The sequence below is a fragment of the Halalkalibacter alkaliphilus genome (assembly GCF_023555415.1).
GTDB classification, from domain to species: domain Bacteria; phylum Bacillota; class Bacilli; order Bacillales; family Bacillaceae_D; genus Halalkalibacter; species Halalkalibacter alkaliphilus.
Genome location: NZ_JAKRYL010000003.1, coordinates 1 through 57,671 on the forward strand (window position 1 = coordinate 1; position 57,671 = coordinate 57,671).

General features: G+C 38.4%; 52 protein-coding genes, 2 tRNA genes and 1 pseudogene (1 of these 55 running past the window's edge). 53 read left to right on the forward strand and 2 right to left on the reverse strand.

Annotation, left to right across the window (positions count from 1 at the left end; translation table 11 throughout):
• Positions 1 to 60: 60 nt before the first annotated feature.
• Positions 61 to 957 (forward strand): patatin-like phospholipase family protein, encoded by an 897-nt coding sequence (locus tag MF646_RS03230; protein WP_250095063.1) that lies wholly within the window; start codon positions 61 to 63, stop codon positions 955 to 957.
• Between the two features lie 222 nt (positions 958 to 1,179).
• Here the strand turns inward: MF646_RS03230 and MF646_RS03235 are convergent, their stop codons facing one another.
• Complete coding sequence (locus tag MF646_RS03235) at positions 1,180 to 1,587, reverse strand: SA1362 family protein (protein WP_250095064.1); 408 nt, start codon at positions 1,585 to 1,587, stop codon at positions 1,180 to 1,182.
• A 479-nt stretch (positions 1,588 to 2,066) separates the two neighbouring features.
• Between MF646_RS03235 and MF646_RS03240 the strand changes: the two genes are divergently transcribed.
• The 31 genes from MF646_RS03240 to MF646_RS03390 all read left to right on the forward strand — a co-directional run bounded on the left by MF646_RS03240 (position 2,067) and on the right by MF646_RS03390 (position 30,152).
• On the forward strand, positions 2,067 to 2,552 hold the full coding sequence (locus MF646_RS03240) for a YqhR family membrane protein (RefSeq protein WP_250095065.1): 486 nt from the start codon (positions 2,067 to 2,069) through the stop codon (positions 2,550 to 2,552).
• A gap of 94 nt (positions 2,553 to 2,646) precedes the next feature.
• Positions 2,647 to 3,717 carry a M24 family metallopeptidase gene (locus tag MF646_RS03245; RefSeq protein ID WP_250095066.1) on the forward strand — a complete coding sequence of 357 codons (1,071 nt, stop codon included), beginning with the start codon at positions 2,647 to 2,649 and terminating at the stop codon, positions 3,715 to 3,717.
• A 120-nt stretch (positions 3,718 to 3,837) separates the two neighbouring features.
• Complete coding sequence (efp, locus tag MF646_RS03250) at positions 3,838 to 4,395, forward strand: elongation factor P (RefSeq protein WP_250095067.1); 558 nt, start codon at positions 3,838 to 3,840, stop codon at positions 4,393 to 4,395.
• A 188-nt stretch (positions 4,396 to 4,583) separates the two neighbouring features.
• Positions 4,584 to 4,865: a YqhV family protein gene (locus MF646_RS03255; RefSeq protein ID WP_250095068.1), complete on the forward strand. Its 282-nt coding sequence runs from the start codon at positions 4,584 to 4,586 to the stop codon at positions 4,863 to 4,865.
• Positions 4,866 to 4,882: 17 nt separating this feature from the next.
• Positions 4,883 to 5,815 carry a stage III sporulation protein AA gene (gene spoIIIAA, locus MF646_RS03260; protein ID WP_250095069.1) on the forward strand — a complete coding sequence of 311 codons (933 nt, stop codon included), beginning with the start codon at positions 4,883 to 4,885 and terminating at the stop codon, positions 5,813 to 5,815.
• A complete protein-coding gene (spoIIIAB, locus tag MF646_RS03265) occupies positions 5,812 to 6,324 on the forward strand; it encodes a stage III sporulation protein SpoIIIAB (RefSeq protein ID WP_250095070.1) in 513 nt (170 codons plus the stop codon). Before spoIIIAA ends, spoIIIAB begins: the two co-directional genes overlap by 4 nt.
• A gap of 15 nt (positions 6,325 to 6,339) precedes the next feature.
• Complete coding sequence (spoIIIAC, locus tag MF646_RS03270; protein ID WP_034630453.1) at positions 6,340 to 6,546, forward strand: stage III sporulation protein AC; 207 nt, start codon at positions 6,340 to 6,342, stop codon at positions 6,544 to 6,546.
• A 14-nt stretch (positions 6,547 to 6,560) separates the two neighbouring features.
• On the forward strand, positions 6,561 to 6,950 hold the full coding sequence (spoIIIAD, locus tag MF646_RS03275; RefSeq protein ID WP_250095318.1) for a stage III sporulation protein AD: 390 nt from the start codon (positions 6,561 to 6,563) through the stop codon (positions 6,948 to 6,950).
• Between the two features lie 34 nt (positions 6,951 to 6,984).
• Entirely contained in the window at positions 6,985 to 8,160 is a 1,176-nt protein-coding gene (gene spoIIIAE / locus MF646_RS03280) for a stage III sporulation protein AE (RefSeq protein WP_338035470.1), read from the forward strand.
• A 320-nt stretch (positions 8,161 to 8,480) separates the two neighbouring features.
• Positions 8,481 to 9,152, forward strand: coding sequence for a stage III sporulation protein AF (spoIIIAF, locus tag MF646_RS03285; RefSeq protein ID WP_250095071.1), 672 nt, complete (start codon positions 8,481 to 8,483; stop codon positions 9,150 to 9,152).
• Positions 9,149 to 9,817, forward strand: coding sequence for a stage III sporulation protein AG (spoIIIAG, locus tag MF646_RS03290; RefSeq protein WP_250095072.1), 669 nt, complete (start codon positions 9,149 to 9,151; stop codon positions 9,815 to 9,817). The genes spoIIIAF and spoIIIAG overlap by 4 nt, the downstream gene beginning before the upstream one ends.
• The gene (locus MF646_RS03295; protein WP_250095073.1) at positions 9,817 to 10,425 is read left to right on the forward strand and encodes a SpoIIIAH-like family protein; all 609 of its coding nucleotides are present in this window, start codon (positions 9,817 to 9,819) and stop codon (positions 10,423 to 10,425) included. Before spoIIIAG ends, MF646_RS03295 begins: the two co-directional genes overlap by 1 nt.
• Before the next feature lie 804 nt (positions 10,426 to 11,229).
• Positions 11,230 to 11,601: a hypothetical protein gene (locus MF646_RS03300; protein WP_250095074.1), complete on the forward strand. Its 372-nt coding sequence runs from the start codon at positions 11,230 to 11,232 to the stop codon at positions 11,599 to 11,601.
• A 191-nt stretch (positions 11,602 to 11,792) separates the two neighbouring features.
• On the forward strand, positions 11,793 to 12,287 hold the full coding sequence (accB, locus tag MF646_RS03305) for an acetyl-CoA carboxylase biotin carboxyl carrier protein (RefSeq protein ID WP_250095075.1): 495 nt from the start codon (positions 11,793 to 11,795) through the stop codon (positions 12,285 to 12,287).
• 15 nt (positions 12,288 to 12,302) lie between these two features.
• Positions 12,303 to 13,661, forward strand: coding sequence for an acetyl-CoA carboxylase biotin carboxylase subunit (gene accC / locus MF646_RS03310; protein WP_250095076.1), 1,359 nt, complete (start codon positions 12,303 to 12,305; stop codon positions 13,659 to 13,661).
• A 56-nt stretch (positions 13,662 to 13,717) separates the two neighbouring features.
• Positions 13,718 to 14,119, forward strand: a complete 402-nt coding sequence (locus MF646_RS03315) for an Asp23/Gls24 family envelope stress response protein (protein ID WP_250095077.1) — start codon at positions 13,718 to 13,720, stop codon at positions 14,117 to 14,119.
• 275 nt (positions 14,120 to 14,394) lie between these two features.
• Complete coding sequence (gene nusB, locus MF646_RS03320; protein WP_250095078.1) at positions 14,395 to 14,790, forward strand: transcription antitermination factor NusB; 396 nt, start codon at positions 14,395 to 14,397, stop codon at positions 14,788 to 14,790.
• A 28-nt stretch (positions 14,791 to 14,818) separates the two neighbouring features.
• Positions 14,819 to 15,664 carry a bifunctional methylenetetrahydrofolate dehydrogenase/methenyltetrahydrofolate cyclohydrolase FolD gene (gene folD / locus MF646_RS03325; protein ID WP_250095079.1) on the forward strand — a complete coding sequence of 282 codons (846 nt, stop codon included), beginning with the start codon at positions 14,819 to 14,821 and terminating at the stop codon, positions 15,662 to 15,664.
• Between the two features lie 9 nt (positions 15,665 to 15,673).
• Positions 15,674 to 17,023 (forward strand): exodeoxyribonuclease VII large subunit, encoded by a 1,350-nt coding sequence (xseA, locus tag MF646_RS03330; RefSeq protein WP_250095080.1) that lies wholly within the window; start codon positions 15,674 to 15,676, stop codon positions 17,021 to 17,023.
• Between the two features lie 12 nt (positions 17,024 to 17,035).
• Positions 17,036 to 17,269 carry an exodeoxyribonuclease VII small subunit gene (locus MF646_RS03335; protein WP_250095081.1) on the forward strand — a complete coding sequence of 78 codons (234 nt, stop codon included), beginning with the start codon at positions 17,036 to 17,038 and terminating at the stop codon, positions 17,267 to 17,269.
• A 2-nt stretch (positions 17,270 to 17,271) separates the two neighbouring features.
• Positions 17,272 to 18,162 carry a polyprenyl synthetase family protein gene (locus MF646_RS03340; protein WP_338035467.1) on the forward strand — a complete coding sequence of 297 codons (891 nt, stop codon included), beginning with the start codon at positions 17,272 to 17,274 and terminating at the stop codon, positions 18,160 to 18,162.
• A 693-nt stretch (positions 18,163 to 18,855) separates the two neighbouring features.
• A complete protein-coding gene (locus MF646_RS03345) occupies positions 18,856 to 19,452 on the forward strand; it encodes a hypothetical protein (protein ID WP_250095082.1) in 597 nt (198 codons plus the stop codon).
• Between the two features lie 21 nt (positions 19,453 to 19,473).
• Entirely contained in the window at positions 19,474 to 21,363 is a 1,890-nt protein-coding gene (gene dxs / locus MF646_RS03350) for a 1-deoxy-D-xylulose-5-phosphate synthase (protein ID WP_250095083.1), read from the forward strand.
• A gap of 6 nt (positions 21,364 to 21,369) precedes the next feature.
• Positions 21,370 to 22,197, forward strand: a complete 828-nt coding sequence (locus MF646_RS03355; protein ID WP_250095084.1) for a TlyA family RNA methyltransferase — start codon at positions 21,370 to 21,372, stop codon at positions 22,195 to 22,197.
• Between the two features lie 238 nt (positions 22,198 to 22,435).
• Positions 22,436 to 22,885 (forward strand): transcriptional regulator AhrC/ArgR, encoded by a 450-nt coding sequence (gene ahrC / locus MF646_RS03360; RefSeq protein WP_250095085.1) that lies wholly within the window; start codon positions 22,436 to 22,438, stop codon positions 22,883 to 22,885.
• 13 nt (positions 22,886 to 22,898) lie between these two features.
• A complete protein-coding gene (gene recN / locus MF646_RS03365; RefSeq protein ID WP_250095086.1) occupies positions 22,899 to 24,623 on the forward strand; it encodes a DNA repair protein RecN in 1,725 nt (574 codons plus the stop codon).
• A gap of 124 nt (positions 24,624 to 24,747) precedes the next feature.
• The gene (spoIVB, locus tag MF646_RS03370; protein WP_250095087.1) at positions 24,748 to 26,037 is read left to right on the forward strand and encodes a SpoIVB peptidase; all 1,290 of its coding nucleotides are present in this window, start codon (positions 24,748 to 24,750) and stop codon (positions 26,035 to 26,037) included.
• A gap of 242 nt (positions 26,038 to 26,279) precedes the next feature.
• Positions 26,280 to 27,080 (forward strand): sporulation transcription factor Spo0A, encoded by an 801-nt coding sequence (gene spo0A / locus MF646_RS03375; protein ID WP_250095088.1) that lies wholly within the window; start codon positions 26,280 to 26,282, stop codon positions 27,078 to 27,080.
• 468 nt (positions 27,081 to 27,548) lie between these two features.
• The gene (gene steA / locus MF646_RS03380) at positions 27,549 to 28,676 is read left to right on the forward strand and encodes a putative cytokinetic ring protein SteA (protein ID WP_250095089.1); all 1,128 of its coding nucleotides are present in this window, start codon (positions 27,549 to 27,551) and stop codon (positions 28,674 to 28,676) included.
• The gene (locus tag MF646_RS03385) at positions 28,669 to 29,340 is read left to right on the forward strand and encodes a glycosyltransferase family 2 protein (protein WP_250095090.1); all 672 of its coding nucleotides are present in this window, start codon (positions 28,669 to 28,671) and stop codon (positions 29,338 to 29,340) included. The genes steA and MF646_RS03385 overlap by 8 nt, the downstream gene beginning before the upstream one ends.
• Positions 29,337 to 30,152, forward strand: coding sequence for a hypothetical protein (locus MF646_RS03390; RefSeq protein WP_250095091.1), 816 nt, complete (start codon positions 29,337 to 29,339; stop codon positions 30,150 to 30,152). The genes MF646_RS03385 and MF646_RS03390 overlap by 4 nt, the downstream gene beginning before the upstream one ends.
• A 17-nt stretch (positions 30,153 to 30,169) precedes the next feature.
• On the opposite strand, the gene MF646_RS03395 is transcribed toward MF646_RS03390, so the two are convergent.
• Entirely contained in the window at positions 30,170 to 30,406 is a 237-nt protein-coding gene (locus MF646_RS03395) for a DUF2627 domain-containing protein (RefSeq protein ID WP_250095092.1), read from the reverse strand.
• 159 nt (positions 30,407 to 30,565) lie between these two features.
• Between MF646_RS03395 and MF646_RS03400 the strand changes: the two genes are divergently transcribed.
• The 21 genes and pseudogenes from MF646_RS03400 to MF646_RS03500 form a co-directional block, all read left to right on the forward strand.
• The gene (locus MF646_RS03400; RefSeq protein WP_250095093.1) at positions 30,566 to 32,617 is read left to right on the forward strand and encodes a sigma-54 interaction domain-containing protein; all 2,052 of its coding nucleotides are present in this window, start codon (positions 30,566 to 30,568) and stop codon (positions 32,615 to 32,617) included.
• 179 nt (positions 32,618 to 32,796) lie between these two features.
• The gene (gene bcd / locus MF646_RS03405; RefSeq protein ID WP_250095094.1) at positions 32,797 to 33,891 is read left to right on the forward strand and encodes a branched-chain amino acid dehydrogenase; all 1,095 of its coding nucleotides are present in this window, start codon (positions 32,797 to 32,799) and stop codon (positions 33,889 to 33,891) included.
• 358 nt (positions 33,892 to 34,249) lie between these two features.
• Positions 34,250 to 35,671, forward strand: a complete 1,422-nt coding sequence (gene lpdA / locus MF646_RS03410) for a dihydrolipoyl dehydrogenase (RefSeq protein ID WP_250095095.1) — start codon at positions 34,250 to 34,252, stop codon at positions 35,669 to 35,671.
• 19 nt (positions 35,672 to 35,690) lie between these two features.
• The gene (locus MF646_RS03415; protein WP_250095096.1) at positions 35,691 to 36,686 is read left to right on the forward strand and encodes a thiamine pyrophosphate-dependent dehydrogenase E1 component subunit alpha; all 996 of its coding nucleotides are present in this window, start codon (positions 35,691 to 35,693) and stop codon (positions 36,684 to 36,686) included.
• 15 nt (positions 36,687 to 36,701) lie between these two features.
• The gene (locus MF646_RS03420; RefSeq protein ID WP_250095097.1) at positions 36,702 to 37,685 is read left to right on the forward strand and encodes an alpha-ketoacid dehydrogenase subunit beta; all 984 of its coding nucleotides are present in this window, start codon (positions 36,702 to 36,704) and stop codon (positions 37,683 to 37,685) included.
• Positions 37,686 to 37,703: 18 nt separating this feature from the next.
• A complete protein-coding gene (locus tag MF646_RS03425; protein ID WP_250095098.1) occupies positions 37,704 to 38,978 on the forward strand; it encodes a dihydrolipoamide acetyltransferase family protein in 1,275 nt (424 codons plus the stop codon).
• A 799-nt stretch (positions 38,979 to 39,777) separates the two neighbouring features.
• Positions 39,778 to 40,257, forward strand: a complete 480-nt coding sequence (locus MF646_RS03430; RefSeq protein WP_250095099.1) for a hypothetical protein — start codon at positions 39,778 to 39,780, stop codon at positions 40,255 to 40,257.
• A 137-nt stretch (positions 40,258 to 40,394) separates the two neighbouring features.
• Entirely contained in the window at positions 40,395 to 41,612 is a 1,218-nt protein-coding gene (locus MF646_RS03435; RefSeq protein ID WP_250095100.1) for a metal ABC transporter solute-binding protein, Zn/Mn family, read from the forward strand.
• A gap of 121 nt (positions 41,613 to 41,733) precedes the next feature.
• Positions 41,734 to 42,162 (forward strand): BrxA/BrxB family bacilliredoxin, encoded by a 429-nt coding sequence (locus tag MF646_RS03440; protein ID WP_250095101.1) that lies wholly within the window; start codon positions 41,734 to 41,736, stop codon positions 42,160 to 42,162.
• Between the two features lie 281 nt (positions 42,163 to 42,443).
• Positions 42,444 to 42,806 (forward strand): hypothetical protein, encoded by a 363-nt coding sequence (locus MF646_RS03445; RefSeq protein ID WP_250095102.1) that lies wholly within the window; start codon positions 42,444 to 42,446, stop codon positions 42,804 to 42,806.
• An 81-nt stretch (positions 42,807 to 42,887) separates the two neighbouring features.
• A tRNA-Arg gene (locus MF646_RS03450) sits at positions 42,888 to 42,962 on the forward strand.
• 65 nt (positions 42,963 to 43,027) lie between these two features.
• Positions 43,028 to 43,100, forward strand: a tRNA-Val gene (locus MF646_RS03455).
• Between the two features lie 114 nt (positions 43,101 to 43,214).
• Positions 43,215 to 43,517 (forward strand): annotated as a pseudogene (locus MF646_RS03460) (alanine dehydrogenase); the annotation flags it as partial.
• Between the two features lie 344 nt (positions 43,518 to 43,861).
• On the forward strand, positions 43,862 to 46,681 hold the full coding sequence (locus MF646_RS03465) for a pullulanase (protein ID WP_250095103.1): 2,820 nt from the start codon (positions 43,862 to 43,864) through the stop codon (positions 46,679 to 46,681).
• Positions 46,682 to 47,003: 322 nt separating this feature from the next.
• Positions 47,004 to 48,305, forward strand: a complete 1,302-nt coding sequence (locus MF646_RS03470; RefSeq protein WP_250095104.1) for a sugar ABC transporter substrate-binding protein — start codon at positions 47,004 to 47,006, stop codon at positions 48,303 to 48,305.
• A 64-nt stretch (positions 48,306 to 48,369) separates the two neighbouring features.
• Entirely contained in the window at positions 48,370 to 49,818 is a 1,449-nt protein-coding gene (locus MF646_RS03475; protein WP_250095105.1) for a carbohydrate ABC transporter permease, read from the forward strand.
• A complete protein-coding gene (locus MF646_RS03480) occupies positions 49,818 to 50,654 on the forward strand; it encodes a sugar ABC transporter permease (protein ID WP_250095321.1) in 837 nt (278 codons plus the stop codon). Before MF646_RS03475 ends, MF646_RS03480 begins: the two co-directional genes overlap by 1 nt.
• Positions 50,655 to 51,121: 467 nt before the next feature.
• The gene (locus MF646_RS03485; RefSeq protein WP_250095106.1) at positions 51,122 to 52,903 is read left to right on the forward strand and encodes a sensor histidine kinase; all 1,782 of its coding nucleotides are present in this window, start codon (positions 51,122 to 51,124) and stop codon (positions 52,901 to 52,903) included.
• Positions 52,904 to 52,914: 11 nt separating this feature from the next.
• On the forward strand, positions 52,915 to 54,450 hold the full coding sequence (locus MF646_RS03490; protein ID WP_250095107.1) for a response regulator transcription factor: 1,536 nt from the start codon (positions 52,915 to 52,917) through the stop codon (positions 54,448 to 54,450).
• A gap of 21 nt (positions 54,451 to 54,471) precedes the next feature.
• Positions 54,472 to 55,728, forward strand: coding sequence for an extracellular solute-binding protein (locus MF646_RS03495; RefSeq protein WP_250095322.1), 1,257 nt, complete (start codon positions 54,472 to 54,474; stop codon positions 55,726 to 55,728).
• 294 nt (positions 55,729 to 56,022) lie between these two features.
• On the forward strand, positions 56,023 to 57,671 hold the 5' portion of the coding sequence (locus MF646_RS03500; protein WP_250095108.1) for an alpha-glycosidase. 121 nt of this gene lie beyond the right edge of the window; 1,649 of the gene's 1,770 nt are visible here — the first part of the coding sequence; it begins with the start codon at positions 56,023 to 56,025; its stop codon lies off the right edge, out of view.

Sequence of the window (57,671 nt, forward strand, 5' to 3'; positions counted from 1 at the left end):
ATTTTTTTAGGTAGTCCTTCCTGCCTTTTTACATAGAGTTGAAGGAGGAGGCGATTTCTGATGAAAGTTGATGGCGTATTTGCTGGTGGAGGAGTAAAAGCCTTCGCATTTATTGGGGCCCTCCAAGTTATGGAGGAGAAAGGGTATGAATTTGACCGAGTTGCTGGGACGAGTGCGGGATCAATCATAGCAGCACTTATTAAAGTAGGCTACAGCAGTGAAGAGATTTTTCAACTGCTTGATGAATTAGATATTGAATCTTTTAAGGATGAGCGGATGTCCTTCCTTCCATTTACATTAACAAAATGGTTACACTTGTATTATCGCCTTGGCTTATATAAAGGCAATGCTTTAGAAGATTGGCTGAGGACAGTGTTAGAAGCAAAAGGAGTAAAGACGTTTGGCGATTTACCTCAAGGGTCATTACGAATTATTGCATCTGATTTAACGAAAGGAAAGTTGCTCGTGTTACCGGATGATTTAAATAAGTATGGTGTCATTCCAGAAAAATTCCCGGTATCTAGAGCTATTCGAATGAGTTGTAGCATCCCCTATTTTTTTGAACCAGTAAAGATTTATGATCGAGGGAGTGGAGGGAAAGCATCCTATATTGTGGATGGGGGGTTGCTCAGTAACTTTCCAATGTGGCTGTTTATGGATGGAAACCCTAAAAGGTGGAGGCGACCAGTTATTGGCTTTCAATTAAAGCCTGAATTAAGTGAAATACCACCTAAAAAAATCAATAATGCAGTAGCAATGTACCGAGCGTTATTTGAGACTATGGCATCAGCACATGATATAAAATATATTGACGAAGAACATGCCAGAAACATTGTATTTATCCCAGTCCTAAACATTAAAGCAACAGACTTTGAATTATCAGAGGAACAGAAGGAGAAACTCATCGTCTTAGGAAGAGAAGAAACAAACCACTTCCTAAAAAAATGGTGTTACTAAGATTTAAATCATAAAGGGGTGCCCTTCCCCTTTATGATTTAAATCGAAGCAATGAGCGAAGCCGCCGTAAAAGGTTTTAAGCCTTTTTGAGCGAACTTCTCAAAAAGGCGCACGGCGAGCGGAGCCATTGCAAGCATGTTCGCACTATTTATGAAAAAGAAGGGGTGCCCTTCCCCTTTATGATTTAAATCGAAGCAATATAATAGAAAAAGAAACGAGCGTTTAAAAGAACGCTCGTTTCTTTTTCTTGTTTTTCTTACCTTCTATTACAGTTAAATTATGACCTTCTCTACGGTTTTTTGGGCGGGAAGCTTTTTTCTTTTCAGTCATCATGTTCGACGTTCTCGGCTTGAAAGCAGCCGTTGGAGCGGGAGACGATGGACGCTGTGTGCTCGTTCGTTTTGCTTTGCGAAGCTGCGCTCGACTTGGGCCTGTTTGTGATGGGAAAAGAGGTGTACCATATTTACGAGACATATACCATCGATAGCCTAGAAAAATAACAGCTACAAACCCTACTATCATCAAGATCCTTGTTAGGAAGCCAAGAGGATTAAAGATTAGCTCGTAACCGAGTCCTATAAAAGCGAAGAAAAGAACAACGGGTATGATGTACTTCATGATCGAACGCATTTGTCTACACCTCCAATAGAATTGACGATCAAAGGCTACACAATTTCTGCTTGGAATCACGACGATGTTTTTTGACATCGCACATGATCTAACAGTGAAAGGTAAGATTTGCTCGTATAGATTTTTATTTATACTTACGCCTAAAAGGGCGGATGAAAGGAGTGAAATTAAATAAAATAAAAGAATACCTAGGTTAACCAACCATTTCTTTAGTAGACAAGGTACAGTGATTACGGAATTAAGTTCAAGGAGCTTGCCCTACTGTAAGAGTGAATAAAAGTGGAAAGGTTGTTATATTATCTATTCTACAGTTGATAGTAAAAATCCTCTATAATAACAACTTCGTAAGCAATAGTTCAAAAAAATGCTTTTCCTTACATTATACCCAAAATAAGTAGTCTTCATTCTAGTTGGACAATATAAATTTTATGACTTTTCAACTTTATTATCGGACATACTAATGAGTGGAGGTGGTCAGTGTGGAAAAACAGTATGTCGAAAGAAACAAAAAGGAAGAACAAATGTCGTATCCAACAAAAGTTGTATTAATTGGACTATTTGGGGGGCTTATTTGGTCTCTTATTGGTTATTTTGCTTTCTATTTTAATTTTATTAGAGTTGGTCCAGCTCTTGCGTTAATGCCATTTGTCGTTGGAGATTGGAAAGATACGTATATTGGTCAATTAGTTGGGGTAGCGATGATAGCGGTGCTGTCAATTGGTGTAGCGTTTTTATATAGATTAACCTTACAAAAATTTAACAAATTGTGGATTAGCATTGGATTTGGTCTGGCTCTTTGGGTGTTGGTTTTTATCTTATTAAATCCGATTTTCCCAGGACTTAAATCGGTGAATAACCTCGATATGAATACGATTATAACGTCCATTTGTTTGTATGCTTTGTACGGTGCTTTTATTGGATACTCCATATCCTATGAGTATGCAGAACAGCACCGAAATGATTAGGCTTTCTCCTCATATGTGCTTTGTTTACCTTCTGTTTATGCTACAATAGTTTTTAGTGTAGCGGGCACAATATTATTAGAAAGAAGGAGAAAATATGAATCGAATTCAGGCGTTACGTTCCAAGCTTGAGGAACAACAAATTGACGGATTATTAGTTACAAGTAGCCATAATAGGCAGTATTTGACCCAGTTTACAGGTACTGCCGGTGTTGCAATTGTTTCATTGCAAAAAGCGATATTTATCACTGATTTCCGTTATATGGAACAAGCGAAAGAGCAAACGAAAGACTTTGACATTGTTCAACATACTGGGCCGATTTTTGAAGAAGTAGCGAAACAAGCTGAAGCGCTTGGGTTGAAGAAACTAGGGTTTGAACAATCACACCTTACATATGAAGCACATCAAATTTATGCTAAGCAAATGAATGGGATTGAATTAGTTCCTGTCTCAGGCATGGTGGAAGAAATAAGACTTATAAAGAATGAACAGGAAATTCAATTGATACAAGATGCAGCAAATATAGCTGATGCAGCATTTGAGCATATTACGACATTTATTCGACCGGGAATTACAGAATTAGACGTAGCAAACGAACTAGAATTTTTTATGAGAAAACAAGGGGCGGCTAGTTCATCCTTTGATATTATTGTCGCATCAGGTTATCGTTCAGCCTTGCCGCATGGAGTGGCGAGTGACAAGATAATTGAAAAAGGAGAGCTTGTTACATTAGATTTTGGTGCTTATTATAAAGGGTATTGTTCAGATATTACGCGAACAGTTGCAGTTGGGGACGTGAGTGATGAATTAAAAAACATATACAATACTGTCCTTCAAGCACAACTTCGTGGAATGGACGGAATTAAACCAGGTTTAACTGGAAAAGAAGCTGATGCATTAACAAGAGATTATATTACAGAAAAAGGGTATGGTCAGTATTTTGGACATTCAACTGGACATGGCCTTGGAATGGAAGTTCATGAGGGTCCATCGCTCTCGATGAAATCAAGTACAGTGCTTCAACCAGGTATGGTTGTTACTGTTGAACCAGGAATTTACATTGCCGGAGTGGGTGGAACGAGAATTGAAGACGATACACTAATCACACAGGATGGAAACCGTTCCTTCACTCATTCTCCGAAAGATTTACTTATAGTAGGAGAGTAGTGAAATGAATTTATATAGTTTCGTTCTTTAAATAAGGAAAGAAACTTTTTCCAAGCTGTGGTATAGTAAGGATTGTGACTGAACGTCCAAGTATTGGATGAAAGATGGAGGAATTTAACAATGATTTCTGTAAATGATTTTAAAACAGGTTTAACAATTGAAGTTGATAATGGAATTTGGCAAGTTATGGAGTTTCAACATGTAAAGCCAGGTAAAGGAGCAGCTTTCGTACGCTCGAAATTACGTAACCTTCGTACTGGATCTGTACAAGAAAAGACGTTCCGTGCTGGTGAAAAAGTATCGAAAGCGCACATTGAAAATCGTCGTATGGCTTATCTATATGCTAGTGGAGATATGCATACGTTCATGGATAATGAATCATATGAGCAAATCGAATTGCCGACAGCTCAAATTGAACATGAACTTAAATTCTTAAAAGAAAACATGGTTGTTCAAATCATGACTTATCAAGGTGAGACGCTTGGAGTAGAAGTACCGAATACAGTTGAACTCGAAGTGACAGAAACGGAACCAGGAATTAAAGGAGACACAGCTTCGGGTGGAACGAAGCCGGCTACACTAGAAACTGGGTTAACGGTACAAGTTCCTTTCTTTATTAACCAAGGTGATTTCCTAATTATTGATACGAGAAATAGTGCATACGTTTCACGTGCATAATAATGATGAGGCTGTCTTAAAGGTCAAAACCTTTTAAAGACAGTCTCTTTCTTTTTGTTCATCGATTACAACAATACTGTCGAATTAAATATAAAAGAAGGACGAGCGCATAAGCTCGTCTTTTTTTGTTCTGAATAAGTGCCTTCTCTCATAAGGTTGTACAAAGCGAATATTGTTGAGGTGGAAGAATGAAAACGTGGTTCTACACAATAGAAATGACTCTGCTAGTAATGGTAGGTTTACGAGTGATTTCTGGCCTAATTGAATTAACGGTAGCTGGTTTGATCTTAAAGTTTAATAGCATTGAAAAGGCTGTAGCGCTAAATGCGATGCTCGCCATTATTGGTCCAACAATTTTTATTACTTCTATTGCGCTAGGACTTATAGGGATGTCAGACAAATTATCGCTATCGAAATTTCTATTTATAGGAGCAGGGGTCGCACTAATCTTAATAGGTATTAGAAAGTAGAGGGAGTTGAAGGGGAAATGTTACCAGATATAGCATCCATTTTACCAGAGAATATTCGAGTAGTGATCAATCACTTACCATCAAACGTTGCACAAAATGTTGAAGAAATTCGCCTTCGTGTTGGCAGACCTCTTGAAGTTGTTTCAGGAGGACGGCCTTATTATCCGCAAACCAACGAGCGTCATTATATTGTGAGAGCAGAAGACGCCAAATATTTATTAAATCAGCTAAGTCAATATTCTATGTATGCTTTTGAAGAAGAGTTACGTCGAGGATTTATCACCATTGCAGGAGGACACAGAGTTGGGCTTGCAGGCAAAGTGGTACTTGATCGCGGTTATGTCAAAACGATACGAGATATAAGTTCTTTTAATATTCGAATTGCAAGACAAACGATTGGTGTCGCTGAACAGTTAGTATCTCATCTGTATGATCAGAGATGGTTAAATACAATATTTATCGGACCGCCACAATCAGGGAAAACAACTATGCTTCGTGATGTTGCAAGGTTAATAAGTAAAGGAATGCCAAGTCGCAACATTGCCCCCTTAAAAGTTGGGATTGTAGATGAACGATCAGAGATTGCTGCGAGCATGAGAGGCGTTCCACAACTAGAGCTTGGATCGAGAGTAGATGTACTTGATGGATGTCCAAAGGCAGAAGGCATGATGATGTTAATACGTTCAATGAGTCCTGATGTGATTATCGTCGATGAAATAGGTAGAGACGAAGATGTTATTGCTGTACAGGAAGCCCTGCATGCTGGAGTAAAAGTAATGACAACTGCTCATGGCTATTCATTAGAGGACGTTGAGCAAAGACCTGGCCTAAAGAAATTGATCGAGCTTGGAGTTTTTGAACGAAGTGTTGAATTAACTAGGACGACAAGAGCCGGTGTCATCAAGCGGATTCGCAATCAAAAAAGGAAAGATGTGGTGACGGTAACGTGAAGTTATTCGGCGCTATTATCATCATACTTGCCACAACATGGATCGGGTTTGAGGGCGCCAAACGGCTGAGTGAAAGGCCCAAGCAGCTAAGACAGCTAAAAGTAGCTATCCAATCTCTAGAAGCAGAAATCATGTATGGCTTAACACCGCTTGCTGAGGCGAGTGAGCATATAGCAAAACAAATGCCATTACCAATCTCGCGCTTCTTTGAGCAGTTTGCTTACAGACTGCAAAATAAACAAGAAACAGCTTTTGAAGCATGGGAAGAAAGCTTAAACGAAACATGGGGACAAACCTCAATGCTTGATAGTGAGAAAGAAGTGATGATGCAGTTTGGTGCAACCCTTGGTCAGCACGACCGAGAGCAGCAACAAAAGCAGATCAAATTAACACTTTCTCATCTTGAGCGTGAAGAACAAGAGGCAAAAGAGCGCCAACATCGGTATGAACGAATGATTAAAAGTTTAGGGTTCTTGACTGGATTGCTGATTGTCATATTGATGTTGTAAGGAGGAGGAGAGGTTGTGGTGTATGATGTTAACACCATTTTTCAAATAGCAGGAATTGGAATTGTGGTTGCGATGATCCACACAGTCTTGAAGCAAATGGGAAAGGAAGATTGGGCCCATTGGGTTACCCTTATAGGATTTGTCGTCGTACTCTACATGGTAGCAACAATTGTTGATGATTTGTTCCAGAAAATTAAAGGGGTCTTCTTGTTTCAAGGGTAGGGAGGTGAGTTGCGATTGATATTATCCAAATTGTCGGGTTAGGACTTATCGCAACCTTCCTAGCCCTTGTCGTCAAAGAACAGAAGCCAATATTTGCTTTTATGCTAACAGTTTTTGTTGGTGTTCTGATCTTTCTATTTCTTATAGATGAAATTGCTAAAATCGTCAAAATGCTTGAAGGAATTGCCGAACAAGCAAACATGAATATGATGTATTTGCAAACAATTTTAAAAATAATTGGGATCGCCTATATAGCAGAGTTCGGTTCACAAATTGCAAAGGATGCAGGACAAGCTGCTATTGCTTCAAAAATTGAACTGGCTGGGAAGATATTGATCTTAGTTATGGCAATACCAATCTTAACAGCAGTGATTGAAATGGTTCTTTCTCTTTTACCATCGTAAAGAGTAGTGTGTGATTGGGGGGACAATCGTGAACATACGGTTCATCGTTCAAGGAATCATCGTAGTTACAGTCTTATTATTATTTGCACCAATCAGCTCAGCTGAAACTGGAACGTTGGACGAGCAGGGATTTGTTGAACAACAAATGGAACAATTGCAACTAGATGAGATCAGGGCTTATTGGGAAGAGATATCAACAGAGTACGGAGGGTTTCTTCCGGAAAGTCAAAAAGGAACATTCATGGAGTTTGTTCGTGGGGACAAGCAATTTTCAATGAAAGAATGGGGAATCGGGCTTGTTCGTTATTTATTGCATGAATTGCTAGTGAACGGAAAGTTATTAGGTTCACTTATTCTCTTAACGGTTTTTTGTATGATTTTGCAGTCATTGCAAAATGCATTTGAACAACAGACTGTTAGCAAAGTAGCTTATGCCATCACGTATATGGTGCTAATGATTATTGCGCTAAACAGTTTTAAGGTAGCGATCTCTTATGCTCAAGATGCCATTGGTAGCATGGTCCACTTTATGATTGCTATGCTCCCACTTTTGTTAGCGATGATGGCGGCCATTGGAAATATAACATCAGCAGCGTTGTTTCATCCGCTTATCATTTTCTTAGTTAATACGAGCGGGCTTTTAATTCAGCATGTCGTGTTGCCGCTGCTCTTTTTGTCAACAGTACTAAGCATTGTCAGCACGCTTACAGATCACTATAAAGTAACGAAACTAGCAAACTTTCTTAGGAATCTAGCAATAGGAACATTAGGGGTGTTCTTAACGATTTTCTTAGGAGTCATTTCAGTTCAAGGTGCAGCTACTGCTGTAGCAGATGGGATCACTGTAAGAACCGCAAAGTTTATTGCAGGGAATCTTGTACCTGTAATTGGAAGGATGTTCACAGATGCAGCAGATACAGTGTTGAGTGCATCGTTATTACTTAAAAATACGATTGGAATTGCAGGGCTTGGAATACTCTTAATGTTATGTGCTTTCCCAGCAATAAAAGTATTATCGTTAGCAATTATTTTCAACTTGTCAGCAGCTGTTCTCCAACCATTAGGAGGAGGACCGATCATCGAGTGCTTATCAATCATTGGAAAAGCAGTCATCTTTGTATTCGCAGCAATGGCAGTCGTTTGCCTCATGTTCTTTTTGGCCATCACCATCATGGTCGCAGCAGGAAATTTGTCGCTTATGATTAGATGAGTTAAGGAAAAAAGGTCGATCTTTACCTTTTTTCCTTAACTCAAAGCGATGAGCGAAGCCGCCGTAATGTTTTAAGCTTTTTAGGAGTGGGTTTCTCCTAAAAAGCGCACGGCGAGTGTAGCCATCGCAAATATGTACGCACTATTAAAGGGTAGAAAACAGATTTTACCGATTTCTAATTCAAAGTGAAGCGCAGCCGCCGTAATGTTTTAAGCCTTTTAGAAGCGGTTTCTCCTAAAAAGAGCACAGCGAGTGTAGCCATCGCAATACATCTCTTAAAAAAAAAGAGAGTGACTTCACTCTAGAAAGGAGAGAAAAATTTGGGATTTTTAACAGAATGGCTGACGAATATCATCCTACTAATCTTACTTGCAACGATCTTAGAACTGATGTTACCAAATTCCAATATGCAAAGGTACGTCAAAATGGTAGTAGGCTTACTGTTACTTGTTGTGATGCTTCAACCTTTATTAACTATATTTACTGAGGATGTTGATGAATGGCTGTTTTCCTTGTCTAATGAGGTCGAGCAAACAGAAAGATCAATAAATGAAACAATAAATTTACAAAAAAGAGATATAGAGTCAGGTGTACGTGCATATACCTTAGAACAGGTGGCTGTCCAATTGGAGAGACAAGTAGCAGGAGCATTAGAAGATCAACATTCACTTGCAATCAAAAGTGTAAAAATTGATCTTGATGGTGACTTGAATCCATCAGTGGATGAAGAGCAGATAGTTCAGCAAATAAAAGCAATTCACGTCCATGTACAAACACCCTCTTCACCTGAATCCGAAGAGGAACAAGGGGATTCAAGAGAGATTTTACCAGTCCAAGTTGTTCATATTGATACTTCAAGTAGAACAACGGATGAGAAAATCAAAGAAACCGATCATGATTTAGAACCTGTTCAAACATTTCTCTCAGAAAATTGGCAGATCCCAAAAGATAAGATTTTAATAGCTTGGGAAGGGGGGAAACAAGCACAATGAATCGCGATGAACAGAAGGATCAACAATGGCTACAAGCCCTATTTAAGAAGCCTGATAATGGGAAAAAGAAACGATTGTCATTCCATTACATTTTGCTTCTAGGTTGTGTAGGTATAGCGCTCATGATCACGGGCAACCTTCTGACCAATCCAGCAGGAGACGAAGAACAATCCTTACCCGTCTTTAGCGAAGAAGAGGATGAAGCTGAAACTGTATTTGGGCGAGACACATCATCAGCGGAGCCAAATTCGATGCAAGACTATGAAATGCGCTATGAAAATCAGCTAAAAGAAGTGCTTGAACAAATTGTAGGAGTGTCCGATGTCAACGTAATGGTCAATTTAGCTAATACAGAGCGCAATGTGTATGAAAGAAACACAAACGAAAAGCAGCAAAACACGAATGAGACAGACCGTGAAGGTGGCACGAGAAAAGTAGAAGATATATCTCGTGATGAACAGCTTGTTATTACAAGAAATGGTGATAAGGAAGAACCCATTCTAGTCGAACAGGAGAAACCAACCGTTCGAGGGGTGCTCGTTGTAGCTAAAGGAGTGGAGAATGCCCAAGTGAAAAGTTGGGTTGTAGAAGCTGTAAGTCGTTCCCTTGATGTACCAACACATAGAGTTTCGGTTATGCCGAAGAAAACAAAGGAGGATTTATAATGGTCTTAAAAAAGCAAACAGTTTGGTTATTAACAATGTTGAGTTTAATTATCGTTCTTTCCGTGTATTATGTGCAATCCCCGGGTCCGGTTCCAGGAGAACAGGTTGCGTTTGATGAACTGCAAGAAGACTCGGATATGGACTTAGAAGAAATGGCAGAAGGTGATGCAAATGAAGTTGTCGTAAACATCGCTGAAGAGTTAGACGAGGCTGAAGCAGAAGAAACAGATTCAGGTGTTATTTCTAGCATTTCTACAAATGAAGCATTTGCAACGATTCGTATGGAGCTTCAAGCATCACGCGATCGTATGGCTGAAGAATACACACAAATTGTTGCTTCTCAAGATGCATCTGCAGAAATGAAGTCACAGGCGCATGACAAGAGTATCGAGTTACAACGTCTATCGCAAAAAGAACATCAATTAGAAACATTAATTATTGCGAAAGGATTTGAAGATGCGTTAGTAATGGCTGAAGAAGATCAAGTTCGCGTAATCATACAAACAGAAGAGCTCTCTCGTGAACAAGCAAATGAAATTTTAAGCATGACATATGATCATTTAGGTTCAAACAATACAGTTACTGTTGCTCATCAAGCATCGAAGTAATAGAAAAGGAAGGGGCTTTCAAAAGCCCAGAAAAATTAAAAATCACGGAGAGCTGGCTTACGCTAGTCTCCGTGATTTTTGTTATTTTTTTGTGGGCTTTCTAGATAACGCACATCTTTTTCGTTTACTTCCTATCCGAGCTGAGAAAGGAGGGGGAGGTCGTTCATACGTTCGCTGAGAGACTTTACGGAGCTCAGAAAGGAGGAAAAAGTCCTTCATACGGTTGATGAGCGACTTATCGGTGCTTAGAAGAGAGAGAAAGGTCCATCATACGATTGATGAGCGACTTATCGGTGCTTAGAAGAGAGAGAAAGGTTCATCATACGATTGGTGAGCGACTTATCGGTGCTTAGAAGAGAGAGAAAAGTCCATCATACGATTGATTGAGAGACTTTACGGAGCTCAGAAAGGAGGAAAAGGTATCATACGATTGATAGACTTTTCGCAGCTTAGAAAGGAGGGAAAGGTCCATCATACGGTTGATGAGCGACTTATTGGTGCTTAGAAGAGAGGGAAAGGTCCATCATACGATTGATGAGCGACTTTACGGAGCTCAGAAAGGAGGAAAAGGTCCATCATTCATTCAAAGAAAGACTTTTCTTTCCTCCATTTATAACAGTATTGGGAATTATATCATTTGAAACAACCTCTTTTTCCTCTTTTTATCGAAGAGGAAGTAACGATGACCAAGAGCATGATAGGCATTAAACCGCTTAAGAACCTATTTTTCGAAAGAGCAATGGCTTCCGGTTATTCGTCTATGATATAATACGCAAAGTAACTAATACGTAAGGAGCGATTGGAATGGAATGGAATGATTTAACAGAAGGTGCAAAGGCAGTTCTGGAGCAAACACGTAATATAAAAAATGATAATATTCAAATCGTTGAATTTGAAGTTGGATTTGAACAAGTTCCTGAAGAAGGTGATGAGGATACATACGCTGTCTCAATTCAAGAGGAAGATTATCAAAATCTAAAACGTTACACTCAGGAAAATGAATATGGAGACAAGTTCCATATGGCTCGTAATAAGAATATTGTAAAAATCATCCTGCTAGAAAACGGTAAAATTCCTGATAACTTATCGGAGTTTCCTGTGTTTCGTCAATATAAAAAGGATGCACTAATAAAATCTGAAGTCGACGAAAGTACAGTAGAATCAACAGACGAATAATAGTCTCCGGATCGCTATAGTCTTTCAATTAGATTTTATATGGCGATCTTTTATCCCTGCTTGACTTCATGAGGAGGGAATTAGATCGCCTTGTCGAAGATACTAATACGATATAATCATGATATAATAATATTTTCAAGAATTCCCTTTGATATAGTTGAATAAGGGACAAGAGAGGGAGTGCATGAATAATGTTAAAAGTTCAAGAATTAAAAGAATTAATAAAAGCACTAGATCAATCAAGTGTAGATGAACTGAAATTTGAACAAGAAGGAACAAAACTAGTATTAAAAAAACAACAAGCACCTGCAGCAGTTGAGAAGGTGGTAGAGGTTTCAAGAGAGCAAACTCCTGTTGTCTCAACCCCAGTTGTAACTACAGAAACACCAAAAGAAGCGCCAGTTAGCGAAGCGCCAAAACAACAAGAAGTACCGGTAAATACAAATGTACATACGATTACATCACCAATGGTCGGAACGTTTTATTCAGCACCATCACCTGATTCAGCTCCATACGTAAAGCAAGGCGATAAAGTAAGTGAAGATTCAGTTGTTTGTATCGTTGAAGCGATGAAACTTATGAATGAAATTGAAGCTGAAGTTAAAGGAAAGATCACGGAAGTTCTTGCCGAAAACGGCGAGCTTGTTGAATACGGACAACCATTATTTGTTGTTGAGCTTGTTTAACATAGGAGAGATACGATGATAAAAAAAGTCTTAATTGCAAATCGTGGGGAGATTGCAGTACGGATTATCCGTGCTTGTAGAGAACTAGATATTGAAACTGTAGCTGTTTATTCGGAAGCTGATAAGGATTCATTACATGTTAGGCTTGCAGACGAAGCTATTTGTATCGGTCCAACGGCTTCTAATCGAAGTTATTTAAATGTCACAAATATTATGAGTGCTGCTACGTTAACAGAGGTTGATGCAATTCACCCAGGTTATGGTTTCTTAGCTGAAAATGCTGATTTTGCAGAAATTTGTGCAGCATGTAATATTACGTTTATTGGCCCTAGCCCTTCAGCTATTAATCAAATGGGGACAAAGGATGTTGCAAGAGAAACCATGGCACGAGCTGGAGTTCCAATTGTTCCAGGTTCAAGCGGAATTGTTGAAAGTATTGATGCAGGACTGAACATTGCTGAGGAAATTGGATATCCTGTTATTATTAAAGCGACAGCTGGCGGCGGCGGTAAAGGGATTCGAGTCGCAAGGAATCCAGAAGAGCTGAAAAAGGGTATGAATATTACTCAGCAAGAAGCTGCAACTGCGTTTGGAAACCCTGGTGTTTATATTGAAAAGTACATCGAGGACTTTAGGCATGTTGAAATTCAGGTATTAGCGGATAATCATGGAAATGTGATTCACCTTGGAGAGCGGGATTGCAGTATTCAACGTCGTTTACAAAAACTACTTGAAGAAACTCCATCACCTGCGATTTCCCCTCAAACGAGATCGGCAATGGGGGAGGCAGCTGTAAACGCTGCAAAAGCAGTAGAGTATTCTGGAGCTGGGACGGTTGAGTTCATTTATGATCACAACAATGATCTGTTTTACTTTATGGAAATGAATACTCGTATTCAGGTTGAGCATCCTGTTACAGAAATGGTAACGGGGGTTGATCTAATAAAGGAACAAATAAGAGTGGCAAGTAACGAGCGTCTCTCACTTACTCAAGAGGATATAACATTCCAAGGATGGTCAATTGAGTGCCGGATAAATGCGGAGAACCCAGCAAAGAACTTTATGCCGTCTCCTGGTAAGATAACAAATTATTTAGCGCCAGGCGGACTAGGTGTTCGAGTTGATTCAGCTGCTTATCCTGGTTATGTGATTTCTCCTTTTTATGATTCAATGGTTGCGAAGGTGATAACTCATGGAGCAACAAGGGAAGAAGCTATCGCTAAAATGAAGAGAGCATTAGAGGAGTTTGAAGTAGAAGGAGTGGAGACAACCATACCATTCCACCTACGACTTTTGAACCACGAAACATTTGTTTCGGGTGATTTTAATACGAAGTTCCTTGAACATTATGATGTAATGTCAATAAAGCTCTAATTCATTAATAAATAAGTGTTACGTTGTTTTACATGCGATAATAGGAGGGAAGTACAATGAACGAAAATCATATTCTCGAACTAGAAGAGCAAAAGTCAGAGTTAGGTAAGGTTGAAATTTCACCAGAAGTTATCGAGGTTATTGCTGGTATAGCTGCGTCTGAGGTTGATGGTGTTGCAACGATGCGTGGTAATTTTGCAACAGGTGTTGCTGAGAAGTTAGGTCGAAAAAATCACGGAAAAGGTGTGAAAGTCGAATTAGCTGAAGATGGCATCACAGTAGATGTTTCGGTTGTTATTACGTATGGTGTAGCCGTACCAGAAGTTGCGACTTTAATTCAAACAAATATTAAACAAGCGCTACAAACAATGACAGCGATTGAACTACAAGCAATTAATGTTCATGTAGTAGGAGTACAATTTGAATCAACTGAACCGGTTGAACAAGATGAAGTGTAATTACAAATTAAAGGTCCAGTGATCTATTCGGTAATTGCATAAACCATTGGATTGGGGGTGCTTCAAAACGTCTAAATCGACATTTTGAAGCACCTCCTTTTTTCACTTTTTGAATTGATTTATTTTTGGCTATAATAGTATAGATGTGAGAATATAATTAGCGGTTACTTAGTAAAGAAACGAAAGATTTTAAACAAAACATTGTAAATTGTTCTGTTTTAGCCTTGCGTGTTATGCTATTATCAACATATTAAACGAACAGAAGGAGTTTGACTATGAATCGAAGAGTAGCAAGACTCAGAGCGGCACAAGCGCTCTATCAAATAGACCTAACAGAGAGTGAGATGGATGAAGCGATCGAGAGCGTTCTAGATGAAGGTGAGACTCCAAGTTCTTTTATGCTTGAGCTTGTCCGAGGAACGCTTGAACATAAAGAAATCATAGATCCAGTCATCTCTTCCAGTCTTCAAGGTTGGACTCTTGATCGAATGGGCCTTGTAGATCGTGCCATTGTACGTATGACTGTATATGAAATGAAGTACATTGAAGATATTCCTGTTAATGTTACTTTTAATGAAGGAATTGAACTGGCAAAAGCGTTTGGTGGGGAAGAATCAGGAAAGTTTGTAAATGGAGTTTTGTCTAAAGCAATGGAGCAGTTACACAAATAAGTTTGTACAAAAAGGAGCGGAATACGTCATGACAGCATTATTATTAAACGGAAAAGAATTAGCAGCTAAAAAGAGAGAACAGTTAAAAAGAGATGTAGAAGAATTGGCTTCTCAAAATATTGTACCAGGCTTGGCCGTTATTTTAGTTGGGGAAGATCCTGCATCCCAAACATATGTTAGAGCAAAACAAAAAGCATGTGAACAAGCAGGAATTCACTCGGTACTTATTGAAAAACAAAATACCATTACCGAAGAAGAGCTACTAGCAGAAATTGACCGACTTAACGACGATCCTTCAATTGATGGCATTTTAGTTCAGCTTCCAATTCCTGAACACATTTCAGAACAAGCTGTTATTGAAAGAATTGCTCCTAATAAAGATGTTGACGGATTTCACCCAATCAATATCGGTAAAATGATGACAGGAGAAGATACGTTTCTTCCATGTACGCCTTTTGGTGTTGTAGAAATGTTAAAAGAAGCAGAAATTGACCTTGTAGGTAAGCATGTTGTTGTTGTTGGAAGAAGCAACATTGTCGGAAAACCAGTTGGACAACTGCTTTTAAATGAACATGCAACAGTTACATATACACATTCAAGAACGAAAAACTTACGAGAAATGACGAACCTTGCAGATATTTTAATTGTCGCAATTGGCAAGCCGGAATTTATTTCAGCTGAAGACGTGAAAGATGGTGCTGTTGTCGTGGATGTTGGAATTAACCGTGTGGACGGAAAACTTGTTGGAGATGTTGATTTTGATAGCGTCAAAGAAAAAGCATCTTATATTACACCTGTCCCAGGAGGGGTAGGACCTATGACGATTACGATGCTACTTGAAAATACGGTTATTTCCGCAAGAAAGCGTTCGTAGAGGTACATAATGGCGACTAAAGATGTATTAACGATTTCTGAAGTGACCCGCTACATCAAATCAATCATGGAAGAAGATGTGATGCTTCAAAGTGTTTGGATAAGAGGAGAACTTTCAAACGTAAAGATGCATAGTCGTGGTCATTTGTATTTTACCGTAAAGGACGATAAATCTAGAATGCAAGCAGTCATGTTTGCAGGTCACAATCGATATTTGAAATTTAAACCTGAAAATGGGATGAAGGTACTGCTTCGAGGTGAAGTAAATGTGTATGAACCATATGGACAGTACCAATTTTATGCAAAAGAGATGCAGCCAGATGGAGTGGGGAGTCTATACCTAGCTTATGAAAAATTAAAGGCACAGCTTGAAAGAGAAGGATTATTTGCAAATGAACGCAAAAAAGCCATCCCTCTATTCCCTTCTCGAATTGCGGTCATTACATCCCCGACAGGAGCAGCAATACGTGATATTGTAATCACATTAAAAAGACGATACCCAATTGCTCAAATTACATTGCTTCCAGTGTTAGTACAAGGTGATCAAGCTCCTAGTTCTATTACACGTGCCATTCGACAAGCAGATCTAGCTGGTTGCTTTGATTGTTTAATCGTTGGTCGTGGAGGAGGTTCTATTGAAGAGTTATGGGCCTTTAACGATGAAGGAGTAGCTAGAGCTATATCACAAGCGAATGTTCCGATCATTTCAGCAGTTGGTCATGAAACTGATTTTACAATTAGTGACTTTGTTGCCGATTTGCGTGCCCCTACACCAACAGGGGCGGCGGAACTGGCGGTACCAGATCATCAAGAAGTGAGAAGATCTCTAACTATGCAAAAGAAGAGATTAAAGAAGCTGATGATAGATCGATTGTCTTCTGAATCTGCTAAGTTAGAACGATTTAAAAGGTCTTATGCATTTCGATATCCAGAGCAGTTAATTAGGCAAAAAGAGCAGCAACTTGATGGATACATGGACAGGTTAAAACGGAGTGTCACGACAACGATCACAGGACCGGCTAATCAATTGAAACATTTAGATAAGTCTTTAACGATGCTCCATCCACAAGTGAGAGTTCGACAAGCAAGCGAGCAAAGAAATCAACTACAAGCAGCGCTCGTTAAGGCGATGAAAGAACAAATTAAAAGCAAACGAATTCCTTTTGAAAAATCAATAGGAGAATTAAACCTTCTTAGCCCTCTACGATTAATGGATCGTGGGTACAGCTTAGTGTATGATCAAAAAAACAATTCATTAATAAAATCGACACAACAAGTTGCAGTAGGCAGCAAGTTAGATATTCGTTTAAAAGATGGGAAAATCCATTGTGTAGTGGAAGATGCAGATCGAATGGAATAGGAGGAGAGTTGGATGGCAGAAAAAACGGAACTGAGTTTTGAAGAAGCGATGAAAGAACTAGAACAAGTAGTAGAGTGTTTGGAACAAGGAGATGTTCCATTAGAAAAAGCTATTACAATGTTTCAAGAAGGAATGGCATTATCGAAGCAATGTCACGAAAAACTAGAGAAAGTTGAAAAACAAATGGATCAAATCCTTCATGAAGATGGGGAGTTGGAGCTGTTAAATTTTCAGGAGGATGAGTAATCGTGAATCAAGAGCTTACTTCTTTTTTAAAGGAAACAAAAGAGCAAGTTGAGATGCGCTTGCCGCATCACCTTGAGCGATTATCTGTACCTGAAAAATTAGTTCAAGCGATGACTTATTCTTTAAAGGCAGGGGGAAAAAGAATTAGACCTGCTTTATTGTTAGCAACCATTCGAAGTTTCGAAAAGCCTATCGAATCCGGATTGGATGTCGCGTGTGCAATTGAAATGATCCATACGTATTCTTTGATTCATGACGACCTGCCGGCAATGGATGACGATGACATAAGAAGAGGCAAACCAACGAATCATAAAATATTTGGAGAAGCTCTTGCTATTCTAGCTGGTGATGCTCTCCTTACATATAGTTTTGAATTGGTTGCGCAAATAAAAAATCAAGACGTGACAGCTGAACAAAAACTACTCTTAATACAAGAGATTGCTAAAGCAGCAGGGCCTGAAGGAATGGTAGGCGGACAAGTTGCTGATATGGAAGGAGAAAATAAGTCACTAACATTAGAAGAACTTATTTATATTCATCATCATAAAACGGGAGACCTTTTAACGGCATCTATCGTAGCGGGAGCGATTATTGCAGGTGCTGCTGAAGATGATATTGCCAACCTCCGAATGTTTGCTAAGGAACTTGGTTTAATGTTTCAGATTAAAGATGATATTTTAGATGTAGAAGGAGATCCAGAGACGATTGGAAAGCCAATCGGCAGTGATGATGGTAATAATAAAAGCACGTATCCGAATCTTTTAGGGTTGGAAGGTGCGAAAAAAATGCTAAATGAGCATATGACTCAAGCAAAAGAATACTTATATAGAGTGAACATGAATCATCAATTACTTTTAACGTTAACAAACTATGTGGCAGAGCGTGACCATTAATTCAAAGCTTTTCCATTGAGCTTCGAATTAGCTCATGCTATAATAGCGTGACATGTGAGTGGTGCAGTATTCTAGTCAGTTCTCCATTCTTGAAGGCGGGGCTAAAAATCCGCCAAAGGGCACATCGATGAAGCTCCTTGTCTGGGCTTGAGGCGCCCAGCCTTGGGTCTTGACTGGGAGAAAAGGTAGTAGGGCGATCCGCAAAGGCATGTGGGCGTTGACCCTCCTACTGTGGAGGCCTTTTGCTCGGTCCATACACGAGTATGATACTAGGGCAAAGGGTATGAACCTGCAACGGCAAGCTAGGGAGCTTGTCTGCAGCGTAGCCTGCCTTGAGTGGAGGTAGAGGGGATTATGGAAATGAGGACAAAACGTGTCGGCCAACAGGTTTTGACCTTTACCCATATGAAATCTACTCTGCAAAAGAGGATAAAAGAATGGCAAGGAATTGCTGAGGAAATCTCCTAGACTGTTCGTTTGACATTTAAAGAGGATTGCAGTGTAGACTAAGTGGTAATCCAGTCTGACGCTTGGTGACAACGTTAAGTTCAGTATAAAGGGAAACCGCCACCCGCGGCGACGCGGTGGAGCTGAATTGGGAAATCCTACTGGACCTAAGCTACAGAGTTTACTCTTTAAATGACCACTCCTAACATATACATAGAACTTTTAAAAGGTGATCGATAGATAATTATGAAACCTCTTCAGAAATCAATACATTGGAGTTTGGGAATCGCCGTTATCACACTTGTGTTAGCGGCTATTTTTTCAGTTATTTCCACGTTTATTTTAAGTGGAGTGACATGGGCAGTCGGTATGTTCATTGTGTTCATTATTGTGTTTTTAGGTGTGTTCTTTGATACAATAGGTGTAGCCGCAACCGCAGCAGATGAGAAGCCATTTCACGCGATGGCTTCAGAGCGTTTACATGGGGCTAAACATGCTGTTTTAATTACGAGAAATGCAGATAAATTTGCAAATTTCTGTAATGATGTGATCGGGGATATTTCTGGTATTATTAGTGGTACGGCATCTGCCTATGTTGTCTTGCAATTATCGATACAACTAGGTTATGGTGATACATCAATACAGCAATTTGCCATTTCTATTTTATTTACAAGTGTTGTTGCTGCTTTAACAGTCGGTGGAAAAGCAGTTGGAAAAACGTTGGCGATTCATTATGCAACTCCAATTATCTATCAAGTAGGTAGATTATTATATTTTTTAGAGGTAAAACTGAAAATAAAAGTATTTTCAGGAAATGGAAAAACAAAGAAAAAGAAAAACTGACTCGAAAGTGAGGGTTCCTTTATGAAACTAGAGGAATTTAAAGACCCAAACGACCTAAAGAACTATTCAAAAAAACAGCTAGAAGATCTCGCGGAGGATATTAGACAGTTTTTAATTGGAAAATTGTCTGTTACGGGGGGACATCTAGGTCCGAATTTAGGTGTTGTTGAATTAACGCTTGCGTTGCATCATTTGTTTGATAGCCCAAAAGATAAATTCATTTGGGACGTTGGTCACCAAGCATATGTGCACAAAATTCTAACGGGTCGTGCCGATCAATTTGATAAATTGCGTCAATACAAAGGTCTATGTGGGTTTCCAAAGCGCAATGAAAGCGAGCATGATGTATGGGAGACTGGACATAGTTCAACTTCATTATCTGCTGCGATGGGAATGGCTACAGCACGGGATTTAAAAGGAACGGATGACAATGTTGTAGCGATTATTGGCGATGGAGCATTAACAGGCGGAATGGCACTTGAAGCATTAAATCATATTGGACATGAACAAACAGACTTAATTGTCATTTTAAATGATAATGAAATGTCAATTGCTCCAAATGTGGGTGCTCTTCATAATGTATTAGGAAGACTACGTACAGCAGGGAAATACCATAAGGCAAAAGAAGAACTTGAACAGTTAATCAAGAAAATCCCAGCTTTCGGTGGGAAGCTTGCATCGACAGCTGAACGTGTGAAAGATAGTCTTAAATATTTATTAGTTTCAGGGATCTTCTTTGAAGAGTTAGGCTTTACTTATTTAGGGCCAGTAGATGGACATGACCTTGATGATTTGGCGGAGAATCTTAAATATGCCAAGAAAACAAAGGGACCAGTACTCGTTCATGTACTAACGAAAAAGGGAAAAGGATATGAGCCAGCTGAAAACGATGCAAAAGGTACGTGGCACGGGCTTGGACCATATAAGATCGAATCTGGTGAAGTGGTAAAAAAACCAGGTCCTCCAAGTTACAGTGGAGTGTTTGCTGAAACTTTGAAGAAAATAGCACGTGAAGATAAACGAATTGTTGCACTAACTGCAGCGATGCCAGGTGGGACGAAGTTAGACGTGTTTGCTAAAGAGTTCCCCGAGCGTATGTTTGATGTAGGTATTGCTGAGCAACATGCGACTACGATGGCTGGTGGTTTAGCAACGCAAGGTATGAAACCAGTGTTTGCTGTGTATTCTACTTTCTTGCAACGTGGATATGATCAAGTCGTACATGATATTTGCAGACAAAACTTGAATGTTGTCTTTGCGATTGACCGAGCAGGACTTGTCGGAGCAGATGGAGAAACACATCAAGGGGTGTTCGACATTGCTTTCCTTCGTCATTTGCCCAATATGAAAATCTTAATGCCAAAAGATGAAAATGAACTTCAACATATGATTTATACTGCTGCTAAATACGATGGTGGTCCCATTGCCGTTCGTTATCCTAGAGGGAATGGATATGGAATAAAAATGGACGAAAAATTAAAGCAGTTGCCGATTGGGAAATGGGAAACATTGCAAGAAGGAACAGATGCCTGTATTTTGACTTTTGGAACGATGATACCAGTCGCTGAGCAAGCATTAGCTCATCTTTCGAAACAAGGCCTTTCGGTAAAACTCGTGAATGCAAATTCTGCAAAGCCTCTTGATGAGGACCTGTTACACGAGGTTGCTCAAAAGGAAATTCCGGTACTCACATTAGAGGAAGCTGCTCTTCAAGGTGGTTTTGGAAGTGCTGTATTAGAATTTTTCCATGACAATGGCTATCACAACATTGAAGTAAAACGGATGGGAATTCCAGATGAGTTTATTGAACATGGTAGCGTATCAGAGCTGTTAGAGGAAATTGGACTGACATCTGCCAATGTTTCTGATCAAATGATGACGATGTTACCGAAAAAAAAGCAAAGGGCGTAACGAACATTGACTAAGAAAGAACGAATAGATGTTTTGCTCGTCGAGCGAGGCCTAGTCGAAACAAGAGAAAAGGCGAAGCGATCTATTATGGCTGGACTTGTCTACTCTGGTACGGAGAGAGTGGATAAGCCAGGAATAAAAGTAGATCGGGATATTCCTCTAGAAATCAAAGGAAAACCACTTCCTTATGTGAGTCGTGGAGGATTAAAATTAGAAAAAGCCATCGAGCTTTTTCAACTTAGCTTAAAAGATAAAATTGTATTAGATATAGGTGCGTCAACGGGAGGATTCACTGATTGCTCTTTACAAAATGGAGCTAAATCAGTGTATGCACTTGATGTTGGATATAATCAATTGGCATGGAAACTTAGACAGGATGAGCGAGTTACAGTAATGGAACGAACGAATTTCCGTTATGTGAAGCCAGAGGATTTAACAGAAGGATTGCCTCAGTTTGCAACAATTGATGTATCCTTTATATCTTTAAAGTTGATTTTACCTGTATTAAAGACCGTTCTTGTTCCTAATGGAGATGTTGTCGCACTTGTAAAGCCCCAATTTGAAGCTGGTCGTGAACAAGTTGGAAAAAAAGGCATTGTCCGAGATAAAAAGGTTCATGAAGATGTATTGAAACGGATGATAGAGTTTGCTTCAAATGAAGGGTATCACGTTAGTGGCCTGAGTTATTCGCCGATTAAAGGTGGAGAGGGCAACATCGAATTTTTAATGCATTTACAATATAACGGTGACGAAGGTTCAATTAGTGACTCTATTTCGATTATGGATGTCGTCTCTACTGCACATGAGGAATTAAAAGCAAAACGAGAAGAGTAACTCATTAAAAAAGTCTCGATCAATGATTTAGGAGGGCACTGAAAAAAGGGAAAACCACCTTTTTCAGTGCCCTCATGATTTGATTGAGGCGTTTTTTTGTCTATAATTATTCATTGGAATGTATGAAAAATTATTTTTTTCGTAAATTTTAAAAGTTTTTGTAGGTGTAAATGTTGTATTGTAGAGCGAATACGTAGATAATGAACATATGAGACAGTGTAGGAATAGGTGAGAAAAGATGAATAAAGGACAAAGGCATATAAAAATTAGAGACATTATTGTCAATAACGAAGTTGAAACACAAGATGATCTAGTTGAACAATTACGAAGAGAAGGCTATAACGTAACACAAGCAACGGTATCTAGAGATATAAAAGAACTTCATCTTGTAAAAGTACCAATGCTAGATGGACGTTATAAGTATAGCTTGCCAGCAGACCAACGATTTAATCCGCTACAAAAGCTCAAGCGTGCATTAATGGACAGTTTTGTCAGCATTGACCGATCTGATAATCTAATTGTTATGAAAACATTACCGGGTAATGCGAACTCAATCGGTGCTTTAATCGATAATTTGGACTGGACCGAAGTAATGGGGACTATTTGTGGTGATGACACGATTCTTATTATTTGTAAAAATAAAGAAGAAGGGCCAGCTATAACACAGCGATTTTTAGAAATGTTATAAGGGTGTGACATGCATGTTAATTGAATTATCAATCCGACATTTTGCCATTATTGATGAATTGACCGTGCAATTCGAAAAAGGGTTAACTGTTCTTACGGGAGAGACCGGAGCAGGAAAATCAATAATTATTGACGCGATTGGTCTTCTCCTTGGAGGTCGTGGTTCTGCTGAATATGTAAGACATGGAGAGAAGCGCGCAGAAATTGAAGGCTTGTTTATTGTAGAAGATGATCACCCTATCATTGAAAAAGCAATTGAGTTTGGCATAGATGCTCAAGATTCAATGTTTATTTTAAGAAGGAATATCACCTCGCAAGGGAAAAGTATTTGCAGAGTCAATGGCAAGTTGGTTACTCTTGCTATTTTACGGGAGATTGGACAAGCCCTTGTCGATATTCATGGACAACATGAGCATCAAGCGTTAATGCAGCCAGAAGAGCACATTTCCATGTTAGATGGATATGCTTCAAAAGCTTTAACGGATACGTTTAAAGAGTATCAAATGTTATTTAATCGTGCACAACAGCTTCAAAAGCAAGTGTTGTCTCTTAGTGAAAATGAACAAGAGTTAGCACAGAAAACCGATTTATTTCAGTATCAGCTCGAAGAAATTGAACAAGCTAAATTGGTTCCAGAAGAAGACGTTCATTTAATGAATGAAAGACATAAGTTAGCACATAGTGAGAAGCTGTTCTCTCTTCTCCAAGACAGTTATTTAAGTTTGTATGGAGAAGGACGAGGGTTAGATTTTATAAACAATGCTGTGTCGCATTTAGAAGAAGCTGTTTCAATTGATCAGGAATTAAAAGATGTATTTGAATCTGTAAGTAATAGCTATTATTTGTTAGAAGAAGCGGCATTCGCTCTGCGTGATCGGGTAGAACAAATTGAGTTTGATCCAAATCGACTTGAATTCATTGAAGGGCGTCTTCATGATATACAACGGTTAAAGCGGAAATATGGGGAGACGGTAGATGATATTTTGGTGTACGCTTCTAAAGTTGAAGAAGAGTTAGATTCGATAATTAATAAAGATGATCGCATATCAAAGCTTCAAAATGAGTTAGATGGATTGTGGCAAGATTTATATATAGAAGCAAAAGCATTAACATCAATTCGGAAAGAAGCTGCTCGCGAGTTGACAGAAGCGATACATGAGCAGTTGCGTTCACTATATATGGAAAAGACCGTATTCGATGTTCGAGTAGCGGAGAGAGCGCCAAGTAAGTATGCGCCAATGATTAAGGGAAAGACGATTCCTTTTTCTCAGGACGGCATTGATACAGTAGAGTTTTATTTGTCAACGAATCCAGGAGAGCCAATGAAACCACTCTCGAAAGTGGCATCTGGTGGGGAGATCTCTCGAATTATGCTTGCGATTAAATCCATCTTTTCAAATCAACAAGGAGTCACGTCAGTTATATTTGATGAAGTCGATACTGGAGTTAGTGGACGAGTTGCTCAAGCTATTGCTGAAAAAATCCATGCTATATCTATTGGATCACAAGTACTTTGTATTACTCATTTACCTCAAGTAGCAGCAATGGCAGATTCACATCTCTATATTCAAAAGAACGAAGAAAATGAACGAGTTAAAACCTCTGTAAAGTCCCTTTCAACAGAGGAAAAAATAAATGAAATTGCCCGAATGATTTCTGGAGTTGAAGTAACAGAACTAACGCGAGAGCATGCGAAAGAACTGTTAGAACTTGCAGAATCACTAAAGCAACCCGCTTGAAAAGCTAGCCAAAAAAGGATAGCTTTTTTCTTTTTGTTCCAGTTATAAATGTTGTTCTCTAAGGCAACATTAATAGTACATCCAGTAACGGAGGTGTGGGCAAGGAGCTAGGAGAGTGAAGTGAGTGAGAGGCGATGCAGTAAGAAAAACATTAGGTATACTTGTATTACTATTTGTCGTAAGTTTAGGTTTTTCTGATGGGGTACGTGAATGGGTGAAAGTTCCCACAGCTATGACTGTTTTCGAAGGGGATATGACCCCTGTAGTGGATGCAACAAAGTCACTAAAAGCTGTAACTGCAACTGCTGCGCCATCAGCACTTACTTTTCAAATGAATGGGGTAAGTGAAAGTGACATAACAGAGAATGTATCGTTAGAAGTCGCAGGTTTTCCTGTGAAAAGTATTGATGTTAATGTGCTTCCAAAAACAGAAGTTATTCCGGGAGGACAATCCATCGGTGTAAAGCTTAATACCGAAGGAGTGTTAGTTGTAGGTCATCATCTAGTTGAGACAGAAGATGGCAGTTCTTCCCCAGGAGAAATAGCTGGTATTGAAGTTGGAGACATGATTACGAAAATAGATGATCATGAAATCCAACGTATGAGTCAAGTAGGTGAGTATGTTCAAGCTGCAGGAGATGATGGACGAAAGCTGAAACTTGAAATTAAACGAGATCAACAAACGCTTGAAAAGGAATTGATACCTTTAAAAGCAAAAGGTGAACATTCTTACCGAATGGGTCTTTATATTAGGGATTCAGCAGCAGGGGTAGGAACTTTAACCTTCTATGACCCAGAATCAAAAAAATATGGGGCATTGGGTCATGTTATTTCTGATGTTGATACACAAAAACCAATTGTTGTTCATGATGGACAAATCATTCGTTCTTCTGTAACTTCCATTGAAAAAGGTAGCAATGGTGACCCAGGTGAAAAACTGGCAAGCTTATCTAACCAACGAGATGTATTAGGTACAATCGAAAAAAATAGTTCCTTTGGGATATTTGGAACATTAAAAGAAGCAAATTTAAAGAACAACATCCATGATAAAAAGATGCCGATCGCCCATTCAACTCACGTCAAGGAAGGGCCGGCTAAAATATTGACTGTTGTTGAAGGGGAAGAAGTAGAAGAATATGACATTGAAATTGTTAGTTCTGTTCCCCAAAAACAACCAGCAACAAAAGGAATGGTTATTAAAGTAACTGATCCAAAATTGTTGGAAGCAACAGGTGGAATTGTACAAGGAATGAGTGGAAGTCCGATTATTCAAGATGGGAAAATTATTGGTGCGGTAACTCATGTCTTTGTTAATGATCCAACAAGTGGATATGGATGTCACATTAGTTGGATGCTAGAAGAAGCAGGAGTAACTGATCATTTTTCAAATACACAGGAAGCCAAAGCGAGTTAAAATCGTTTTGGCTTCTTTTCTTTTTCATTTTTTGTGATATGATTAAGGTGTAAAGAAAATTCGACAAAAGAAAGTTGATTTGTTTGTCAATGTTCGAATCAGGTCGAATGAGGTAGTATACTGAAGAATAAGTTAGGAAATGTAAAAAAACTAATTAAATTTCAAAAAAAATAAAGGGAAATAAAATCCCTTGTCGAAAACTTAAAACTATGACAGAAAATAGGAACAGAGGAGGCTTTATTGTGCAAAAAGTAAAAGTATGTATCGCAGATGATAATCGTGAGTTAGTCAATTTACTCAATGAATACATATCAGCTCAGAATGACTTAGAAGTAGTAGGAACAGCGTACAATGGTCAGGAATGTTTAAGTTTGATCGAGGAGCAAGAGCCGGATGTATTAATCTTAGATATTATTATGCCTCATTTAGACGGATTAGCTGTACTTGAGCGGATTAATAAATTAAATTTGAAGAAAAAGCCTAATATTATTATGTTAACTGCTTTTGGTCAGGAAGATGTTACGAAGAAAGCTGTTGATTTAGGAGCTGCTTACTACGTACTTAAGCCGTTTGATATGGAAGTGTTAATATCTAATATTCGTGAAATCAGTGGACAAACAAGATCATTTGTTCAACAGGCTCCACTTAACTCATTTATTTCAAATAAATCACAACCAGAACAGCATAGCTTTAACTTAGATGCAAGTATTACAAGTATCATTCATGAAATTGGTGTGCCAGCTCATATCAAAGGCTATATGTATTTACGTGAAGCAATTACGATGGTCTATAATGATATTGAATTACTAGGATCGATTACAAAAGTATTATATCCAGATATTGCAAAGAAGTTTAATACAACATCAAGTCGGGTGGAACGTGCTATTCGTCATGCGATTGAAGTAGCTTGGAGTCGTGGGAATATTGATTCCATTTCTAGTCTGTTTGGATACACAGTAAGCCATTCTAAGGCGAAGCCGACAAACAGTGAATTCATTGCAATGGTTGCTGATAAGCTTAGGATTGAACATAAAGTTTCTTGAAAGGATCGCAATCAAGATACAAATAAAGACTAAAGAAAAAAGCACTTCAAACAGAGGGCACTGAAAAAAATCACTTTTTCAGTGCCCTCTTCAAAACTTGAAGTGTTTTTTCTTTATTTGTAAAAATGTCAATAAACCAAAAATAAAAAGGGTTTTCACTATCTCTATAGTAGTAAATAGTATGAGAGGGGTGAAACGTATTGGGAGATGGGAAGATCACAGTCATTATAACCGTGGCAGTAGCTATGGTCATAAAGACACTTTTTGTGTCGGCTCTATTTTATTGGTGGAAAAATGAAAAGAAAAAGGGACGATTTTAGCATTTCCATTTTTTAGGGAGTGCTGTTTTTCGTACAATGGACTTAAACTCCTCTTTTATTTTTTCAATTTACCAAAATCTTTCCTATTATAAATAAAATCGCTAAAATTGCTCATATTATGACCAAACGGTGCAAAGAGGGTTATCATATGAGGAATTTGATAAAAGGACCTATCTATGAACACAAACAAACCAAAAAGCTGCTTCATTATTTACCAAAACGAAGCATTGTTTTTTTATGGCATGAAGACCTTGATGGTGTAGCAGTCGATGGATTAATTGAAGCGCAAGTGAAGGCAGTGATTAATGCAAAAACTTCGATGACAGGCCATTATACACAGCATCACGTAAGGCGTTTGCTTCAAGCAGGAATCCCGGTCTTTGATATAACAGCTTCTTGCAAGCATGACAGATTGTATCAAGGGGATGAAGCAATTATCTTTCAAGATGAACTTTATGTAGACGATCAGTTAGAGCCAATGTTTGTAGCAAGTTTGAAATCATATACAGAAGAATTAATTAATGAAAAAGCAATAGAAGCACGTAACAACTATTCAGATCAATTTGATAAATTTGTTCATAACACAATAACTTATGCTGAAAAAGAATGTGATTGGTTTAAGCAATTCCCTGCTATTCCATCTTCTTTTGAAGTAGTGAATCAAAAAGAGGTATTTATAGTAGCGAGGAATACAAAGTATGAAAAGGATATTAAAGCAGTCCGCCATGCAATGATGAAAAAGGGGACGGTCATTGTTGCGGTGGACGGGGCTGCAGATGGTTTGTTAAAACAAAAAATTGTACCTGATTTTATCATTGGCGATATGGACTCGATTAGTGAGAAGGCTATTGATTGCGGGGCGCAATTAATTTGTCACGAACACCCAAACGGATCTTCACCAGGAAAAGAACGATTAAATAAAATGGGGTTATTTGTTGATACGATCCGCTTCGTTGGAACAAGTGAAGATGTAGCCATTACAGCATCTTATTGGTCGGGTGCTAACCACCTTTATTTAATAGGTTGTCGTTTGGGTATGACAGAGTTTCTAGAAAAAGGACGTGCAGGTATGGGATCGACTTGGTTGTGTCGAATTCAAGCTGGTGAAAAAATAACAGACTTAAAGGGAATTCATCACCTGACAAACCGATCTATTAGTCCATTATTATGGCAGAAAAAAAATCGAGTAAAACCTTCTCTAATTGAAACAATTCATCATCTTGTCAGTGGCCGTGTAGGGTTATGGAAGAAGAGGGAGGTTCTTCGCCATGATTGATACATCTTTTGTGATAGCGGCCTATAATGAAGAAGAGACGCTTGAAAAGACACTTCTTGCTATTAGAGCTAACAAGGAATTCAAACAGTCAGAGATCATCGTCGTTGATGATGGAAGTAAGGATCAAACAAAAGCAGCAGCGGAGAAATATGCAGATAAAGTTATTTCGTATTCAACGAACAAAGGAAAAGGATACGCTATGCAGCTTGGATGGAGGAGTGCACAGGGAGAATATATTGTCTGTTTAGATGCAGACCTCGAGGAATCAGCTAGTGAGGCATTTGCACTCCTTGAACCAATTCGCCAAAATAAAGCGGATATGACCATTTCGATTATTAATCCTGGGAAGAAGTCTGGAATGGGCATGGTGAAACGAAGAGTCCAAACGATTGTTTATCAGAAAACTGGGGTAAAATTAGAAGCTCCATTATCAGGTCAGCGAGCATTTCGCCGAAAGTGGCTTTCGGTTCTATTGAGCAAATCTTACTTTGGATTTGGTATTGAAACACAGATGACAATCGATCTATTAGAAGCAGGGGCAACTTGTTTAGAAATACCAACGACTATGAAGCATCGTGAAATGGGAAGAGATGTAAAAGGGTTCATTCATCGTTTAAAGCAGTGGGTAGATATAGAAAAACAACTAAGAGGTGTGCAATCATGATTGCCTTCTTTCTGTCAATGCCAATCATTGCTTTTTTAAGCCTTATTTCGTTTCAAACAATGAAGTTAGGTGTGTTGAATTATGAAGGAAGGTTTGTTCCTTATAGTCTAGGAGTTGTCATTATATATAGTTATAGTTATTTATTTGCTCTTTCTCCAGGACTTGAATCAGTATCCATGGCTTCTTTTATTTTTGTCTTTTCGATTTGGTTACTAGGTCTTGTTGATGATGTGTTTGGCAAGCCGTATCCAAAAGGATTAAAAGGCCATGTTTTGTATGCGTTTCAAAATAAACGTATTACAACGGGATTGGTAAAAGCAGCTGGCACCATTGTAGTAGCATTGCTATTCGTCTGGATGACGCCTTTGTACACGTACTTTGCCACATTCCTCTCTCTTTTCTTACTTATAGGTCTTCCGCATGTCATGAATTTATTTGATACTCGTCCGTTACGAGTGTGGAAGGGAGCGTTATGTTTTGTTGTTCTCGTTCTACTTATTAATCCGCTTCCATCTTTTATCTATATTGTCATGCTCCTATCTGTCTTTTATGTTTGGTACGTGCTTGAAGGCTACAGAAAGGCGATGCTTGGAGATAATGGGGCTACCGTAGTTGGGGCCATCTTAGCAGTAGTAGCAATCAATCATTTACCAATAGGACTTCAACTTTTTGTTCTCTTTGTAGTTAGTTTCTTTATCGTCATTGCAGAAAAGTATTCGTTTTCAACAATTATTGAACATTCTTCTTTGCTTCGTATGATTGATCAAATTGGAATTATGAATAAACATCAAAAGGGTGACTCGCACAACTAGAGTCACCCACTTTGAGTTTATTTTTTTTGAAACCTTGGTGCAATTTTTCCATTTTTGCGGTCGCGATAAAAAATAAATCCACCAATAAAGCTTAGTCCAGCAAAGAAAAGGACCAGTCCAGCGAAAAATTGTAACGAAAGGTTTGGGAATGGACTATTAATGATTTGAAAAATAGTATCTCGCATCAACTTAATTCCATATCCCGCAATGACTCCTGGTATTACTAATATCATTAAGGCGATAAAACGTCCCATCAACAATTCCTCTTTCATCATTTACTATAGTTTATATTTTAACGAAATTTCATCAATGTGTACACGTTAGTGGTTGCATTTTTGTGTCATTTGCGTAATAGTAAAAGGAGGAAAATTAATAGTAGAAGTTAAGACCAAGTCATAAAAGGGGGAGTATTGATGAAACGCGCGGTAATTATTGGTGCTGGTCAAGGTGGAACAGCCCTGTTTCGATTACTCATGAATATGGAACACATTCAAGTTATTGCCGTGTATGATATTCTATCATCTGCCCCAGGCATTGTAGAGGCTGAGAAACATCATGTGAAAATCGGATCTGATTGGAGAGAAATTCGTAATGATCAGGTTGATTTTATTTTTGAATCGACAGGGAATCCTGATGTTCTTACGGAACTTAGGAAAACGATTCAACCCAATACAATGATTGTTCCCTCTCAATTAGCCAGGCTTTTCTACTCTTTAATGAAAGAGAAAGATCAACTAATTGTCAGGCTGAATGAACAAATGTCGATTCAAGAAACGATCTTAAATTCGACTCACGATGGGATGATAGCAATTAATTCCAGTGAACAGATCTTAATCTTTAATGAGGCTGCTGAGCGAATATCAGGGATACAAGCTCAGTCAGCAATCGGGCGTCCTCTTCGTGAGGTTATGAAATCGAGTGGGTTACCACGGGTAATGAGAACACAGCAAGCAGAACATCACCGCAAGCAGCAACTTCAAAATGGGACGATTGTCATTACAACAAGGGTCCCGATGATTGAAGAAGGTCGCTGCATCGGTGCATTAGCTGTCTTTAAAGATATAACAGATATGGTGGAAATGGCAGATCAAGTGACGAACTTAAAAAATGTTCAAACTATGCTTGAAGCTATTATTCAATCTTCAGATGATGCAATCTCAGTTGTAGATGAGAATGGGATAGGCCTAATGATAAATCCAGCCTATACGAGGTTAACGGGATTACAGCCTGAAGAAGTGATAGGACATCCTGCAACTGCAGATATTTCTGAAGGGGAAAGCATGCATTTACAAGTACTTGAAACGGGAAAAGCTGTTAGAGGGGTTTCTTTAAAAGTTGGACCAAACAAAAAAGATGTGATTGTAAATGTAGCACCAATCATAGTGGATGGACAGAAGCGAGGAAGTGTAGGGGTCATCCATGATGTCTCTGAGTTGAACTCTTTGCACGGTCAACTTGAGAAAGCAAAAAAACGAATTCAAACACTTGAAGCTAAATATTCTTTTGATGAAATTATAGGAACATCCGAGGAGATGAGGGTGGCAATTGAACAAGCTAAATTAGCGGCTCAAACTCCCGCAACAATTTTATTACGAGGCGAATCAGGTACCGGAAAAGAACTATTTGCTCACGCTATACATAATGAAAGCCAAAGGAAACATCACTCGTTTGTTCGTGTTAATTGTGCTGCGTTATCGGAACAATTGCTTGAGAGTGAATTGTTTGGCTATGAGGAAGGTGCCTTTACGGGAGCGAAACGTGGAGGGAAGAGAGGGTTATTTGAAGAAGCTAATAATGGAAGTATCTTCTTGGATGAGTTAGGGGAACTCTCCAGTACAATGCAAGCTAAATTATTACGCGTTCTTCAGGAACAAGAAATCATTAGAGTCGGAGGAACGAAGCCAATATCCATAAACGTTCGAGTCATTGCTGCGACGAATGTAAATTTGGAAAAAGCAATAGCTGAACATCGATTTCGAGAAGACCTTTATTATAGACTAAATAAATTTCCAATCTCTATTCCCCCTTTACGTGAACGAATGAACGACCTTGAACTTTTAGCGATGCACCTTTTGAATAAACTAAATAAAGATTATGGAAGGTACGTTCAAGCTATCTCCCATGAAGCCTTAAAGTATTTAAGTGGTTACCAATGGCCAGGTAACGTAAGGGAACTTGAAAATGTCTTAGCTCGAACGATGATTTATATGGAACCAGCAAGTCGCCGAGTAGAGTTACAACATCTTCCCCCTCTTTTTTCGAATGTTCAAACTGATACATTCATTCAAAAAAGTACAATCGGGGAAAAAGAAGAGAAACTACAGGAATTACTTAATAATTATGAGAAATCAGTAATTGTAAATACATTGGAACGTTATCAAGGAAATCGAACGAAGGCGGCAAAAGCTTTAGGTATTTCCATTCGTTCACTGTATTACAAAATGGAGAAGTATCAGATTGCATAAATGTGCATGCAAATTCTTGCGTGCTAATGAAAAATATTGCATACTCTATTTTGGATTGTGATCGTTTTGTGAAGACTATAAAGGGATGGACAAAAATTCTTTTTGTGGCACGGTTTTTGCAAAGGATAGGGTAAGGAGTCATCTTTTTTTGAAGGTGACGTATTTAAGGAGGCTACATCATGGAATTATTCTCTTATATGGAAAATTACGACTATGAACAAGTCGTTGTGTGCCAAGACAAATTATCTGGATTAAAAGCAATTATAGCGATTCATGATACAACACTCGGTCCCGCTCTTGGTGGAACGAGGATGTGGATGTATGAGACAGAAGCAGATGCGTTTGAAGATGCACTGCGTTTAGCAAAAGGCATGACGTATAAAAACGCAGCAGCGGGATTAAATCTTGGCGGAGGAAAAACCGTTATTATTGGTGACCCTAGAAAAGATAAGAATGAAGAAATGTTTCGTGCGTTCGGTCGGTACATTCAAGGCTTAAATGGCCGATATATTACAGCTGAAGATGTAGGAACAACTGTACAAGATATGGATACAATCTATGAAGAAACGGATTATGTAACAGGGATCTCACCTGCTTTCGGTTCATCAGGAAATCCATCTCCAGTAACGGCGTATGGAGTGTATGTCGGTATGAAAGCAGCTGCTAAAGAAGCATTTGGTACGGATGATTTAGCAGGAAAAACAATTGCTGTACAAGGGGTCGGAAATGTTGCTTATAACTTGTGTAAACACCTGCATGAGGAAGGTGCCTCATTAATTGTTACGGATATTAATAAAGATTCTGTTCAAAGAGCAGTTGCAGATTTCAACGCAAAAGCGGTTGATGTAAATGACATCTATAGTGTCGATTGTGATATTTTTGCTCCTTGTGCACTAGGTGCTATTATTAATGACCACACGATTCCACAATTAAAAGCAAAGGTTATTGCAGGAGCTGCTAACAACCAATTAAAAGAAGAACGTCATGGGAGTCTTATTCACGAAATGGGCATTGTGTATGCACCAGACTACGTGATTAACGCAGGTGGTGTTATTAATGTTGCAGATGAGTTAAATGGGTATAACAGTGAACGGGCGTTGAAAAAAGTAGAAGGAATCTATCAAAACATTGAGAAAGTATTTGATATATCAAAGCGTGATCAAATACCAACATTCAAGGCGGCAGACCGTATGGCTGAAGAACGAATTGAAAGAATGAGAAGATCAAGACGTCAATTCTTACAAAACGGTCAGCATATTTTATCACGCCGCTAAGAGAGAGTTAACATAAAAAGGGCGGTTTTCCCTTTTTATGTTAACTCGTAGCAATGAGCGGAACCGCCGTTACGATTTTAAGCCATTTGAGTGATCTTCTCAAATGGCGCACGGCGAGAGAAGCCATTGCAAACATGCTTGCACGTATTAGGGAGAAAGGGCGGTTTTCCCTTTTTATGTTAACTCGAAGCAATGAGCGGAACCGCCGTTACGATTTTAAGCCATTTGAGCGATCTTCTCAAATGGCGCACGGCGAGAGAAGCCATTACAAGTATGTTAGCACGTATTAGGGAGAAAGGGCGGTTTTCCTTTTTTATGTTAACTCGACGGGAACTTTAGGAGCTAGGAGGAACGTTACATGGCTGAAGAATACGATCTTGTCATTTTAGGAGCCGGTACCGGTGGGTATGTTGCTGCCATTCGAGCAGCACAACACGGGCTAAAAGTGGCAGTAGTTGAAAAAGAAAAACTAGGTGGAACATGTTTGCATAAAGGGTGTATTCCCAGTAAGGCATTACTTCGAAGTGCAGAAGTATTTGCCACTTCAAAGCGTTCAGAAGAATTTGGTGTCATTACAAACGAAGTTAGTTTAGACTTTAAAAAAGTGCAAGCACGAAAAGAGTCAATTGTCGACCAATTGCATCGCGGGGTCCAGCATCTATTAAAGAAAGGGAAAATTGATGTGTACGAAGGAACTGGTAGGATTCTTGGACCATCCATTTTTTCCCCGACTCCAGGGACGATTTCTGTAGAACGTTCAGATGGTGAAGAAAATACGATGCTAATCCCCCAGTATGTTCTTATTGCAACAGGATCTTCGCCTCGGGAATTACCGGGACTTGCAGCAGATGGCAAGTATGTTCTCACTTCAGACCATGCTCTAGAGCTTGAGGTTTTGCCAAAATCAATCATCATTGTTGGTGGGGGAGTCATTGGGATTGAATGGGCTTCGATGCTGAATGATTTTGGTGTTGAAGTAACGGTTATTGAGTATAGTGAGCAGATTCTTCCAACAGAGGATGCAGCTATAGCAAAAGAAGCGGCAAGAATTTTAAAGAACAAGGGTATCAAAATGGTGACTGGTGCTAAGGTACTACCTGAAACTTTAGAAAAAGGGCAAGGGGTAACCGTTCAAGCTGAAGTGAAGGGACAACAAGAATTGTATCACGCAGATCAATTGCTTCTTTCTGTAGGCCGAAGTGCGAATGTAGCTGATATAGGCCTTGAAAACACCGATATTCAGGTAGAAGACGGTGTGATTGTTGTGAATGAATTTAATCAAACAAAAGAATCACACATGTATGCAATCGGAGATGTGATTGGTGGTTTACAGCTTGCGCATGTTGCTTCACATGAAGGAATTGTTGCTGTCGATCATATTGCAGGTAAGAAGCCCGATCCGATCAACTATGACACGGTCGCAAAATGTATTTATAGCAATCCTGAAGTTGCGAGTGTTGGATTAACTGAAAAACAAGCAGTAGAACAAGGCTATCAAATAAAAGTGGGAACATTTCCGTTTAAAGCGATAGGAAAAGCGCTAGTCTATGGTGAAACAGATGGGTTTGTTAAAGTGATAGCAAATGAAGACAATCAGGATGTACTAGGAGTTCACATGATCGGTCCACATGTGACAGACTTGATTTCTGAAGCAGCTTTGGCCAAAGTACTAGATGCTGCTCACTTTGAAGTAGCAGAAATGATTCATCCACATCCAACTTTATCTGAAGTAATAGGTGAGGCGGCACTTGCTGTAGATGGTTTGGCTATTCATTCATAATAGTGAGGGAGGAAGAAAGATGACTGAAAATCGACATCGTGCACTAGGTCTATCCGACGAAACGGTGCTTGAAATGTATAAAACGATGCTGCTGGCTCGAAAGATTGATGAGCGTATGTGGCTCTTAAATCGTGCAGGGAAAATTCCTTTTGTTATTTCATGTCAAGGACAAGAGGCAGCCCAAGTAGGAGCAGCATTTGCACTAGATAAAAGTAAGGATTATATTTTGCCTTATTATCGGGACATGGGAGTGGTCTTAACATTTGGGATGACCGCACGTGATCTTATGTTATCTGGATTTGCAAAAGCTGAGGATCCAAACTCAGGTGGAAGGCAAATGCCTGGGCATTTCGGACAAAAGAAAAACCGAATTGTGACAGGATCATCACCTGTAACGACTCAAGTTCCGCATGCAGTCGGAATTGCATTAGGAGGCAGGATGGAAGGAAAGGATTTTGTCACTTTCACAACTTTTGGAGAAGGCTCCTCAAACCAAGGGGATTTTCATGAAGGTGCGAATTTCGCTGGAGTCCATAAGCTCCCGGTTATTTTCATGTGTGAAAATAATAAATATGCGATCTCTGTACCGATTGAAAAGCAATTAGCGTGTAAAAATGTATCTGATCGTGCAATTGGATACGGGATGCCTGGAGTTACGGTTGATGGCAATGATCCTTTAGCAGTATATGAAGCAGTAAAAGCAGCTGCAGACCGTGCTAGAAATGGCGAAGGACCATCTCTCATTGAAACGGTATCGTACCGTTTAACTCCTCATTCAAGTGATGACGATGATCGGGCTTATCGCTCGCGTGAGGAAGTAGAAGAGGCAAAAAAATTAGATGCAATTTTTACATTTGCAGACTATTTAAAAGGCTCAGGAATTTTAACAGATGACATTTCGTCAAGAATTGAAAAAGAGATGGCTGATATTATCGATGAAGCTACAGATTATGCAGAGCAAGCACCTTATGCAGATCCAGAAAGTGCAATGTTATATACGTACGCAGAAGAATAGAAAGGGGGAAGAAAGATGGCTGTTATTTCATATATAGAAGCTGTAACACAAGCAATGAGAGAAGAGATGGAACGGGACGAAAAAGTATTTGTACTTGGTGAAGACGTTGGGGCAAGAGGCGGTGTTTTCCGAGCTACGAATGGTTTATATGAACAATTTGGTGAGCAGCGAGTTATTGATACGCCTCTAGCGGAATCGGCTATCGCTGGTGTCGGAATTGGGGCAGCAATGTATGGGATGAAGCCAATTGCGGAAATGCAGTTTGCTGATTTTATCATGCCAGCTGTGAACCAAATTATTTCGGAAGCAGCAAAAATTCGCTACCGCTCTAACAATGATTGGAGCTGCCCGATTACGATACGAGCTCCATATGGCGGCGGAGTTCATGGGGCTCTCTATCATTCGCAATCAGTTGAAGCAATCTTTGCAAGTGTACCAGGGTTAAAGATTGTGATGCCTTCCACGCCTTACGATGTAAAAGGCCTCCTCAAAGCAGCTATTCGCGATCCCGATCCGGTTTTATTCTTTGAGCATAAACGGGCATATCGATTAATAAAAGGGGAAGTACCTGACGATGATTACACCTTACCTATTGGTAAAGCTGATGTGAAGCGCGAAGGTGACGATATTACTGTCATTACGTATGGCTTATCCGTTCATTTTGCTTTGCAAGCAGCTGACCGTCTTGAAAAAGAAGGGATCGGGGCGCATATTCTCGATTTACGTACAGTGTATCCGTTAGATAAGGAAGCCATTATTGAGGCAGCGAGTAAAACTGGCAAAGTTCTACTCGTAACGGAGGATAATAAAGAAGGCAGCATTATGGGTGAAGTGGCAGCAATCATTGCTGAACATTGTTTATTTGATCTAGATGCACCGATTAAACGCCTGGCTGGACCAGATGTACCTGCGATGCCTTATGCACCAACAATGGAAAAGTATTTTATGATTAACCCAGAGAAGGTTGAAAAAGCGATGCGGGAGCTAGCTGAATTTTAATCGCTAGGAGGGAATCGAATGGCGACAGAAATGACGATGCCCCAATTAGGGGAAAGTGTTACAGAAGGCACAATTAGCAAATGGCTTGTGGAACCAGGTCAATATGTGAATAAATACGATCCAATTGCAGAAGTAATGACAGATAAAGTAAATGCTGAAGTACCATCTTCCTATTCAGGTACAATTAAAGAGCTTCGCGTACAAGAAGATGAAACGGTCGAAGTAGGAGTCGTTATATGTACGATTGAAGTGGAAGGAGAAAGTACTAGTGAGGCAGCAGCAGCGGTTAAAAAAGAAGAAACTACTCCAACGCCGCATGTTGAAACACCATCCGACCAGTCACAAAAGCGTCGTTACTCTCCAGCCGTGTTGCGTATGTCTCAAGAACATAATATTGATCTTGAACAAGTCACTGGCTCAGGTAAGGGTGGTCGAATAACACGTAAGGATATTCAACGTGTTATTGATGGTGGTGTAGAGCAAAAAGCAACTACTATTGCTGAACCTACTACTTCGGTTGCTAATAAACCAGAAAGTAATCCTGTAACACCGCAAGAGTCTACCGCTGTCCTTACATCACACGGAGACGTGGAAATTCCTGTGTCTGGTGTTAGAAAAGCAATTGCTGCTAATATGGTGAAAAGTAAGCATGAAGCACCGCATGCTTGGATGACGGTTGAAGTTGATGTGACGAAACTTGTTCAATATCGAAATCAAGTCAAAGAGGGCTTTAAAGAAAAAGAAGGCTTTAATTTAACGTTCCTGCCATTCTTTATTAAAGCGACTGTTGAAGCATTAAAAGAATTTCCACAGTTGAATTCGATGTGGGCTGGTGAAAAGATTATCCAAAAGAAAGATATCAATATCTCACTTGCGGTTGCCACCGACGATGCATTATTTGTCCCTGTTATTAAACATGCAGATGAGAAAACGATCAAAGGACTTGGACGTGAAGTTCATGAGTTAGCTGGTAAAGTACGTTCAGGAAAACTCAGTGGAGCGGATATGCAAGGTGGTACATTCACAGTGAATAACACCGGCTCCTTTGGTTCGATCCTCTCAACACCGATCATTAATCATCCACAAGCCGCTATCCTTTCAATCGAGTCAATTGTGAAGCGACCAGTTGTCATCGAAAGTGACGCAGGCGACATGATTGCGATCCGCAGTATGGTTAATCTCTGTCTTTCACTTGACCATCGCGTGTTAGATGGACTTGTTTGTGGACGTTTCTTAGCAAGAGTAAAAGAAATACTTGAAAATATGACGGCTGAGACAACATCTATTTATTAAAGAGAATGTTCCAAAAGGCGTTTTTCCTTTTGGAACATTCTCGAAGCGATGAGCGGAGCCGCCGTAATGTTTTAAGCCTTTTGAGTGAACTTCTCAAAAGGCGCACGGCGAGAGGAGCCATCGCCGCATGTTCGCGCTATTTAAGGGAAGGAAGCCTAAGTCCTTTGAAAAACTAGGAGCATAGGCAAAGCCGCCGTAATGTTTTAAGCCTTTTGAGTGAACTTCTCAAAAGGCGCACGGCGAGAGGAGCCATCGCCGCATGTTCGCGCTATTTAAGGGAAGGAAGCCTAAGTCCTTTGAAAAACTAGGTGCATAGGCAAAGCCGCCGTAATGTTTTAAGCCTTTTAGGAGTGGGTTTCTCCTAAAAGGCGCACGGCGAGAGAAGCCATCGCCAGATGTTCGCTATTTAAAGGAAGGAAGCATAAGTCCTTTAAAAAACTAGGTGCATAGGCAAAGCCGCCGTAATGTTTTAAGCCTTTTAGGAGTGGGTTTCTCCTAAAAGGCGCACGGCGAGAGAAGCCATCGCCAGATGTTCGCGCTATTAAGGGAATAGTGTGTAACCCTATTTGAAAAACTACGAGCATAAATAAGACCACCGTGATGTTTTTTAGTCTATCTAAGTGGTTTTCTTAAATGGGCGCACGGCGAGAGGAGCCATCGCCGCATGTTGGCACTTTTTTGTTTATATGATTATCAAAGCTGTTAAGAGAAATTTATCTTAACAGCTTTTTAATGTTTTACATGAAATAGGGGAACCTGGTTATTCTAAAAGTAACAGAAAGGAAAGGGTGACCAATTCATGAAACGTTTTCACCAGTTGTTTATTCTTGCGCAAATTGTCTTGCTAGCGTCTATTGCTGTTACATCATTGGCACCTGTTCAAGCAGAAGTACCAAATGAAGAGCCAGAGCAGGAATGCCGCGGGCATGAACAACAAGAAATTAATAAGGAGTTAAAAGTTCATCTCGATTTTTACTATGAGTTGCTAGCAGAAAAATACGCTCCAAACGAAATAGAAAAGTGGAAAGAAATCCGCTCTGAGCGAGATTTGCTTCAGAAGAAGTTAAAGGAAGCTAAGCAAAAAGGTGAACTGGAGAACGGCGGGGCTATTGATAATGAATGGATTGAACAGCATAAAGAAATCACTGATGCTTTTAATGCAGCAATCGAGAAGCGAGATGAAGAACAACTTCGTAAATTACTTCCACAGCTTTTTGACCATTATAAAAAATTAAATGATGTATATAAGAAACGTTTAGATGTAGTTAACAGAACATAATGCTAAAAGGCTTATCTTCAACATAGATTTGGTTGAAAATAAGCCTTTTTGTTTAGGATTTTATATTTACAAATCGTAAAGCTTACGATATAATTTGTAACTGTGATTAAACGTAATCGTTACGAAAGGGGATTGTTATGAAGAAACTATCAAGCTTGTTTGCTTCAATTCTTATTGCTTCATCTTTTCTAGCAGCATGTGGCGGCGGAAACGAGCAAGCAGAAGAGCAAGAGCAACCAGCAACAGAAGAACCAAATGAAGAAGTAGAGGCGTTGGAATTATTTACCACTATTTTTCCTTTAGAAGATTTTGCTACTAAAATCGGAGGAGAATTTGTAAATGTGACAAATATCGTTCCTGTCGGTGCAGATGCACACACATTTGAACCAACAGCTCGTGAGATGATCAGTGTAGCTGAAGGTGATGCATTCATTTACAATGGTGCAGGTTTAGAAGGATTTGTCGATGCATTAATTGAAACTCTCGAAGGTGAAGAGGTTGCGATCGTAAAAGCTTCAGAAGGAATAGATTTCATCGATTATGATCACGACCATAGTCAAGATCATGACCACGATCATGCACATGATGACCACGGACATGAAGATGACCATGACCACGATCACGCACATGATGACCATGCACATGAAGAGGAAGATGAGCACGATCACGATCACGCACATGATGATCATGCACATGAAGATGACCATGACCACGATCACGCACACGATGACCATGCGCATGAAGAGGAAGATGATCACGGCCATGAACATGACGATCATGCACATGAAGAGGATGACCACGACCATGGACATGATGATCACGCACACGATCATGACGAGGATCCGCATGTATGGTTAGATCCAATTTTATCTATTACGCTTGCGGAAAACATTAAAAATGCACTTGTTGAATTAATGCCTGAACAAGAAGAAGTATTTAATGCAAACTTTGAAGAAGTGAAGGCTGAGCTAGAAGCAATTGATGCAGAGTTCCAAGCTATGGTTGAAGCAGCAGAAAAAGATACGTTCCTAGTTTCACATGCTGGCTATGGATATTGGGAAGAGCGTTATGGTGTTAAGCAAATTGGAATTGCTGGTATTTCACCAACAAATGAACCATCACAACGTCAATTGCAAGACATTATTGAATTGGCAAATGAGTACGGACTACAATATGTTCTGTTTGAACAAAACATACCTACTAAAGTAGCTGAAGTTGTGAAAGACGAAGTAGGTGCGGAGGCTCTTTACCTTCATAACTTAGAAGCGCTTATTGAAGAAGACGTTGAAAATGATGAAGACTATTTCAGTCTTATGAGAAGAAATATTGAAGTTTTAGAAACAGCACTTCAATAAAAGCAACGAGGAAGATCAGGTAATATGCTGATCTTTCTCTTTTTTAGGTGCAAAAGAATTGGTTTTATTAATCGAAAGGGTTACAATAAAAGTAACATATGTTTAAGAGGTGAAGAGTACAATGCAATTTAATTTCTATATGAATGATGTAGTTAAAATTGCTCGCCAAGAAATGGTCGAGGCAGGTTATGAGCAATTACAGACACCTGAAGAGGTGGATGAAGTATTAAAGAAAGAAGGAACGACTCTCGTAATGATTAATTCTGTTTGTGGGTGTGCTGGTGGAATTGCCCGCCCAGCTGCAGCGTATATGAAAAATTACGAAACAAAGCCAGATCGCTTCGTTACAGTATTTGCTGGTCAAGACAAAGAGGCGACAGCAAGAGCAAGAGAATATTTCACTGGCTACGCTCCATCTTCACCTTCATTTGCACTATTAAAAGACGGTGAAATTAAAACAATGGTAGAACGCTTTGAAATTGAAGGACATGAACCAATTCAAGTCGTTCAAAAGCTTGAGAAAGCATTCGACGACTATTGTAAGGAATAAAAACCACTTACCTTGGAAAGAGCTTACAGGTAGAGTCCTATAAGCTCTTTCCTTATGTATGATGATTTATAAGAAACGAAAAATAATTTATGCTATAATGACTTATATAGTGCGTTTAAAAAGACGGCAATGGCTACACACGCTACACGCCTCTAGGAGAACCCTACTCCTAGAGGATTAAAACCTTGTAGCGGTTCCGCTCATTGCTTAGATTCTGTACTAAGGGAAAAATCACCCCTTTTGTACAGAATCATATAAGTTAAATAAGGAGAGTGCAATAAATGCAAGCTTTGTATGATCAAATTCAAGTGTACTTAAATATGGACGAAGAAATCTCTTTTAAAGAGTTCAGTGGATTTTACCGTAAAGTTCTAGCAGAATTAGGTGAAGTTCACGAGTCATTAGATGAAGAAATGGTTTGGAAAAGCTTATTCATCGTTGAGAACGTCATGTCTAACGCAGAAGGCCGTGCTAAGCAAGGTAAAGGGTCTGAATCAAAAAAATATGCCAAAATGGCTCAACGCTTAGAGTTATGGGCAAAAAACCTTGCTGCACGTTTAGGTGAGGCTGGCTATACAGAAGAAGACATTAGCGAGCGTTTCAACAAAATGCTTGAAGAAGGTACGCCTGCAGAATCGAAATAATAAGGAAATAACTCAAGAGGGAGTTTACCTTGACAATAAGTCTCTCTTGAGTTATATTAGAATATGTCGCTTGCGATATGTGCGCCTATGGTGAAAGGGATATCATTCAAGATTCCGGTTCTTGCGTTGTAGGTTCGAGTCCTACTAGGCGCGCCAAAATAGTATTGACAACTTCCTAGTAATTAAGTATATTAATAGATGTCGATATAAATTTCAAACTTGATCCGTTAGCTCAGCTGGGAGAGCGCCACCTTGACAGGGTGGAGGTCACTGGTTCGAACCCAGTACGGGTCATTCATAAGAAAGTCAGAATACACGTTTTCTCATTTTGCTGAGAGGCGTGTTTTTTTGTCTGAAAAAGAGAGAAGTGGCCTGTGTTCACATTTTGATTTTCGTTTTTTGTTAAAAGTTGACCGTATTACAACTCATGATAATCCAATATATGAAAAACACGAAGTTGTACATTATGCCGTAGCAAACATGCCTGGAGCAGTTCCTAGAACATCAACAATCGCTTTAACGAATGTTACAGTTCCTTACGCTTTACAGATTGCAAATAAAGGTGTATCCCAAGCCATTTCCGATAACCATTCTCTGAAATCTGGATTAAACGTAGCAATTGGTGAAATTACGTACGAAGCTGTCGGTAAAGATCTTGAATATGAATTTATTTCACCTGATAAAGTAATTGAAAAGGTGCCTACAGCGTAGTAGAATTAGATGACCTTCAACGTTGGGTTGTAAAAGACAAGTAATGACACGCCTTCTCAGGTTTTGAGGAGGCGTTTTTGGTGTCGCATTATAATGAATTCTTTATTGAGTATTTTCTTCTTCATGTTAAAAAATAGACTAAGTGTCTTATATTTCTAAAGGAAATAATAAAAACCACCATTCAAGAAAAGTTGATAATTATAGATAATTAAATTGTAATAAATGACACATCAACCGTAAAGAAAACGGTTTCATTCGAAGCTATTTCTCGTAGATAATAAACGTGTACAAAAAATAAGGGGGGATGAATAGTAAAAAGGTAAAAAGATAAAGGAGATGATTATATGAAAAAATCATTATTAGTAGTACTAGTTTTCCTAATAACATTGTCATTAGGAAGTTTTTTATTTAATCAAGCCGGGACAGCTGAACAATCAGGAGCATACCATTTAGAATCTAATGATATTCCCGAAAATACGCTCAGAATTCACTATCAAAGAGAGGATAATAACTTTACGGATCTTGGTCTTTGGTTATGGAACGATGTAGCTGTACCTTCTGATAATTGGCCATCAGGTAGTACATCTTTTAAAGAAGACCAAATGACGAACTATGGTGCCTACCTGGATATAGAATTAAAGGAGAATGCTAAAAAAGTAGGGTTCCTTGTATTAAATACGACTACTGGAGACAAAGATGGGGGCGACAAAGTACTTGATCTCTCCTCTTTAGACATGAATGAAGTCTGGATTAAAGAAGATGATGACACGGTTTATACTTCTGCAGATGGAGAAGTTTCGACTAGAATCATTTCAGGAAAAGTGGTATCAGACACTAAAATTCAATTAGATTTTACTAATATAGGAGAATTAACAGAATTCGATTTGGTAGAGGCTATTAAGATCTCGGATAAAGATGGTAATGAAGTAGAATTTACAAGTATAACAATTAAAGATAGTAAAACGATTGAGATTAAGGGGGATTTCGACTTACCTCAGGCACCTTTTACTGTAGCTTACAAAGAGCAAACCATTACGGCTGTACTAGAATGGAAATTGATTGATGAATTGTACGCTTACGATGGTGATTTGGGTGCAGAATTACATGACGATGGAACAGCGACGTTAAAATTATGGTCACCTATGGCTGAAAATGTATCAGTCATTTTGTACGATAAGGATGATCAGTTTGTTGTTGTGAGAGATGATATAGAGATGACAAAAGGTGACCGTGGAGTTTGGGAAGTCATACTTACTAAAGAAAATACAGGTGTGGAGAATGTAGAAGGTTATTTCTATCATTATGAAATAGATCATGATGGAGATAATAAATTAGCACTAGACCCCTATGCTAAATCTATGGCAACGTGGGATAACTTTGGAGAGTATTCAATTGGGAAAGCAGCGATTATTGATCCTTCTACGATTGGACCTGATCTAGAGTTTGCGGAAATTGAAGGGTTTGAAAAGAGAGAAGATGCGATTATTTATGAAGTACATGTAAGAGACTTCACATCTGACCCTAGTATTGAAGGTGAGCTAAGTGCACAATTTGGAACATTTGCAGCTTTCGTTGATAAACTAGATTACATTGAAGATTTAGGTGTAACTCACGTTCAGCTTTTACCAGTGATGAGTTATTTCTGGGGAAGTGAATGGAAAAGTGATGAAAGAATGTTAGATTATGCTTCTACTGCAACGAATTATAACTGGGGTTATGATCCACATAGTTACTTTTCTCCAACTGGTATGTATTCAGAAAACCCAGATGATCCAAAGTTAAGAATTAAAGAGTTAAAGATGTTGATCGATGAAATTCACAGCCGAGGTATGGGAGTGATCCTTGATGTAGTTTACAATCATACAGCTAGAGTTGAGATTTTTGAAGATCTTGTTCCAAACTATTATCACTTTATGGATGCTGATGGTACTCCTAGAACAAGTTTTGGTGGGGGGCGTTTAGGGACGACTCATGAAATGGCAAGAAGAATTCTTGTTGATTCTATTACTTACTGGGTTGACGAGTTTAAAGTAGATGGGTTTCGCTTTGATATGATGGGAGACCATGATGCAGAAAGTATTCAAACTGCCTATGACAAAGCAAAAGAACTGAATCCGAATATCGTTATGATCGGAGAGGGCTGGAGAACATTTGTAGGGGATGAAGGCGACAATGTTATGCCAGCAGATCAAGACTGGATGCAACATACAGAAAGTGTTGGGGTTTTCTCTGATGAGTTTAGGAACGAATTGAAGTCTGGCTTTGGAAGTGAAGGAGAACCAAGATTTATTACTGGAGGAGCAAGGAATATAGAGCAAATTTTTGACAATATAAAGGCTCAGCCACATAACTTTGTTGCAAGTGATCCAGGTGACGTTGTTCCATATATCGAAGCTCATGATAATCTAACGCTCCATGACGTCATTGCTCAATCTATTAAGAAGGATCCAGAATTTCATCAAGAAGAAATCCACAAACGAATCAGACTCGGAAATGCAATGGTTTTAACTGCTCAAGGAAAGGCCTTTATTCATGCAGGTCAAGAGTTTGGACGAACGAAGCAGTTCAGAGCTGAAACGTCTGAGCCACCATATAAGTCTACTTATATGGAAGATGAGGATGGAAATCCGTTTACGTATCCATACTTTATCCACGATTCTTATGACTCATCAGACGCTATTAATATGTTTAATTGGGATCAAGCTACGAGTGAAGATTTGTTTCCTATTAATAACCTTACAAGGGAATATACAACAGGCCTGATTGCTTTAAGAAGATCAACAGATGCCTTTAGATTAGGAACAACAGAATTGATAGATTCCAATGTAACTCTAGTAGATGCTCCAGAAATAAAGGAACAAGATTTAGTAATAGGCTATCGAAATGAAGCAACAGATGGAACAGCTTATTATGTGTTTGTTAATGCAGATACGAAAGAAAGATCATTAACAATTGGTGAAAATCTAATTAGAGGCACTGTTCTAGTAGATAGTGATGAAGCCGGAATAGAAGAGGTTTCAGAAAGGTCAGGCTTTAAACTAACTGGCCGTAGTATAACGATCGATCCTTTGACAACAGTGGTCATAAAGATGAACAGTGTGAATGGAAAGGATAACAAAAGTAATAATGGGAAAAAAGTAAATCAGAAGAGTACGGGGAAGTAGAGAAGAAGAAGTTCTTATACTAGACTTAGGTGAGGGCGTTACGGCCGTGATCGCCAGCAAATTAAAAAGTCATGACCTATCTAAGGATGCAGGTCATGACTTTTTATAGTGTGTAAAGTTCATTAACATATATGATTGTTTAGAGAAATGGTGTCTTGTGTTTTTAATTTGAAGAATATAAGCCACCACTAAAGACGGTTGGTAAATTGAGGTGAAATATTTTGTAATAAAAGACACAACAACAGTAATGAAAGCGGTTTCTTAAATGTTGTTTCTGATAGAAAATAAGCATGTACTTAATAAATAAGGGGGATTAGTAAAGATGAAAATCAAAAGAATTATTAACGTATTAGCAACAGGTGTTTTATCAGTCGGAATTCTTGCTGCTTGTTCCGCTCCGCCACAAAGTGCACCACCAGTAAGTAGTCCAGCAGAGGGAGATGGAGATAACGAAGTCGTTGAATACGAAATCACTCCTGAAGAAGGAGCGGAACTGCTTGTATGGGACAATGGTGATACACATCGAGAGTGGGCTGAATATGTTGCTGAGAAATTTACTGAAGAATATGGTGTTCCTGTAACAGTAGAAGAAGTAGGACATACTGATGCACCGGGGGTTTTACAAACGGATGGACCAGCTGGACTTGGAGCCGATGTATTTGCAGGTGCTCATGACCATGCAGGAAACATGGACGCTGCAGGTCTTATTATTGAAAATTTCTTTCCTGAGTATTATGAAGAGAATTTCATGGAAGCAGCTGTTCTAGGAACATCAGTAGATGATACATTGTACGGTTACCCTTATGCAATCGAAACATATGCACTTTATTACAATAAAGATCTTGTAGATGAAGTACCCGAAACTTTTGAAGAACTTTTAAAATTATCGAAAGATTTTACGAATGTAAGAACAGATCACTATGGTATCATGTTTGAACCTGGGAACTATTACTTTACTCATACATTTTTAGGTGGATATGGAGGCTACGTTTTTGGTGAAGACAACACTGATCCATCGGTCACTGGATTAAATAACGAAGGTGCGGTTCGTTCTGGGGAATTTCTGCGTGAAATAAGAGAAGTAAGTTTGCCGCTTAATACGGAGGACATTACAGGAGATGTAATCGGAACTCTTTTCAATGAAAATCAAGTTATGTTCCGTATATCTGGCCCATGGGACATAAATGCACATACCGACGCGGAAGTGAACTTTGGTGTTGCCCCACTGCCACTATTAAGTAATGGCGAGAATCCAACGAGTTTCTCAGGTGTAAAAGGCTATTTTGTAAGCGCGTATACAGAATACCCTGAAGCAGCTGCTCTTTATGCACAATTTGCAACTAGTGAAGAAATGCTTGAAAAACGTTTTGAAATGACTGGTGAATTACCGCCTCATTTAGCATTACTTGAAAGTGATGTCATTTTAGACGATCCAATTTTATCGGCTTTCTTAGAACAAGCTCAATATGCACAACCAATGCCAAATATTCCTGAAATGCAAATCGTATGGGGACCAATGGGTGATGCATTTATAAGCATTTGGAATACGGACCGTGATGTTCAAGACATTTTAGATAGTGCAGTAGAACAAATAAGTGAATCAATTGATGTGTTAAATAACTAGTGAATGAAATTCCCAAGTTCGGGATCTCCAACTTGGGAATTATTTATAGAGGAGGCTGAAACTAATGGCAGGATTGCCGGCTCCAAAATTAAACCGAAATGAACAGGAACCAGAATTAAACCGAATTGGATTGGAAAAAAATACAAACCCAAATGAACAGAAGCCAATAAAAAGTGTATTTAAAACGAAGGCATTTATTGCTTCTTTTTTATCATTGCTCTTTATGGGATTGGGGCAATTTTACAATCGGCAAATTGGAAAAGGTCTCTTTTTCTCCGTTTTATGGCTTTATATTATCATTTTTTATGCACAACCTTTTCAGTGGGCGATGTGGGGACTTAGAACACTAGGAGAAACCCCACAAATTCGTGAACGAGGCAGAGTTGTATTTGAAGGGCATCATTCCATTTTCCTAATGATTGAAGGAATCATTGCTTTATTGATTGCCCTCGTTATTTTATGTATCTATGTTATCAGTGTACGTGATGCCTATAAAGTTGGGAAAGAACGAGACAAAGGAGTTAAACCGTGTACTTTAAAACAATCGCTTCAAAATAGTTGGGAGCATGGATTTGCCTATATTCTATTAACCCCAACCGTTATTTTTACGTTATTTTTAACAATATTGCCTTTAGTCTTTTCTGTCATGATTGCTTTTACAAATTACTCAGGCCCAAACTATTTACCGCCGCGGAATTTAGTCGATTGGGTGGGTTTTCAGACCTTTATTGATCTCTTTAATAGGAACTCATGGAGTAGAACATTTTACGGTGTATTCATGTGGACCATTGTCTGGGCAGTACTAACAACCTTCACCACATTTTTTGTAGGTTTTTTCTACGCGGTTTTGATCGAGTCAAAAGGGGTGAAATTCAAGAAGTTTTGGCGTGGAATCTTTATTTTACCGTGGGCGATTCCTGCGTTTGTTATGATTTTAATCATGCGTAATATCTTTAATGGACAATTCGGACCAATTAATAAATATATTAATAATTTGGTTGATCAATATCCAATATTAGCTGAATGGGGACTAAGTGCGATACCTTTTTTCACCGATCCAACATGGGCGAAAATCATGTTAGTTGTTGTAAACATGTGGTTTGGATTCCCGTTTTGGATGATTTTAATGGCTGGAGTTATGACAGGAATTGATAAAGAACAATATGAAGCAGCTGAAATTGATGGTGCTAGCGCTTGGCAAAAATTTCGTAATATTACGTTTCCAATAGTCATGTTTTCAACTTCACCATTATTAATTATGAGTTTTGCAGGAAACTTTAATAACTTTAATATGATTTACCTCTTCACGGAGGGACGTCCAACAAATCCTGACTATAGTTATGCAGGGTCGACAGATATTTTAATTAGTTGGATTTATAAAATGACCTTTGATCATAATCAATTTGCAATGGCATCTGCTGTTGGTTTGTTAATTTTTATCGTAGTGGCAATTTTCTCTGTATGGAACTTCAGTAAAACAAGAGCATTTAAAGAAGAGGATATGATGCGATGATGAGTAAAAAAATCAAGAATTTAATCCGGATGTTTGTCATATATGGTGTGTTGGTGGTAACAAGTATCATGATTTTATATCCTGTTTACTTTGTCATTATCGGTTCCTTAAATCCAGGGAATACACTTTTCGCCACAAGCTTACTTCCTGACAACTTATCACTTCGACACTATATTTATTTATTTAATGAAACCGATTATCTACGCTGGTATATGAACACATTGAAAATCTCGTTTTGGAATATGTTGATTTCTACCTTTTTAGTGTTAACTGCAGCTTACGCTTTTTCACGCTTTCGTTTTCCTGGTAGACGAGCAGGGTTAATGGCTATTTTGGTTCTGCAAATGTTTCCAAGCTTTATGGCGATGATTGCGATCTATATTTTGCTTCTACAAATGAATCTATTAGATAACCATTGGGGATTAATTTTAGTCTATGCTGGTGGGTCAATCCCTTTTGGAGCTTGGCTTGTAAAAGGATATTTCGATGGAATGTCCAGAAGCTTAGAAGAAGCTGCCAAAATAGATGGAGCCGGTCATTTAACGATCTTTTTTAGAATTATGATGCCTTTATCGCTGCCAATTATGGTCTTTATTGCGGTAATGAACTTTATTGGACCATGGATGGACTTTATATTAGCGAGGCTTGTGCTTAGGTCGGATGCTAATAAAACGTTAGCTGTTGGTTTGTTTGAAATGGTACAAGGTCTTGGTAACACTGAATTTACAACCTTTGCAGCAGGAGCAGTCCTTGTTGCCGTTCCAATTACCATTCTATTTATGGTACTTCAAAAACCACTAACAGAAGGGTTAAGGGCAGGAGCAAATAAAGGATAAGTTTCAATGGAAAAAGATAAAACTCCACGCGCGACCGTCTAATGAGACTAACACTCAAAGGGCGGTTTTATAAATTATATTAGAATTGTCTTTATGGGTTTTATCGGTTAATTATTCACGTGAAGTAAAAAATTAAAATCTTAAATATATCCCCCTGAATAAATAAGGTGATTCCCCTAGATTAAAGGAAATAGCCTTTAAAAAGTGTCTTATCTTCATTAATATAAGACACTTTTTTTTAAATGATTAGAAGTTTAAGGTTAATCGATTGTAATAAAAGACACCACCCTCTTAATGAAAACGACTTCCTGATCGGTATTTGATCTATATAATTAGAGTGTACAAAAACGATTATTATTTTCGATAAATTCTGAAATATGTAAAGCAGTATATATACCTAACCTTGCTTGATTCATGTGTGAAAGTTATGATGATACCAAGAAATAGAGTAAATAAGGGACTAATTAATGATAAACAATAAAAACATGACTAAAAATCGATTCGCTACAAAGGTTGTTTTTGTAATATTAATAGTGACTTTAATCCCCACCTTGTTTAATAGCATTTTCTTTTATGTATCTTCGTCAAACATCATTAAAGAAAATGTAAGAGAGTCTTCAATTCAGACCACTCGCCAAGCAGCAGATTCCTTGTCTAATGTTCTGACAGCTGGTAGTGACATGTCGAATCTTATCTATAGTAATAAGAGGCTTCAGGAGATTGTTAAAGCGGATCTGGATACGGAACTTTCCGAACATGAACGTCACCAAAATAATGAAATGATGAATTCTTTCTTAAATGCACATATACAATCAAACTCTCATGTACAGATGATTTATATTTTAAGGGAAGAAGGCACAAGTTGGGTAAGTAGATTTTTCCATTGGGAAAAATTTCATCAGGCTAACTTAAGAGAGTTGGAATGGGTGATTGGTTCAATTAAACGAGATGGTGAACTGTATTGGGAAGGCCTTCAGTTTGAGTGGTTTAGTGGTTTAGAAGAGAGCACGGAATTGGTTTTGCCGATAAGTCGTGTAATGAAAGACTTTGATAAATTGAATAATATTGCCTATATTCAAGTGTTTCTTGATGGAGAGGCAGTACTTGATACGATTAACGAGATTAAATTAGGAAAAACTGGGCGTTTCTTTGTTGTTGACCAACAAGGCAATATTATGATTGATTCAAATATTGAAAAGATCAACGAAACAATCTCGAATGAGCAGTTATATGATCGAGTCATATTTGGAGAAGAAATAGAATTTGAGTATGTAGAAGGTGGGCTTAATTACTATGGAGTAAAACAACCACTCGCAAACGGCTGGACGATTGTAGGAGTCGTTCCTATTGAAGAAATTACAGGTCAATTACTTACGATTCAAACGATCGTGATTCTATCTTCTATTACGTTTGGTATAGTAGCTATATTAATTGGTTTGTTTTTTGCAAATCGGGTAACAAAGCCTATCAAAGTACTCACAAATCAAATGAAGCTTGTCGGTGAAGGGGACTTTAATGTTCGGACAAACGTACAAACATCTGATGAAATTGGGATGATGTCGATGGAGTTTAATCGGATGTTAGAAAAGCTAGAGCATCTTATGGAATTAGTGAAAAGTGAACAAGTTCAAAAGAAGGAAGCGGAGTTACGTGTAGTTAAGCACCGAATCAATCCACATTTTTTATTTAATACGCTCAGTACAATAAGGTGGCTTGTGAACTTTAAACAGTTTGATCGTGCAAATATGGCTTTATCCGCATTAACGAGGTTACTTGAAGCAAATATGGGAAAGAAAGGAACATTTGTTACAGTCAAAGAAGAGATAGAGATTATTGAAAAGTTTATTGACATTATGCAAATTCGTTATGAGCAAATCTTTCAATTGCAATTGGATGTTGAATTGGAAGTAAATGATTTTTTAATTCCACAAATGTTGTTGCAACCTATTGTTGAAAATGCCATTTTTCATGGGATCGTACCAACTGGAAAGGAAGGGATAATCAAATTATCAGGACGAAAGATAGTTGATGGAGTCAAAATAGTTATTTCTGATAATGGCATAGGAATGGACAAGGAAAAATTAAGCAAAATTCAAGAAGCCACCTACACTCCGAATACGTCTGTAGGCATCGGTTTTCTTCATGTTTTTGAATCAATTAAACTTTATTATGCATCGGATTCAAGTGTGAAAATTGATTGTAGCACAAATGGAACAACGGTTACATTGATCATTAAGCTAAAAAGATAGAGGTGAGAATCATGTATAACGTTATGATCGTTGATGATGAGCCTGTCATCCGTTTTGGTTTAAAGGCTTCTGTAGATTGGGAGAAAGAAGGATTATTCTTTCTAGGAGCATACCCAAATGGGGAGGAGGCCTTTGAAATCATGAAGGAAAATCATGTTGATATTTTAATTACAGATATTAAAATGCCGGTGATGGATGGGTTGACTTTAATGAGGAAAGCGGTAGGCCTTTATCCGAAAATAAAAGTCATTTTAGTAAGCAGCTTTAATGAGTTTGAATATGTCAAAGAGGGAATAAAATACGGAGCGGTTGATTATGTTTTAAAACCTACACTCGAGCAAGAGGAGTTTGTTCAATTAATAGAAAAGTGTGTAAAACTCTTGAAGGAAGAAACGTATATTGAGAAAAAGTTAACCCTTGTTGATCAGTCTACCTCTTTACTTGAAAGAAAAAAGGTTGAACAAAATTTAAAGCGTATCCTTCTAAATGAAAAAGATTTTTCTGACTACGGAGAAATCAATTATTTAAATTCTGGTTCCATTCTTGTTATATATATGAAAATGAACGATATAGCTAAGATTGAAGAGCAATGTGGAGTATTATTTAAAAGCTTCACACTTGAAGAGATTCAAGAGCGTTTTTACAATCAGTATGAAGAAGGCGTTTGCTTAATAATTGGAGAGGTAGATATACTATTTTTCGTGAATATAGATCTTGATCCTGTAAGAGTACTTCACCAATTACAAGAAGTAGTGATGCAAGAGTCAAATGTACGGTTTTCATTTGGTTATGATATGATTTCAAGTGTATATGAAGCTAAAGAAGGATTTAGGCGAAGCTTTTTAGCTTGTGAAAGGCGGTTTTTTTATCCTGAAGAAGCTGTATTTTCTTATAAAGAGCTAAAGGAATCTTCAATTAAACGTTCCATAGCTGATGAAATGAAACAGTTTGTTATCCCCGTTGATAAGGAAAAGGTAGTTACGTTTATTGAAGAACGTTATTACCAATGGAAGCAGGAAGAATTTCAAGCAGCAGTAATTAGAAAGGAAGCAAGTGATATATTATCTAGCTTATTTGGAAATAAGTTAGATCTCTCATTACTAATTGCTAAATGTCATGAGCTGCAACAAACTGAAACGCTTGACGATTTATATATTTCGCTAATTGAAAATATTGATGAATGTATTCAGCTCATCTCGGAACAAAAGCGAAAGCCAAGTAGCGATAATGAGCTGATGGAACGCGCAATAAGTTATATACATCAGCACTATACCGAAGAACTAACGCTTCAAAAGGTGGCTGATCATATTCATATAAGTAGAAATTATTTTAGTATCTTGTTTAAACAATATAGTGATCAAAAATTTATAGATTATGTCATTAACCTTCGAATTAATAAGGCAAGTGAGTTGTTATTGAACACTACACTTAAGGTATACGAAGTGGCACAACAATCTGGATTTAAAGATGTTAAATATTTCAGCAAATTGTTTAAAAGAATGACAGGTCATTCACCAATTGACTATCGGCTAAAGCAAGAGAAATAGGAGGTGAGGGTTGTGGGGCTTATGAAAAAAAATGTTCTTTGCTTGCTTGTTGTATTGCTCCTACTTACAGGGTGTGGCAATCAAACTATTATTGGAGATAGTAGCCCCGCATTAAATACTGAACATGAAAAAGAAGTGATTGTTTATTGGCATACATATAATGAAAAGGAGACCTATATTCTTGAAAATAGCGTCATTCCTTTATTTGAACAGGAATATCCAAGTATTAAAGTGAAGTCAGTAAGACAACATTATAATAATACTTTGATTTCGGAGATGATTTCCAGAGCATCTACGAATAGAGCGCCTGATATTATTAGGCTAAACATCGCTTGGACTCCGGAATTTGCACAGCTTGATCTTTTACATCCCCTAAGTGATTTTGAAGAATTTGATGATCTAAAAGACCAATTTGATGAGCGACTAATGCAATCAAGCTATTATAATGGGAATTATTACGGTATTCCTTTAAATATTTACACTAAGGCTTCGATCTATAACCAGGATTTACTTGGAAGTTCAGGTGACGCTAATCCACCCGTAACAATGGATGAGCTAATAAATGTAGTTGAAAAAAACCAGTATGTTATTGGAATCAGTAACTTTTCAATATGGGCAACGTTACATTATTTTTATGGCTTCGGTGGGATGCTAACCGATCCAACTTATTCACAAGCTACAGGATATTTAGACAGTGAGAAAAGTATAGCTGCTGTTAATAAACTTTTATCATTTTATCAAAAAGGTCGCTTAGTAACATCTGGGGGCTTATGGCAAGGTATTTTAGACGGTAACTTTTTTATGATTGATGAGGGACCTTGGTTTTATAGTAGTTTTTCTGAAGAGCAGATTCAATCGATGAATCAAAAGACTGTGGCTGCTCCATTTCCCATTTATGAAAGTAATAGAGCTGTATTAGGTGGAGAAAATATCGTTATTTCAAAAGCGGCAAAAGATAAAGAAGCAGCATGGACCTTTGCTAAATGGATGACTAATATAGAAGCACAGACATATATGGCACAAGCAGGACTAAAGCCAACGAATAAAAAGGTCGAACTCTCAGAGTTATATGATCATTTACCACATTATCAACCATATGTAGATAGTCTTGATGATGCTCTTTTCCTACCTTATATTCCTAAATGGTGGGAGGTTGATGAAATTTATAGTAAATACTTAGAGCTGATCTTTTCTGGAAGTGTCAGTGTAGAGGAAGGTTTAACGAAGGCTGCACAAGAGATTGACCTGGTGCTTGCTAGAGAGAGAATAGAAAGGTGAATCTATAGTTTTTAAAACCTGTTGAGACACAGGTTTTTTTATAAGTGAATTACTTATACATTGCTTGAATTTTGTTTATTTTTTTTCTAACGGAAGTGTCATATTTATCTATTAGAAAGTGAAAGAAAACACCCTTTTGATATCCTTTAATAATCACGGGCAGAAATCAAAATAAAAGACACCTGCGCCTGTATGTAAACGGTTTCGGATGGTTCGATTTCGTTAGATAATGGGAGAATCAATTAGCCTTTAATCTAGTTACAATAACTTAAAAATGAATGGTGGTTGGTGTACATGTTAAAAGAAGCAATTTATCACAGACCGAAAAATAATTTTGCTTATGCCTATGATAGCGAAACCCTTCATATTCGTTTGAAAGTAAAAAAAGGGGACATAACAAAAGCTTACTTGATTTTTGGTGACCCTTATCAGTGGGAAAAGGGAGAATGGATAAATAGTACAAAACCAATGGTATTGGAAGGAACGGATGAACTGTTTGATTATTGGTTTGTAGAGGTGCAACCTGAGTACCGACGTTTACGTTATGGCTTTGAACTTTACTCGCAATATGAGAGGGTTATTTACGGTGAGATGGGATTCAAAGAAAAGGATCCTAAAACGACTAACTTTTATTTTTGCTTTCCATTTTTAAATGAAGTGGATGTATTTAAAGCTCCAGACTGGGTGAAGGAGACAATATGGTATCAGATTTTCCCTGAAAGGTTTGCAAATGGTAATCCAGATTTAAACCCTGAAGGAACATTGGCATGGGGAAGTGCAGAGCCAAAGGTAGATAGTTTTTTTGGTGGAGATTTTGAAGGCATTATTAAAAACATTGTTTACTTAAAGGACTTGGGGATTAATGGGATATATTTTACCCCAATATTTAAGGCGAAATCTAACCATAAATATGACACAATTGATTATTTTGAGATTGATCCTCAATTTGGGGACAAAGAAACATTTAAAAGGTTAGTAGAAGTATGCCACGAAAACGGGATACGAGTGATGCTTGATGCTGTTTTTAATCATAGCGGGTTTTACTTTGAAGCGTTCCAAGATGTGTTAAAAAATCAGGAACAATCACAATACAAAGATTGGTTTCATTTAAGAGAGTTTCCGGTGAAGCCTTTACCAGAACCAAATTATGATACCTTTGCGTTTACTCATGCCATGCCGAAATTGAATACGGAACATCCAGAAGTAAAAGAATATTTGCTTCAGGTTGGCCGTTATTGGATTGAAGAATTTGATATTGATGGCTGGCGTCTAGATGTTGCAAATGAAGTAGACCATCAATTCTGGAGAGAGTTTCGACAAGTAGTTAAGTCAATTAAGCCAGATGCTTATATACTTGGGGAAATCTGGCATGATTCGATGCCTTGGTTACAAGGAGACCAATTCGATGCAGTCATGAATTATCCTTTTACACAAGCTACTTTAGATTTCTTTGCAAAAGATGAAATAAATGCTGAGCAATTTGGTCAACAATTAACAAAGGTACTCAGTAATTATCCGAAAAATGTTAATGAGGTAGCCTTTAATTTATTAGGTAGTCATGATACTCCAAGAATATTAACGATCTGTAAGGAAAACAAAGAAAAATTAAAGTTGCTCTTTTTATTTCAGCTTTCTTTTATTGGTACTCCTTGTATTTATTATGGAGATGAAGTTGGTATAACTGGTGAAAATGATCCTGGTTGCCGTAAATGCATGGATTGGAATGAAGAAGAACAGGATTTAGGATTACTTGAGTTTGTAAAAAAAGTCATTGCTTTAAGAAGAGAACACGCAGTTTTAGGCAATAATGGGGAGTTTACAATACTTGAAACAAATGTGGAAACAAATCATGTAATTTACTCTAAAAAATCTGACGATGAAACGATCTTGATAGCTATAAATAATTCAAATAAAGACGTACAGATCAATCTACCTTGTGACTT

What these genes read in the sequence shown, in the direction of transcription:
- MF646_RS03470 (WP_250095104.1), top strand. Translation starts at nt 47,004, where the DNA reads ATGAAAATCAAAAGAATTATTAACGTATTAGCAACAGGTGTTTTATCA.
- MF646_RS03230 (WP_250095063.1), top strand. Translation starts at nt 61, where the DNA reads ATGAAAGTTGATGGCGTATTTGCTGGTGGAGGAGTAAAAGCCTTCGCA.
- ahrC (WP_250095085.1), top strand. Translation starts at nt 22,436, where the DNA reads ATGAATAAAGGACAAAGGCATATAAAAATTAGAGACATTATTGTCAAT.
- MF646_RS03300 (WP_250095074.1), top strand. Translation starts at nt 11,230, where the DNA reads ATGGAATGGAATGATTTAACAGAAGGTGCAAAGGCAGTTCTGGAGCAA.
- MF646_RS03315 (WP_250095077.1), top strand. Translation starts at nt 13,718, where the DNA reads ATGAACGAAAATCATATTCTCGAACTAGAAGAGCAAAAGTCAGAGTTA.
- MF646_RS03255 (WP_250095068.1), top strand. Translation starts at nt 4,584, where the DNA reads ATGAAAACGTGGTTCTACACAATAGAAATGACTCTGCTAGTAATGGTA.
- spoIIIAA (WP_250095069.1), top strand. Translation starts at nt 4,883, where the DNA reads ATGTTACCAGATATAGCATCCATTTTACCAGAGAATATTCGAGTAGTG.
- MF646_RS03245 (WP_250095066.1), top strand. Translation starts at nt 2,647, where the DNA reads ATGAATCGAATTCAGGCGTTACGTTCCAAGCTTGAGGAACAACAAATT.
- MF646_RS03490 (WP_250095107.1), top strand. Translation starts at nt 52,915, where the DNA reads ATGTATAACGTTATGATCGTTGATGATGAGCCTGTCATCCGTTTTGGT.
- MF646_RS03415 (WP_250095096.1), top strand. Translation starts at nt 35,691, where the DNA reads ATGACTGAAAATCGACATCGTGCACTAGGTCTATCCGACGAAACGGTG.
- MF646_RS03445 (WP_250095102.1), top strand. Translation starts at nt 42,444, where the DNA reads ATGCAAGCTTTGTATGATCAAATTCAAGTGTACTTAAATATGGACGAA.
- MF646_RS03475 (WP_250095105.1), top strand. Translation starts at nt 48,370, where the DNA reads ATGGCAGGATTGCCGGCTCCAAAATTAAACCGAAATGAACAGGAACCA.
- MF646_RS03335 (WP_250095081.1), top strand. Translation starts at nt 17,036, where the DNA reads ATGGCAGAAAAAACGGAACTGAGTTTTGAAGAAGCGATGAAAGAACTA.
- MF646_RS03495 (WP_250095322.1), top strand. Translation starts at nt 54,472, where the DNA reads ATGAAAAAAAATGTTCTTTGCTTGCTTGTTGTATTGCTCCTACTTACA.
- efp (WP_250095067.1), top strand. Translation starts at nt 3,838, where the DNA reads ATGATTTCTGTAAATGATTTTAAAACAGGTTTAACAATTGAAGTTGAT.
- lpdA (WP_250095095.1), top strand. Translation starts at nt 34,250, where the DNA reads ATGGCTGAAGAATACGATCTTGTCATTTTAGGAGCCGGTACCGGTGGG.
- MF646_RS03465 (WP_250095103.1), top strand. Translation starts at nt 43,862, where the DNA reads ATGAAAAAATCATTATTAGTAGTACTAGTTTTCCTAATAACATTGTCA.
- spoIIIAG (WP_250095072.1), top strand. Translation starts at nt 9,149, where the DNA reads ATGAATCGCGATGAACAGAAGGATCAACAATGGCTACAAGCCCTATTT.
- dxs (WP_250095083.1), top strand. Translation starts at nt 19,474, where the DNA reads ATGAAACTAGAGGAATTTAAAGACCCAAACGACCTAAAGAACTATTCA.
- MF646_RS03235 (WP_250095064.1), bottom strand. Translation starts at nt 1,587, where the DNA reads ATGCGTTCGATCATGAAGTACATCATACCCGTTGTTCTTTTCTTCGCT.
- xseA (WP_250095080.1), top strand. Translation starts at nt 15,674, where the DNA reads ATGGCGACTAAAGATGTATTAACGATTTCTGAAGTGACCCGCTACATC.
- MF646_RS03440 (WP_250095101.1), top strand. Translation starts at nt 41,734, where the DNA reads ATGCAATTTAATTTCTATATGAATGATGTAGTTAAAATTGCTCGCCAA.
- accC (WP_250095076.1), top strand. Translation starts at nt 12,303, where the DNA reads ATGATAAAAAAAGTCTTAATTGCAAATCGTGGGGAGATTGCAGTACGG.
- MF646_RS03395 (WP_250095092.1), bottom strand. Translation starts at nt 30,406, where the DNA reads ATGGGACGTTTTATCGCCTTAATGATATTAGTAATACCAGGAGTCATT.
- MF646_RS03425 (WP_250095098.1), top strand. Translation starts at nt 37,704, where the DNA reads ATGGCGACAGAAATGACGATGCCCCAATTAGGGGAAAGTGTTACAGAA.
- MF646_RS03435 (WP_250095100.1), top strand. Translation starts at nt 40,395, where the DNA reads ATGAAGAAACTATCAAGCTTGTTTGCTTCAATTCTTATTGCTTCATCT.
- nusB (WP_250095078.1), top strand. Translation starts at nt 14,395, where the DNA reads ATGAATCGAAGAGTAGCAAGACTCAGAGCGGCACAAGCGCTCTATCAA.
- MF646_RS03430 (WP_250095099.1), top strand. Translation starts at nt 39,778, where the DNA reads ATGAAACGTTTTCACCAGTTGTTTATTCTTGCGCAAATTGTCTTGCTA.
- MF646_RS03390 (WP_250095091.1), top strand. Translation starts at nt 29,337, where the DNA reads ATGATTGCCTTCTTTCTGTCAATGCCAATCATTGCTTTTTTAAGCCTT.
- MF646_RS03345 (WP_250095082.1), top strand. Translation starts at nt 18,856, where the DNA reads ATGAAACCTCTTCAGAAATCAATACATTGGAGTTTGGGAATCGCCGTT.
- folD (WP_250095079.1), top strand. Translation starts at nt 14,819, where the DNA reads ATGACAGCATTATTATTAAACGGAAAAGAATTAGCAGCTAAAAAGAGA.
- MF646_RS03420 (WP_250095097.1), top strand. Translation starts at nt 36,702, where the DNA reads ATGGCTGTTATTTCATATATAGAAGCTGTAACACAAGCAATGAGAGAA.
- MF646_RS03480 (WP_250095321.1), top strand. Translation starts at nt 49,818, where the DNA reads ATGAGTAAAAAAATCAAGAATTTAATCCGGATGTTTGTCATATATGGT.
- steA (WP_250095089.1), top strand. Translation starts at nt 27,549, where the DNA reads ATGAGGAATTTGATAAAAGGACCTATCTATGAACACAAACAAACCAAA.
- MF646_RS03485 (WP_250095106.1), top strand. Translation starts at nt 51,122, where the DNA reads ATGATAAACAATAAAAACATGACTAAAAATCGATTCGCTACAAAGGTT.
- recN (WP_250095086.1), top strand. Translation starts at nt 22,899, where the DNA reads ATGTTAATTGAATTATCAATCCGACATTTTGCCATTATTGATGAATTG.
- bcd (WP_250095094.1), top strand. Translation starts at nt 32,797, where the DNA reads ATGGAATTATTCTCTTATATGGAAAATTACGACTATGAACAAGTCGTT.
- MF646_RS03400 (WP_250095093.1), top strand. Translation starts at nt 30,566, where the DNA reads ATGAAACGCGCGGTAATTATTGGTGCTGGTCAAGGTGGAACAGCCCTG.
- MF646_RS03385 (WP_250095090.1), top strand. Translation starts at nt 28,669, where the DNA reads ATGATTGATACATCTTTTGTGATAGCGGCCTATAATGAAGAAGAGACG.
- accB (WP_250095075.1), top strand. Translation starts at nt 11,793, where the DNA reads ATGTTAAAAGTTCAAGAATTAAAAGAATTAATAAAAGCACTAGATCAA.
- MF646_RS03295 (WP_250095073.1), top strand. Translation starts at nt 9,817, where the DNA reads ATGGTCTTAAAAAAGCAAACAGTTTGGTTATTAACAATGTTGAGTTTA.